This is a genomic window from uncultured Tateyamaria sp. (assembly GCF_947504105.1).
Lineage (GTDB): Bacteria > Pseudomonadota > Alphaproteobacteria > Rhodobacterales > Rhodobacteraceae > Tateyamaria.
On the sequence record NZ_CANNGP010000001.1, the window covers coordinates 168,304 to 225,000 of the forward strand.

Annotated in this window: 59 protein-coding genes (2 of these 59 cut by a window edge); 35 read left to right on the forward strand and 24 right to left on the reverse strand. The window is 59.7% G+C overall.

Annotated features, from left to right (window positions below; translation table 11 throughout):
• From Q1A75_RS00825 to Q1A75_RS00870, 10 genes are all read right to left on the reverse strand, one after another.
• Positions 1-761: the 5' portion of an enoyl-CoA hydratase-related protein gene (locus Q1A75_RS00825; RefSeq protein WP_299552652.1), read on the reverse strand. The gene continues 16 nt to the left of window position 1, outside the view; only the first 761 of its 777 coding nucleotides appear in the window; the start codon lies at positions 759-761; the stop codon falls past the left edge of the window.
• Between the two features lie 69 nt (positions 762-830).
• Positions 831-1,286, reverse strand: a complete 456-nt coding sequence (locus Q1A75_RS00830) for a cytochrome c-type biogenesis protein (RefSeq protein WP_299552649.1) — start codon at positions 1,284-1,286, stop codon at positions 831-833.
• The gene (locus tag Q1A75_RS00835; protein ID WP_299552647.1) at positions 1,283-3,241 is read right to left on the reverse strand and encodes a heme lyase CcmF/NrfE family subunit; all 1,959 of its coding nucleotides are present in this window, start codon (positions 3,239-3,241) and stop codon (positions 1,283-1,285) included. The genes Q1A75_RS00830 and Q1A75_RS00835 overlap by 4 nt, the downstream gene beginning before the upstream one ends.
• An 82-nt stretch (positions 3,242-3,323) precedes the next feature.
• Entirely contained in the window at positions 3,324-3,896 is a 573-nt protein-coding gene (locus Q1A75_RS00840) for a holin family protein (RefSeq protein ID WP_299552644.1), read from the reverse strand.
• Positions 3,887-4,498 (reverse strand): holin-associated N-acetylmuramidase, encoded by a 612-nt coding sequence (locus tag Q1A75_RS00845; protein WP_299552641.1) that lies wholly within the window; start codon positions 4,496-4,498, stop codon positions 3,887-3,889. Before Q1A75_RS00845 ends, Q1A75_RS00840 begins: the two co-directional genes overlap by 10 nt.
• A gap of 75 nt (positions 4,499-4,573) precedes the next feature.
• The gene (gene ccmE / locus Q1A75_RS00850) at positions 4,574-5,017 is read right to left on the reverse strand and encodes a cytochrome c maturation protein CcmE (RefSeq protein WP_299552638.1); all 444 of its coding nucleotides are present in this window, start codon (positions 5,015-5,017) and stop codon (positions 4,574-4,576) included.
• 9 nt (positions 5,018-5,026) lie between these two features.
• Positions 5,027-6,055, reverse strand: coding sequence for an N-acetyl-gamma-glutamyl-phosphate reductase (gene argC / locus Q1A75_RS00855; RefSeq protein ID WP_299552636.1), 1,029 nt, complete (start codon positions 6,053-6,055; stop codon positions 5,027-5,029).
• 27 nt (positions 6,056-6,082) lie between these two features.
• Entirely contained in the window at positions 6,083-6,892 is an 810-nt protein-coding gene (locus Q1A75_RS00860) for an aspartate/glutamate racemase family protein (protein ID WP_299552633.1), read from the reverse strand.
• A gap of 17 nt (positions 6,893-6,909) precedes the next feature.
• Complete coding sequence (locus tag Q1A75_RS00865; protein WP_299552630.1) at positions 6,910-7,794, reverse strand: lysophospholipid acyltransferase family protein; 885 nt, start codon at positions 7,792-7,794, stop codon at positions 6,910-6,912.
• 87 nt (positions 7,795-7,881) lie between these two features.
• Entirely contained in the window at positions 7,882-11,301 is a 3,420-nt protein-coding gene (locus Q1A75_RS00870) for an indolepyruvate ferredoxin oxidoreductase family protein (RefSeq protein WP_299552627.1), read from the reverse strand.
• Between the two features lie 169 nt (positions 11,302-11,470).
• Between Q1A75_RS00870 and Q1A75_RS00875 the strand changes: the two genes are divergently transcribed.
• The 5 genes from Q1A75_RS00875 to purL all read left to right on the forward strand — a co-directional run bounded on the left by Q1A75_RS00875 (position 11,471) and on the right by purL (position 18,374).
• Entirely contained in the window at positions 11,471-12,376 is a 906-nt protein-coding gene (locus Q1A75_RS00875) for a LysR family transcriptional regulator (RefSeq protein ID WP_299552623.1), read from the forward strand.
• A 243-nt stretch (positions 12,377-12,619) separates the two neighbouring features.
• Complete coding sequence (locus tag Q1A75_RS00880; RefSeq protein WP_299552620.1) at positions 12,620-14,899, forward strand: mechanosensitive ion channel family protein; 2,280 nt, start codon at positions 12,620-12,622, stop codon at positions 14,897-14,899.
• A 123-nt stretch (positions 14,900-15,022) separates the two neighbouring features.
• Positions 15,023-15,421 (forward strand): hypothetical protein, encoded by a 399-nt coding sequence (locus Q1A75_RS00885; protein WP_299552617.1) that lies wholly within the window; start codon positions 15,023-15,025, stop codon positions 15,419-15,421.
• Between the two features lie 65 nt (positions 15,422-15,486).
• Complete coding sequence (locus Q1A75_RS00890; protein ID WP_299552614.1) at positions 15,487-15,879, forward strand: hypothetical protein; 393 nt, start codon at positions 15,487-15,489, stop codon at positions 15,877-15,879.
• A gap of 335 nt (positions 15,880-16,214) precedes the next feature.
• Positions 16,215-18,374 carry a phosphoribosylformylglycinamidine synthase subunit PurL gene (gene purL / locus Q1A75_RS00895; RefSeq protein ID WP_299552611.1) on the forward strand — a complete coding sequence of 720 codons (2,160 nt, stop codon included), beginning with the start codon at positions 16,215-16,217 and terminating at the stop codon, positions 18,372-18,374.
• Between the two features lie 47 nt (positions 18,375-18,421).
• Here purL and Q1A75_RS00900 read toward each other — a convergent pair whose 3' ends face one another.
• On the reverse strand, positions 18,422-19,675 hold the full coding sequence (locus Q1A75_RS00900) for a VWA domain-containing protein (RefSeq protein ID WP_299552608.1): 1,254 nt from the start codon (positions 19,673-19,675) through the stop codon (positions 18,422-18,424).
• 60 nt (positions 19,676-19,735) lie between these two features.
• Positions 19,736-20,644, reverse strand: a complete 909-nt coding sequence (locus tag Q1A75_RS00905; protein ID WP_299552605.1) for a MoxR family ATPase — start codon at positions 20,642-20,644, stop codon at positions 19,736-19,738.
• Between the two features lie 193 nt (positions 20,645-20,837).
• On the opposite strand from Q1A75_RS00905, the gene Q1A75_RS00910 reads away from it, so the two are divergent.
• The 27 genes from Q1A75_RS00910 (at position 20,838) to Q1A75_RS01040 (ending at position 46,826) form a co-directional block, all read left to right on the forward strand.
• Positions 20,838-21,866 (forward strand): glycosyltransferase family 2 protein, encoded by a 1,029-nt coding sequence (locus Q1A75_RS00910; protein ID WP_299591770.1) that lies wholly within the window; start codon positions 20,838-20,840, stop codon positions 21,864-21,866.
• Positions 21,863-22,489 carry a hypothetical protein gene (locus Q1A75_RS00915; RefSeq protein WP_299591768.1) on the forward strand — a complete coding sequence of 209 codons (627 nt, stop codon included), beginning with the start codon at positions 21,863-21,865 and terminating at the stop codon, positions 22,487-22,489. The genes Q1A75_RS00910 and Q1A75_RS00915 overlap by 4 nt, the downstream gene beginning before the upstream one ends.
• The gene (locus Q1A75_RS00920) at positions 22,489-24,858 is read left to right on the forward strand and encodes a glycosyltransferase family 2 protein (RefSeq protein ID WP_299591766.1); all 2,370 of its coding nucleotides are present in this window, start codon (positions 22,489-22,491) and stop codon (positions 24,856-24,858) included. Before Q1A75_RS00915 ends, Q1A75_RS00920 begins: the two co-directional genes overlap by 1 nt.
• Position 24,859: 1 nt before the next feature.
• Positions 24,860-25,561, forward strand: coding sequence for an FkbM family methyltransferase (locus Q1A75_RS00925; protein WP_299591764.1), 702 nt, complete (start codon positions 24,860-24,862; stop codon positions 25,559-25,561).
• Positions 25,558-26,604, forward strand: coding sequence for a glycosyltransferase family 2 protein (locus Q1A75_RS00930; RefSeq protein ID WP_299591762.1), 1,047 nt, complete (start codon positions 25,558-25,560; stop codon positions 26,602-26,604). The genes Q1A75_RS00925 and Q1A75_RS00930 overlap by 4 nt, the downstream gene beginning before the upstream one ends.
• An 88-nt stretch (positions 26,605-26,692) precedes the next feature.
• The gene (locus Q1A75_RS00935; RefSeq protein WP_299591760.1) at positions 26,693-27,655 is read left to right on the forward strand and encodes a phosphoadenosine phosphosulfate reductase; all 963 of its coding nucleotides are present in this window, start codon (positions 26,693-26,695) and stop codon (positions 27,653-27,655) included.
• Positions 27,656-27,688: 33 nt separating this feature from the next.
• Positions 27,689-28,720, forward strand: coding sequence for a dihydroorotase (pyrC, locus tag Q1A75_RS00940; protein WP_299591758.1), 1,032 nt, complete (start codon positions 27,689-27,691; stop codon positions 28,718-28,720).
• Positions 28,721-28,801: 81 nt separating this feature from the next.
• Positions 28,802-29,476 carry an orotate phosphoribosyltransferase gene (locus Q1A75_RS00945; protein ID WP_299591756.1) on the forward strand — a complete coding sequence of 225 codons (675 nt, stop codon included), beginning with the start codon at positions 28,802-28,804 and terminating at the stop codon, positions 29,474-29,476.
• A 311-nt stretch (positions 29,477-29,787) separates the two neighbouring features.
• On the forward strand, positions 29,788-31,281 hold the full coding sequence (locus Q1A75_RS00950; protein WP_299591754.1) for a replicative DNA helicase: 1,494 nt from the start codon (positions 29,788-29,790) through the stop codon (positions 31,279-31,281).
• A gap of 144 nt (positions 31,282-31,425) precedes the next feature.
• Positions 31,426-32,214, forward strand: a complete 789-nt coding sequence (locus Q1A75_RS00955; RefSeq protein WP_299591752.1) for a DUF1194 domain-containing protein — start codon at positions 31,426-31,428, stop codon at positions 32,212-32,214.
• A 56-nt stretch (positions 32,215-32,270) separates the two neighbouring features.
• Positions 32,271-33,305 (forward strand): alanine racemase, encoded by a 1,035-nt coding sequence (gene alr, locus Q1A75_RS00960; protein ID WP_299591750.1) that lies wholly within the window; start codon positions 32,271-32,273, stop codon positions 33,303-33,305.
• Complete coding sequence (locus Q1A75_RS00965; RefSeq protein WP_299591749.1) at positions 33,302-34,075, forward strand: ABC transporter permease; 774 nt, start codon at positions 33,302-33,304, stop codon at positions 34,073-34,075. Before alr ends, Q1A75_RS00965 begins: the two co-directional genes overlap by 4 nt.
• A gap of 43 nt (positions 34,076-34,118) precedes the next feature.
• Entirely contained in the window at positions 34,119-34,868 is a 750-nt protein-coding gene (locus Q1A75_RS00970; protein WP_299591747.1) for an ATP-binding cassette domain-containing protein, read from the forward strand.
• 48 nt (positions 34,869-34,916) lie between these two features.
• Positions 34,917-35,360 (forward strand): paraquat-inducible protein A, encoded by a 444-nt coding sequence (locus tag Q1A75_RS00975; RefSeq protein ID WP_299638570.1) that lies wholly within the window; start codon positions 34,917-34,919, stop codon positions 35,358-35,360.
• A 117-nt stretch (positions 35,361-35,477) separates the two neighbouring features.
• Positions 35,478-36,227 carry a DNA repair protein gene (locus Q1A75_RS00980; RefSeq protein ID WP_299591743.1) on the forward strand — a complete coding sequence of 250 codons (750 nt, stop codon included), beginning with the start codon at positions 35,478-35,480 and terminating at the stop codon, positions 36,225-36,227.
• 39 nt (positions 36,228-36,266) lie between these two features.
• The gene (gene radA, locus Q1A75_RS00985) at positions 36,267-37,634 is read left to right on the forward strand and encodes a DNA repair protein RadA (protein WP_299591741.1); all 1,368 of its coding nucleotides are present in this window, start codon (positions 36,267-36,269) and stop codon (positions 37,632-37,634) included.
• Positions 37,635-37,666: 32 nt separating this feature from the next.
• Positions 37,667-38,221: a CvpA family protein gene (locus Q1A75_RS00990; RefSeq protein WP_299591740.1), complete on the forward strand. Its 555-nt coding sequence runs from the start codon at positions 37,667-37,669 to the stop codon at positions 38,219-38,221.
• A gap of 245 nt (positions 38,222-38,466) precedes the next feature.
• The gene (locus tag Q1A75_RS00995; protein ID WP_299591738.1) at positions 38,467-39,036 is read left to right on the forward strand and encodes a hypothetical protein; all 570 of its coding nucleotides are present in this window, start codon (positions 38,467-38,469) and stop codon (positions 39,034-39,036) included.
• Positions 39,037-39,153: 117 nt separating this feature from the next.
• Positions 39,154-40,608, forward strand: a complete 1,455-nt coding sequence (gene purF / locus Q1A75_RS01000; RefSeq protein WP_299591791.1) for an amidophosphoribosyltransferase — start codon at positions 39,154-39,156, stop codon at positions 40,606-40,608.
• Between the two features lie 43 nt (positions 40,609-40,651).
• A complete protein-coding gene (locus Q1A75_RS01005; protein WP_299591736.1) occupies positions 40,652-41,062 on the forward strand; it encodes a hypothetical protein in 411 nt (136 codons plus the stop codon).
• Between the two features lie 129 nt (positions 41,063-41,191).
• A complete protein-coding gene (locus Q1A75_RS01010; protein WP_299591734.1) occupies positions 41,192-41,464 on the forward strand; it encodes a hypothetical protein in 273 nt (90 codons plus the stop codon).
• Positions 41,465-41,495: 31 nt separating this feature from the next.
• Positions 41,496-42,137 (forward strand): SDR family NAD(P)-dependent oxidoreductase, encoded by a 642-nt coding sequence (locus Q1A75_RS01015; RefSeq protein WP_299591732.1) that lies wholly within the window; start codon positions 41,496-41,498, stop codon positions 42,135-42,137.
• Positions 42,138-42,168: 31 nt separating this feature from the next.
• Positions 42,169-42,807, forward strand: coding sequence for a class I SAM-dependent methyltransferase (locus Q1A75_RS01020; protein ID WP_299591730.1), 639 nt, complete (start codon positions 42,169-42,171; stop codon positions 42,805-42,807).
• Between the two features lie 107 nt (positions 42,808-42,914).
• Positions 42,915-43,697 (forward strand): 5'/3'-nucleotidase SurE, encoded by a 783-nt coding sequence (gene surE / locus Q1A75_RS01025; protein ID WP_299591728.1) that lies wholly within the window; start codon positions 42,915-42,917, stop codon positions 43,695-43,697.
• On the forward strand, positions 43,694-44,344 hold the full coding sequence (locus Q1A75_RS01030; RefSeq protein ID WP_299591726.1) for a protein-L-isoaspartate(D-aspartate) O-methyltransferase: 651 nt from the start codon (positions 43,694-43,696) through the stop codon (positions 44,342-44,344). Before surE ends, Q1A75_RS01030 begins: the two co-directional genes overlap by 4 nt.
• A 68-nt stretch (positions 44,345-44,412) precedes the next feature.
• Positions 44,413-45,615: a peptidoglycan DD-metalloendopeptidase family protein gene (locus Q1A75_RS01035; protein ID WP_299591724.1), complete on the forward strand. Its 1,203-nt coding sequence runs from the start codon at positions 44,413-44,415 to the stop codon at positions 45,613-45,615.
• 167 nt (positions 45,616-45,782) lie between these two features.
• Positions 45,783-46,826 carry a Hint domain-containing protein gene (locus Q1A75_RS01040; RefSeq protein ID WP_299591722.1) on the forward strand — a complete coding sequence of 348 codons (1,044 nt, stop codon included), beginning with the start codon at positions 45,783-45,785 and terminating at the stop codon, positions 46,824-46,826.
• Here the strand turns inward: Q1A75_RS01040 and Q1A75_RS01045 are convergent.
• Genes Q1A75_RS01045 through Q1A75_RS01060 form a run of 4 tightly spaced genes read right to left on the reverse strand, consistent with a single transcriptional unit; the run spans position 46,823 to position 49,269 of the window.
• Entirely contained in the window at positions 46,823-47,665 is an 843-nt protein-coding gene (locus Q1A75_RS01045) for an ATP-binding protein (protein ID WP_299591720.1), read from the reverse strand. The two genes, Q1A75_RS01040 and Q1A75_RS01045, sit on opposite strands and share 4 nt — an antisense overlap.
• Positions 47,662-48,591: a twin-arginine translocase subunit TatC gene (locus Q1A75_RS01050; protein ID WP_299591718.1), complete on the reverse strand. Its 930-nt coding sequence runs from the start codon at positions 48,589-48,591 to the stop codon at positions 47,662-47,664. The genes Q1A75_RS01045 and Q1A75_RS01050 overlap by 4 nt, the downstream gene beginning before the upstream one ends.
• On the reverse strand, positions 48,592-49,047 hold the full coding sequence (gene tatB, locus Q1A75_RS01055) for a Sec-independent protein translocase protein TatB (RefSeq protein ID WP_299591716.1): 456 nt from the start codon (positions 49,045-49,047) through the stop codon (positions 48,592-48,594).
• Between the two features lie 3 nt (positions 49,048-49,050).
• Positions 49,051-49,269 carry a twin-arginine translocase TatA/TatE family subunit gene (locus Q1A75_RS01060; protein WP_299200556.1) on the reverse strand — a complete coding sequence of 73 codons (219 nt, stop codon included), beginning with the start codon at positions 49,267-49,269 and terminating at the stop codon, positions 49,051-49,053.
• 212 nt (positions 49,270-49,481) lie between these two features.
• Here Q1A75_RS01060 and Q1A75_RS01065 point away from each other — a divergent pair, with 212 nt between their 5' ends.
• Together Q1A75_RS01065 and Q1A75_RS01070 are read left to right on the forward strand one after the other, a co-directional pair.
• The gene (locus Q1A75_RS01065; RefSeq protein WP_299591714.1) at positions 49,482-49,856 is read left to right on the forward strand and encodes a hypothetical protein; all 375 of its coding nucleotides are present in this window, start codon (positions 49,482-49,484) and stop codon (positions 49,854-49,856) included.
• 1 nt (position 49,857) lies between these two features.
• On the forward strand, positions 49,858-50,529 hold the full coding sequence (locus Q1A75_RS01070; RefSeq protein WP_299591712.1) for a YafY family protein: 672 nt from the start codon (positions 49,858-49,860) through the stop codon (positions 50,527-50,529).
• Between the two features lie 31 nt (positions 50,530-50,560).
• Here Q1A75_RS01070 and Q1A75_RS01075 read toward each other — a convergent pair whose 3' ends face one another.
• From Q1A75_RS01075 to Q1A75_RS01090, 4 genes are read right to left on the reverse strand one after another with little or no spacing between them, the layout of a single operon-like run.
• Positions 50,561-50,899, reverse strand: coding sequence for a Lin0512 family protein (locus Q1A75_RS01075; protein WP_299591710.1), 339 nt, complete (start codon positions 50,897-50,899; stop codon positions 50,561-50,563).
• On the reverse strand, positions 50,892-51,239 hold the full coding sequence (locus tag Q1A75_RS01080) for a Lin0512 family protein (protein WP_299591708.1): 348 nt from the start codon (positions 51,237-51,239) through the stop codon (positions 50,892-50,894). The genes Q1A75_RS01075 and Q1A75_RS01080 overlap by 8 nt, the downstream gene beginning before the upstream one ends.
• Positions 51,236-52,324: an ABC transporter ATP-binding protein gene (locus Q1A75_RS01085; RefSeq protein ID WP_299591706.1), complete on the reverse strand. Its 1,089-nt coding sequence runs from the start codon at positions 52,322-52,324 to the stop codon at positions 51,236-51,238. The genes Q1A75_RS01080 and Q1A75_RS01085 overlap by 4 nt, the downstream gene beginning before the upstream one ends.
• Before the next feature lie 36 nt (positions 52,325-52,360).
• Entirely contained in the window at positions 52,361-53,707 is a 1,347-nt protein-coding gene (locus Q1A75_RS01090; protein ID WP_299591704.1) for a sodium:proline symporter, read from the reverse strand.
• A gap of 371 nt (positions 53,708-54,078) precedes the next feature.
• On the opposite strand from Q1A75_RS01090, the gene Q1A75_RS01095 reads away from it, so the two are divergent.
• The gene (locus Q1A75_RS01095; RefSeq protein WP_299638582.1) at positions 54,079-54,429 is read left to right on the forward strand and encodes a DUF6404 family protein; all 351 of its coding nucleotides are present in this window, start codon (positions 54,079-54,081) and stop codon (positions 54,427-54,429) included.
• A 196-nt stretch (positions 54,430-54,625) separates the two neighbouring features.
• Here the strand turns inward: Q1A75_RS01095 and Q1A75_RS01100 are convergent, their stop codons facing one another.
• The 4 genes from Q1A75_RS01100 to Q1A75_RS01115 all read right to left on the reverse strand — a co-directional run.
• The gene (locus Q1A75_RS01100) at positions 54,626-54,916 is read right to left on the reverse strand and encodes an HAD hydrolase-like protein (protein ID WP_299591789.1); all 291 of its coding nucleotides are present in this window, start codon (positions 54,914-54,916) and stop codon (positions 54,626-54,628) included.
• Between the two features lie 4 nt (positions 54,917-54,920).
• Entirely contained in the window at positions 54,921-55,292 is a 372-nt protein-coding gene (locus Q1A75_RS01105) for an HAD hydrolase-like protein (RefSeq protein WP_299591700.1), read from the reverse strand.
• Positions 55,293-55,518: 226 nt separating this feature from the next.
• Positions 55,519-56,646 carry a DNA alkylation repair protein gene (locus Q1A75_RS01110; protein WP_299591698.1) on the reverse strand — a complete coding sequence of 376 codons (1,128 nt, stop codon included), beginning with the start codon at positions 56,644-56,646 and terminating at the stop codon, positions 55,519-55,521.
• A protein-coding gene (locus tag Q1A75_RS01115) for an SDR family oxidoreductase (protein ID WP_299591696.1) crosses the window boundary here: on the reverse strand, positions 56,646-56,697 show its end. The gene runs 728 nt beyond the window's last position; only the last 52 of its 780 coding nucleotides appear in the window; the start codon falls outside the window, past its right edge; its stop codon occupies positions 56,646-56,648. Before Q1A75_RS01115 ends, Q1A75_RS01110 begins: the two co-directional genes overlap by 1 nt.

Consider the following 56,697-nt stretch of genomic DNA (forward strand, 5'->3'; position numbering starts at 1 on the left):
CTCGGCTTGCGTTTTTCAACAAACGCCAGAACACCCTCGCGGAAGTCACGGCTTTGCCCGCAGGCCCCCTGCTCGGACGCTTCAGACGCCATTTGTGCCTCAAGGTCGTTGCTCCAGCTTTCACGGATCACGCGCTTGGCGGCGGCAAATGCCTTGGTCGGGCCGTTCGACAGATGCGCGACACGCGCCTTCCAGTGTTCCTCGAACCCGTCATCGGCCACCGCTTCCCAGATCATACCCCAGGCATCCGCTTGGCTGGCCGTGATCTTTTCGGCGAACAGCGCAGCTCCGATGGCTTTGGCCATACCCATCGTGCGGGGCAGCACATAGGTACCCCCGGCATCCGGAATCAGGCCGATGCGCGTAAAGGCCTGTAGAAAATAAGCGCTCTCGGATGCAATCACCACGTCACAGGCCAGCGCAAGGTTTGCGCCTGCCCCGGCTGCCGCGCCGTTCACCACAGCCACCGTTGGCACGGGACAGTCAACAATCGCGTTCAGCATCGGGGTGTATTCGTCACGCAACGTCCGTTCCAGATCCAGGTTGGACGCATTGGCGCGATCCCCCAAATCCTGACCCGAGCAAAAGGCGCGCCCGGCACCGGTCAACACCACAACACGTGCCGATTTACCGGCATGTGTGACAGCCACTTCGATCTCTGCACGCATCTGGGTGGTGAGCGCGTTCATCACATCGGGTCTGTTCAGCGTGATGATCGCCGCGCCGTCTTCCATTTCATAGGTGAGCGTCTCGTATTTCATGGCCGGTGTCCCTTTAGGTTCCGGTCCTCAATATCAAACCGATCAGTTTGGAAAAGCCCCGACGCGCGGTCACTCGTCCATAATCTCGCGCAAACGGCGGGTTTCCTTGTCGCTCAGCCCGTCTTCAGAGGCGACCGATGCCGCGCTACGCCCGCGCAAATAACCAAAGCCGATGCCAGCGGCCAACAAGAACATCAGCGGCCCGGCCGCCCACAACATCCAGCTCGACCCGGATGCACGGGGCGTCATCAACACGAACTCTCCATACCGCTCGACAAAGAAATCAACGATCTGCGCATTGCTTTGCCCTGCCACCACCTGTTCGCGAATAACCTGCCGCGCATCGATGGCCCATTGCGCGTTCGACGACGCAACGGATTCGGACTGACACACCACGCACCGCAGCGCGTGGTCCAATGCGCGGGCTCGCGCCTCTTGCGCCGGGTCCTCCAGCATCTCGGACGGATCAAGCGCCAGCGCTGCAGTGCTCAGAAGCAGCCAGAAGATGATTGCAAGCCGCCTCATTCCGCGGGTACCGCCTGCATCTTGCGCGCGCCCACTGCCACACGGAAACGGCGGTCGCTCAAGGACAACAGGCCACCCAGGGCCATCAGCGCGCAGCCGATCCAAATCCAGTTAGTCAGTGGTTTGATATAGGTCCGCACAGCCCAACCACCGCCCTGTTGCGCATCGCCGATAACGACATAGACATCGCGCGCCAGATCATAGTCGATCCCGGCTTCCGTCGTGGGCATCTGTGCCACCGGATAAATCCGTTTCTCAGGACGCAGTTGCGCAATCTCATCCCCATCCCGCGACAGGGTAATGCTGGCCATCGTGGAGAGATAGTTCGGCCCTTCCAAATCCTCGACCGCATCAAGGGTCAGGTCATACCCCCCAACCGTAAACTGCTCTCCAATCTGGGCCACGCGGATATCCTCGGATTGCCATGCCGTCAGGCCCGCCACACCGATCATGGTGACACCCAACCCGGCATGCGCAACTGTCTTGCCCCAGTCAGCCCGCGGCAAGCGCCACAGCCGACCAAAATTGAAGGTCTTGCCGGTGCGAGACGCGAGATCGACCATCGCCCCCATGACCAGCCACGCCCCAAGGAAAGCGCCCAATGGTCCGGTCAGTGGTTTGCCTGTGTTCATTGCCCATGCCAGCCCGCCGACGGCCAATGCCAAAACGAACACATAGCGCAAGGGCCGAATCGCACGTGCTATTTGTCCCCGCTTCCAGGGGATCATCGCGCCGATGGGCAGGATCAGACCAAGGATCACCATGAAGGGCGTGAAGGCCATGTTGAAGAACGGCGGCCCGACGCTCAACTTGCGGTCAAAGAACATCTCGGCCACGAGCGGCCACGTCGTGCCCACGAAGACGACAAAACAACTCACCGCAAGCAGCAGGTTGTTGACCACCAACGCGCTTTCACGACTGACCATGCCAAAGACCCCACGCGCTTCCATCGTGCCTGCACGCAGCGCGAACAGGATCAACGCCCCGCCCATGAAGAAACCCATGATCATCAGGATGAACACACCACGCTCAGGATCGTTGGCAAAGGCATGGACCGAGGTCAGCAAGCCTGACCGCACGATAAATGTGCCAATCAACGAAAAGCCAAAGGCCAGGATGGCCAGCAGGATGGTCCACGATTTCAAGCTCTCACGCTTCTCAACCACGATGGCGGAATGCAGCAGCGCCGCTGCCAACAACCAGGGCATGAAAGACGCGTTTTCGACCGGGTCCCAGAACCAGAAGCCGCCCCAACCAAGCTCGTAATAGGCCCACCAGGACCCCAACGCGATCCCGATGGTCAGGAACACCCAGGCCGCCAGCGTCCACGGCCGCACCCAACGACCCCAGGCCGCATCCACGCGCCCCTCGATCAAGGCCGCCACCGCAAAGGAAAACGCCATGCTCAGGCCGACATAACCGAGATACAGAAACGGCGGATGAAATGCCAAACCGGGATCCTGCAGCAATGGGTTGAGATCCTGCCCGTCAAACGGCGGCACAGCCAAACGCAGAAACGGATTTGATGTGAACAGAATAAAGGCAAGGAAGGCGACACCAATCGCCCCCTGCACTGCCAGCACACGGGCCCGCAGGGTTGGCGGCAGATTGTCTCCAAACCAAGCGGCCATGGCGCCAAACAAGGCCACAATCAGAACCCACAGCAGCATGGACCCTTCGTGGTTCCCCCAAGTGCCTGAAATCTTGTAGAGCATCGGTTTTGCTGAATGGCTGTTCAGCACCACCAGCCGGAGAGAGAAATCCGAAACGATGAACGCCCACATCAACGCCGCAAACGAAAAGGCGATCAACAGGAACTGTGCGGAAGCCGCAGGCTCTGCCACCGCCATCCAGCGCGCATCGCGGCGCCATGCCCCGACCAGGGGCACCACGGCCTGAACAATAGCAATCAAAAAGGCGAGGACGAGGGCAAAGTGACCGAGCTCTGTAATCATGACCTCGTTATATGTCGCCCGCTCCCCGTCGCCAATGGGTCTGCCGTTTATGTCGCATCACGTCTGCGCCAGCGACCGTTGATTACGCCGCGGCGCGCCACTCTTCAAGAGCGGCATTGTCCCCCTGCGCCAGCGACGCAAAGGTCAGCGTAGCGTCCCCATCCGTCGCAGCAGCACCGATCCCGTCATGACGCATTTTCCGCAGGGCCGACACGTTCTCCATCACCTGCGGAACATGTGCCATGGTTTGCACGATCTCGCGCTGAAATTGCTGCGCCTTCACCTGGTGCCGTGCCCCGAAATAGAAGGATACAATGACACCCAACAGCCACCAAAGCGGCTCTGGCACCAGCGCAATGCCCTGCATCCGTTCTGCAAACCACAAGGGTTCGACCATGGCCGACACGAACAGGCCAAGCGTGCCCAAGGCCAGCGCGGGACGCGGCAAGCGGTTGATCGCGTCCATCACCCGATCAAACACGCCCTGGCGCGGCACCGCGAACTCGGCTCCGAACTCGCGCATCGCCTGAATTTGCACGTCATGTGCACGTGCCGACCCCGCTTCGGCGTTTTCACGAAACACTTCGACGGTGTCTTTTACCACGTTGCGGCCACCACCAAACAACAGCCCGAACAGCCGATCAATCATCCCCATAGCTCAACCCTTTCCCCAAACTGCGCATCTGTCAGATGAAAGCGCGGCGCGATGAACTCCTCGGCCCGTTTGATCCAGCCGCCCTTCCCGCCTGCCCGACTGCGCGCGTACTTGCGGCTGGCTGGCCGATTGTCGGCGATGCGGAAGTAATAATTGCGGCGCGCAATCCCATAAGCATCGACCAGATGATCTGGAGCGGCGTGATAGGCTGCGCGCGCAGCCCCGATGCTCTGCGGGCCCAGGGCTCCATCGACCGCAACATTGTGGCCCATGGAATTCAGCAAGCGCTGCAGGATCTTGATCGCGTTGGCACCCGCGTTGACATACATGTCAAAGACGGTTGCATGCAGCGACGCAGGCAATGCGGCAATTTGTGGGCGTTCAAAGTAGTGCATGACAAAGATATCGATGGCCTGCGCACGGCTGAGACGCCGCACATCGCGCACATCCACGTCGCCATCGCGATCCAGATCCAGCCGCAGCCGACGCATGGTGTGAATGGTCACCCCGAAATTCGTGGCTCCACCCGGATCATCCGGGTCGTTCACAAAACCACCCTCGCGGCCAACGATCTCTTCTGCAATGTCTCGGACACTCTGCATAAGCCAGTCCTTCCCCTAAGATGAGATGGGAAGACTGCTTTGATGTTGGTTAACGGGCCTTAACGCGACCGTACGCTAGGTCTCGGGCTCTTGGTAAACACCCTGTTCCTTAAGGGCGTCGACCACCTCCGCGGGCATATAGGTCTCGTCGTGTTTGGCAAGAATTTCAGAAGCTTCAAAGACGCCGTTAATGTAGGAACCGGTGCCAACCATGCCCTGGTTCTCTTCAAAAAGATCGGGCAACACGCCAGTAAAGACAACGGGCACCGTCCCGCCACCATCTGTGACCTCAAAGCGAATCGACTCTCCCTGCCCTCGCATCAGTGATCCTTCGGCCACCAGCCCACCAATACGGAACACTTCCGTTGGACCAGGCGGCTCCGCCAGGATCTGGCTGGGCGCCCGGAAAAAGTTGATGCCATCCCGCATCGCATAGCCAATCAGCGCCGTGGATACGATCAACGCCACCGCTGCAAGGGCGATGATCTGGATACGGCGCTGCTTTTTCAGGCTCTTCATGGGCTCACGTCACGGGAACAACGGGGCCATCATCAGCCCTTCGGTCTCGGAAATACCTAACATCAGATTGGCATTTTGCAACGCTTGCCCCGACGATCCCTTGGTCAAATTATCGAGGGCCGCGATCACAACGGTCCGCCCCGGCGTCCGGTCGGGTGCCACACCGATGTGGCAAAAGTTCGATCCGCGCACATGCCGGGTGCTGGGCACCTCGCCCATTGGCAGCACCTCGATGAACGGCTCGGTCGCATAAGCAGCCGCCAGCACATCATAAATTGCCTGCGCTTCGCCCTTCACATAGGCGGTGCCCAAAATCCCCCGGTTGGCCGGGATCAGATGCGGCAGGAACTGGATGTGCACATCCCGTCCCGCAACCTTTGAAAACTCCTGATCGAACTCGCCCAAATGCCGGTGACTGCCTCCGGTAGCATACGCATGGTAGCCCTCGCTCAGTTCCGCATGCAGCAAATTCTCTTTCAAGGCCCGGCCAGCCCCCGACACGGCAGCTTTCAGGTCCAGAATGATGTCATCCAGATCAATCACACCTGCCGCAATCAACGGCCGCAATGCAAACTGACCCGTCGCGGCGTTGCATCCGGTCCCGGCCACCAGCCGCGCGCCCGCAATCTCATCGCGATAGAATTCGGTCAAACCATAGACCGCTTCCCCCTGCATCTCGACGGCAGAATGCGGGTTGCCATACCACTTGGCATAGGCCTCCGGATCCCGCAGCCGGAAATCAGCGCTCAGGTCCACGATCCGTAAATCCCGCGGCAGGCCAGAGATCACCTCTTGGCTCGTTTTGTGCGGCAAGGCGCAGAAACACAGGTCAATGCCAGACCAGTCAATCTGGTCAAAGGACACCATGGTCGGCAGGTCCAGATGACGCAGATGCGGAAACACCTGCGAAACCGTTTGCCCAGCCTTGGAGAACGCGCCCAAAGCCTTGATATTGATGGATGAATGCCCGGAACTCAACCGGATCAGTTCAGCGCCCGTGTAGCCGGATGCGCCCAGGATAGCGATGTTGTATGTCATGTCGGTCTTCTTGGATAAAGTGTCAGATCAAGCGGCTTCAAACGTGATCTGTCGTCGCAAGAATTGCGTGGCGCGCTGACTGACCGTCTTGGGGTCGCCCGTGGTCAGATATGCTGCACTGCCTATTCCCATCTTGCCGGGATGCCGCTCCAGGTAGTCGGCAAGGCTTTCACCGACCAGGCCGGCCTGCGAATACACAGCAACATCCGCACCCAGCGCATCCTGAAATTCATCCTGCATCAACGGGTAGTGCGTGCAGCCCAGAATGGCCGCTTGCGGATGGGGCATCTTGCGCTTGAGCGCATCGACATGAGACCGCACAAGCGCATCGGCAAGGATCATGTCACCATCCTCAATGGCATCTACAACACCACCGCAAGCCTGCGCCTCGACGTCCACGCCGATGGCACGAAAGGCCAATTCGCGTTGAAAAGCGCGGCTTGCCACCGTGGCAGGTGTCGCAAACAGCGCCACATGCTGCACACCCACTTCGCGCGGGGGCGAATTGTCGCCCCACTGCCTCTCGGTCAGCGCTTCGATCATTGGCACAAACACCCCAAGAACCCGCTTGTCCTCGGGAACCCACCCCTCCTGCATCCGACGGAGGGCTGCGGCAGAGGCTGTGTTGCAGGCCAAAATGACCAGATCACAGCCAGCGTCGAACAGGCGCTGCACCGCCGAGCAGGTCAGGTCATAGATGTTGTCGGCGGTCCGCACACCGTAGGGCGCGTTGGCACTGTCGGCGAGATACACGAACTCCACATCCGGCAACCGCTTTTGCGCGGCGTCCAGAACCGTTAGCCCGCCCAGACCGGAATCGAAAATACCAACTGCCATGTCGCGCCTCTTGCGGCTCAGGTGCGGTGCCGCTCTTCGAACTCATATCCAAGGTCAAACATCTTGACCGGGTTCGGGTTCAGCTCATACGTGGCTTTGCGCAGGAATTCCATCATCTGTTTGGGGTGCTGCGCCAAGGGGTCCAGCAAATCCCTGCCGATCGGCTCTCCGATGGCCACATCGACGGGCGTATCGACACGTTTCTTGAACTCTTTGATCAGCAGACCAAGTCGCAACGTATTGTGTAGGTGGCTGGCAATCTGAAACATGCGGCTGGTGTGTCCATCGAAGTAGAGCGGCACAACCGTCGCCTCGGATTTGGCGACCATGCGCGCCGTAAAACCGCGCCAGCCGGGATCCATGGGCCGCGAAAACGGCTTTGCTGCCGTGCTGACAGTCCCACCGGGAAAGATGCCAATCGCTCCGCCGTCGCCAAGATAGCGCAACGCCTCCTTGCGGGTCGCCACGTTCAACGCCATTGCCTCCCGCGTGTCATCAAAGCTGATCGGCAGCAGGACCTTGTTCAACTCTTCGGCCTTCTTGAAGACCGAATTTGCCATGATCCGAAAATCACCCCGGATGGTTGACAGGATATGACCCATCATCAGCCCGTCCATAATGCCGTAAGGATGATTGGCAATCAGGATCAACGGCTTATCGCGGGGAATGTTGTCAAGGCTACCCGCTACGATGTTCAGCGTCAGCCCATAGCGTTCAACCATCACGGCCCAGAAGTCACGTCCTGCCGCCACTTCGGTTTCATATCCCTGCGCGCGCTTGATCAGGCGCAACCGTCCAGTCGTGTTCTCAAGGATCCGGATCAACGCCCGCCCGCCCTTGGTCTCGGCAGAATGGGAATAGCTGATCTCGCGTGTGATTTCGCGTTGCTGACGGTTGGGCATATTGCTCTGCCTGGTGAATGAACTAAGCTCCCGTTTTACGGGGTGCGCGCAATCCTGCCTAGCCCATATGACGCAGGTGTGACGCGATCACTCAGCCGCTTTGGACTGGCTCGGTCCCCCTGCCCGGATAACGGACAGCAACTCCTCACGCCGCTTGGCAGCCTTCACCTCGTTCGCCTGCTTGACCGGACCAAAGCCCCGAATATCCAGCGGAAGCGCTGCAAGTGCGACGATTGCATCGCGCGTGCCGTCATTCAGCTTGGGCAGAACCGCCTTCATATCCGCCTCGTACTGCTTGATTAGCGCCCGCTCCATCCGCCGCTCCTCGGTCCGCCCAAAGATGTCCAACGGCGTTCCGCGAAGCCCTTTCAATTTCGCCAATATGCGGAAGTTGCGCATCATACCGGGCCCGTATTCCTTCTTCACAGGCCGCCCATCCGGGCCGTCCTTTGACAGCATCGGCGGGGCCAGGTGGAACTTCATCCTGAAATCCCCCTCGAACTGCTCGCGCGCCTTGGCCTCTGTTTCCAGATGCAGGCGGGCTACCTCGTACTCGTCCTTGTAAGCGAGCAGCTTGTGATACCCCTTGACCGCTGCCTCCTTCACGGAGACGTCTTCAATCCCATCGATCAGCTTGCGATAGCGTTTCGCCAGCCGCTTGGATTGGTACTTCACCAGATGATCCGCCCGGAAGGCGATCTTCTCATCCAGCGACTTCGGCAGCTGGATCACCTTGGGCTCCGCAATCCGCGCGGCCTCTTCCGCATGCAGCACCGCCCAGCGCCCGATATCAAAGGCGCGTTTGTTGCGCTCAACCGCCGCACCGTTCAGATCAATCGCCGTCACGATGGCGTCATGGGTCAACGGCACTAAGCCCCGCTGCCACGCCGCGCCGAAGATCATCATGTTGGAAAAGATGCTGTCGCCCATCGTGGCCTTGGCCAGATCGGACGCATCGAACATATCTACCCGGTCGCGCAGCCGTGCCTCAAGCGCTAGGGACAGCCGATCCGACGGCAAGGCAAACTCGGTATCGCGAGTAAAATCGCCCGTGATGATTTCGTGACTGTTGACGACAGCCCCCGTGCGCCCAGCGCTCGTCAGACCCAAGGTCTTCGCTCCGGCAGAGACCACCAAATCACCACCAATCAACGCATCGCATTCACCGGTCGCCACACGAATGGCGCTGATATCGGCAGGATCATTCGCCAACCGACAATGGATGTGCACCGCACCGCCCTTCTGGGCCAGCCCTGCCATTTCCATCATCCCGGCACCTTTACCGTCGATATGCGCCGCCTGTGCCATGACCGCGCCAATGGTCACAACACCAGTGCCACCCACACCGGTAATGACCACGTTCCAAGTGCCCTTGATCTCAGGCAACTCAGGCATCGGCAGATCAGGCAAGTGCAACTCGGTTGTCGCCGCCTTCTTCACCTGCGCGCCTTCCAGCGTCACAAAGCTGGGGCAGAACCCTTTGAGGCACGAAAAATCCTTGTTGCAGGACGACTGGTCAATCGCCCGCTTCCGACCCAACTCGGTCTCTTTCGGCACGATGGAGACACAGTTCGACTGCACGCCGCAATCGCCGCAGCCCTCGCACACATCCGTGTTGATGAACACGCGCTTGTCGATGTCCGGAAAAGTTCCACGCTTGCGCCGCCGCCGCTTCTCAGCCGCGCATGTCTGCACATATACAATGACACTCACGCCCTCGGTCTTGGCAAAACGCTCCTGCACCACCGGCAGCTCCGCCCGCTCATGGGTCGGTACACCGGACGGAAAACGCGACACATCCACGTCTTCCTTTTCGTCATAAACCACGGCCACGTGCTCACAGCCCATCGCCCGGACTTCATCGACGATCCGGTAAGGATCAAGACCACCCTCATTCCCCTGTCCGCCCGTCATGGCTACAGCGTCGTTGTACAGGATCTTGTAGGTGATGTTCGTACCCGCAGCCAAAGCTGCGCGAATGGCCTGCACGCCCGAGTGGTTATAAGTCCCGTCGCCTATATTCTGAAACACATGATCGCGCGTCGAAAACGGCGCCTCGCCGATCCAGTTCGCGCCCTCGGCCCCCATATGGGTGTACCCGATGGTCTCGCGGTCCATCCACTGCACCATGTAGTGACAGCCGATGCCCGCATAGGCACGCGACCCTTCGGGCACTTTCGTCGATGAATTGTGCGGGCAGCCTGAACAGAAATAGGGCAAGCGCGCCGCGATATCCTCGGCATTGTCGGACCGGCGCGCCTCGTCCAGCTCGGCCAGCCCCGCCTTGATCCCATCGGTATTGCGGCCTTCCTCCAGAAGAATACCACCCAGCTTCTCGGCAATCAGGATCGGGTCCAGCGCACCACGGGTCGGGAACAACTCTTCACGGTGCAGTCCACCGGCCCCGCCCTTGTACCAGCCATAAACACGCCGCCCGCGCCGGTCGTCGAAAATGGCCTCCTTGATCTGCACCTCGATCAGCTTGCGCTTTTCCTCGACCACAACGATCAGGTCCAAGCCTTCGGCCCAGTCGTGGAAGCCCTGCATGTCCAGAGGGAACGTCTGCCCCACCTTGTAGGTGGTAATACCCAGCCGCTCAGCCTCGTTCTCATCGATTTTCAGCAGGTTCAGCGCATGGGCCAGGTCCAGCCAGTTCTTGCCCGCCGCGACAAAACCTATCTTGGCTCCGGGCTTGCCCCACATCCGCTTGTCCATGCGGTTGGCGCGGCTGAATGCCTCTGCCGCAAAGCGTTTGTGGTCAATCATCCGCGTCTCTTGTTCTGTCGGCGTATCGACCAAGCGAATGTTCAGACCACCATCAGGCAGTTGGTAGTCGGGCACCTTGATGCTCATGCGATGCGGATCGCCATCCACGACGCTGGTGGCCTCTACTGTGTCCTTCATGGTCTTCAGACCAACCCACAGCCCGGAAAACCGGCTCAGCGCCCAACCATAGACACCGTAATCCATGATCTCCTGCACACCCGCCGGAGAGACAACAGGCATATAGGCATCAATCAACGCCCATTCGGACTGATGCAACACGGTCGAGCTTTCACCCGTGTGGTCGTCTCCCATGGCAACCAGCACGCCACCATGTTTCGACGATCCTGCCATGTTGGCATGTTTGAACGCATCACCAGAGCGGTCCACGCCCGGCCCCTTGCCGTACCACAGGCCAAAGACGCCATCGAACTTGCCCTCGCCACGCAACTCGGCCTGCTGCGCGCCCCATAGGGCAGTCGCTGCCAAATCTTCGTTCAACCCCGGCTGGAATGTAACATCATGGGCGGCCAGCTGTTTAAGTGCACGTGTCATCTGCATATCCACAGCACCCAAGGGCGAGCCGCGATACCCCGTCACCAGACCGGCGGTGTTCAGACCTGCGGCCGTATCCCGCGCCTTCTGCATCAACACCAAGCGTACAAGCGCCTGCGTGCCGTTCAACAAAACGGGACTCTTTTCAAGGTCGTACCGGTCGTTCAAGGAAATCTTCTGCGTGCTCATCGCTGGCCTCCCCTGCCGTGATCAGTCTTGCATATTCTCAGTTGAATAATAGGTCACATACTCTGACCTTACCAGAAATTTTTTACGCGCGTCCGGTTCCGGTCATGCAAGCGATGTGAAAAGAGACTATTTCGGATAGGGTAGCGCAAACGTTACGAAAGTGGTGCAGATGGACTGGGATAAGTTACGGATATTTCACGCGGTGGCGGACGCGGGAAGCCTGACGCATGCAGGTGACAAGCTGAATCTCAGCCAATCCGCCGTGTCGCGTCAAATTCGCGGTCTCGAAGAATCGCTGAACGCTACCCTGTTCCACCGCCATGCCCGCGGCCTGATCCTGACCGAACAGGGCGAATTGCTGTTCGACGCCACTACAGCGATGAACAAGCGGCTCGACACAGCCAGCGCCCGCATCCGCGACAGCGAAGAAGAGGTGTTTGGCGATCTGCGCGTGACGACCACCATCGGCTTTGGCACGCTGTGGCTGGCCCCACGATTGGTCAAGCTTTACGAACAGTACCCCGACCTGCGCGTCGACCTGATGCTGGAAGAACGGGTGCTTGACCTGCCCATGCGCGAGGCCGACGTGGCCATCCGCATGAAGGAACCCAGCCAGGCGGACCTGATCCGCAAGCGCCTGATGACGGTCAAGATGCAGGTGTTTGCCACACAGGCATACCTTGATGCCAATGGAACACCCGACACGCCCGAAGACCTGATCCATCATCGCCTGATCTGCCAGAACGTAAACTCGGCCCAGGTGGGCGCAGGCAGCAGCCTCGTGCAGCACCTGCTGACCTACGAAATGCGATCCCTTCTGACAGTGAACAACTACTTCGGCGTGCTACAGGGCGTGCTTCAGGACCTCGGCCTTGGCATCCTGCCGGACTACGTCTCGTTGGATGATCCGCGACTCGTCCGCGTGCTACCCGAGATTGAATCTGCCGATGTGCCTGTTTTTTTGGCATACCCGGAAGAATTGCGCCAATCCAAGCGAATTGCCGCCTTCCGGGACTTCGTGCAGGAAGAGATCATCGCCTACCGTAAGATGCTGAGGCAAAAAGAAAATCCCTGAGATATGCGCAAAATGCATATCTGCCATGCCTTTGCGCATGCTGAAAGTGCCTTGATCGAAGGCATGCGCATCCCTACCTCGCCTATTGAAGAAACACGGCGCACATCGCGCCTTCTTCATACCTCCCTGTTGGACTTGGCCGAGCTTCGTGCTCGGCCTTTTTTTGGCTTGTTCGTTGCATCGAATCCTTTTCCGCTGCATGCCAGCAGAAAAACCTATAAAAACAAGCGTCGCGGGGAACAGATGCGCCAGTTCATTTCCTACATTCAGGCGATCCTGATCGCCCTGTCATTTCTTACACCGGCCACGCTCTCCGCTCAGACCCTTTTGGGCACAGACACCTCGGACGCGTCGACGGTGCCGTCCTTGCCAAGCCCGCTGACAGAAGACGCCGCAAACGCTCTGATTTCCCGGCTATCCGATACACAGGTCCGCGAGTTGTTGCTTGATCGGCTCAATGCACAGGCCGTCCCGAACGAAGAAGACGCAGGTGTCGGTGAGTTCCTGTATCACCTAACAAGCGGTGCGTTTGGCTCGATCGTGCAAGCCGTGGAACGCGTGCCGATCCTCTTCAGCAGCCAAGCCAAGGCATTTTCGAACTTCGGCAACTTCGTCGGCACCAATGGCCTGGTGGCAACTGCTGGGTTCTTTGCACTGGTCACGATCGGGGCCTTGCTTGTCGAATTGGTATTCCGGCGGTTGATCCGCAAATGGTTGATCCTGCCCCACCATGCGGATCAGAATGCCAGCCTGCGGTCGACGTTGATGCTTCTGTTTGTCCGGTTGCTCAGCGAATTGGCGGCCGTGGGTGTCTTTATCGCTTCAGCCATCCTGCTGACACGCTTCATTGTGCCGCCATACTATCACCCGTTCCTCACGCTGTTTGGCTTCAATCTTGTCGGCCTGCCCCGATTGGCCATCGCGGTGGGACGGTTCTTCATGGCCCCCACAGCGCCTGCCTACCGGATCGTACACGCCACGGACGAGGTCGCGCGCGCCATCGTCTTCCACATGTTCTGGCTTGCCCTCCTGATCGGGCTTGGCGCGTCCATCATCCCCTTCAATGCGGCCAACGGGGTGCCAGTGGGCGAATCCCGCATCGGCTTCTGGATCAACCTGTCGGTGCACGTCTACGTCGCCGTCATCGTTTGGCGCTACCGTGACGCTATGGTGCGCATGATGCGCGGCGCCGACCCGGACGTCAGTCCGATAGAAGAGCGGATCGCGCGCGCCTTTCCCTACTTCGCCATCGCCGCGGCCATGGGAACGTGGTGGGTGGTCAACATCGTGGTGAGCTACGGTGACTTCGCAGTGCTGCGCAGTGCCCCACACTACAAGACCATGACCCTCCTGCTCTTCGCACCGGCCATGGACACGGCGATCCGCGGTCTGGTGCGCCGGTTGGCCCCGCCAATGACCGGCGAAGGGGCCGTGGCTCAGCGCGCCTACGTGGCGACGAAACGGTCCTATATCCGCATTGGGCGGGTGATCGTTTTCGGTATCGTTTTGATCTCGATCGCGGGCTTCTGGGGCATGACACCGACAACGCTCGCCTCGGCCGGGGTCGGAGAACGGTTTGCCGCCAGTCTCATCGAATTCCTGATGATCGTCGCCATCGGATATCTGGTGTACGAAGTCGTTTCGCTGATCATCAACCGCAAGCTGGCTGCGGAACAGACGGCATCGGGTTATGACCCCGACACCGAAGACACCGGCGATGGCGGCGGCGCGGGCGGCTCGCGCCTGTCCACCGTTTTGCCCTTGATCCTCGGCGTCAGCCAGGCGGCCATCGTGGTGCTGTTCCTGCTCTTGGGGCTCAGCAATATCGGCGTGGACACAACCCCGCTGCTTGCAGGTGCCGGTATCGTCGGCCTCGCCATTGGCTTCGGCGCCCAGAAACTGGTGACAGACGTTGTGTCGGGTATCTTCTTCCTCGTCGATGACGCCTTCCGAACCGGGGAATATGTCGAGGTCGAAGGCACTATGGGTACGGTCGAAAAGATCTCGATCCGGTCAATGCAATTGCGCCACCACAAGGGGCCCGTTCACACCCTGCCCTATGGCGAAATCCCAAAGATCACCAATTTCAGCCGCGATTGGGTGATCATGAAACTGCGCTTTACGGTGCCCTTCGGCACCGACCCTGAGAAAGTTCGCAAACTGTTCAAGAAAATCGGGCAGGACATGATGGCCCTGGACCAGTTCAAGGACGATTTCCTCCAGCCGTTCAAGTCGCAAGGTGTCTTTGAATTCGACGACGTGGGCATCGTGATCCGCGGCAAATTCATGGCCAAGCCCGGCACGCAATTCGTGCTGCGCAAGGAAATCTACAACCGCGTCAACAAGGCATTCGAAGAGAACGGCCTTGAGTTTGCGCGGCGCGAAGTGCGGGTCGCAATCCCGAACCTCACGGACCAGGACAAGCTGACAAAAGAGGACAAGGCCACAATTGCCGCCGCGGCGACACAGGCCGCGCAAGAGATGGAGGAACAAGCCCCCGCTGTCGAAAAACCCGGGGACTGAACCGGCCAGCCTCAAAAACCGTTCCGGTTGCTGCTTTCTGGACACGATGATGTGACCCAGATTTGTCTTTGCCCAAGGTTGTCCCAGTTGTTGTACGGACAAATCACGGGACGGGGGATGATCATGCAAACGCTCAAAGGCATCGGGCTGCCACTGTTCGCAGCAGCCGTTGCGACGTTAACGGCAAGTGGTGCACAGGCCGATCTGACGCCGACAGATATCGACGCGCTGTCCGGCAACGCCAAGGTGAGGGTCTTGTCGTCAGATGGCGCCATTCTGGGCGTCACTGACGGCATCAGCTTTCAGGGCGATCGCGCCCGACTGTTCGTGCTGACACGCGGGGGAAACATCTTTCGACGTACCGGCGGCAAGGACATCGTCGTCACGACCATGACCAATAAGCTGACCCTGAAAGGTCAGGACCTGATTATGGATGCAGACGCGCAGCGCGTACGGATCAAGGCGAACAAATCGTTTACCGATGACAGCTCCCCAATCACGATCTTGTTGCTCGGTCGCTAAATCAGCTGCGAATAAATCATCTTGCTCAGGCGTTCTTCGTACATACGCTTTTGAAAGGATACTCAATGCCCATATTTTTGAACACACTCAAGACCACCCTTGCCGCCGGTGTACTGGCGATTACCGCCTCGACCGGGCAAGCGGACCTGACGGCGACCGAAGCGGCGCAGGTCGAAAAGCTGCGCGGCACACCTGTACTGTCGTCCGACGGCGGGTTGGTGGGCCTGATCCAAGGGGCTTCGATCAGCGGCGACAAGGCGTCGCTCTTCCTAAAACCCGGCAGCGGCGACATCCTGCGCCGCAACGGCCACGACATCATCATTCGAACCAATACGACAGAACTCACGCTCCAAGGCACTCAGATCATCCTGAACGCCAATGCGCAGCGCGTACGCACAAAAGCGAACGTGCAGAAGGAGGAGGATGATCAGGTGGTGGTCCAACTGCCCCGCATCTGACACTACAGCCGCGCGGGAACAATATGTGCGGGCTTCACTCACATGCTGATCCCACGCGGCTGGCTTCCCAGCCAACAGACCGTTAAGGCCGATGCCGAAGCAGCAATGATTTGACCAGATATTTGCGACCGCATCCGATTGGGGCCCAGCCTGCAGAAAAAGGGTTAAGTTTTGCCAAAACAACCGCACGGTGACCTAAGCGATTGATCCCATGGGACGACCAAAAAGCGATGAATATGCTCTAAACGCAGCGAACCAGCTGTCCCCGCGGGGACAAACCCTTTCCCCTCCGCCGTCCCTGCTCTAAAGAGCGGTCCAAAGCCGGGGGACACCACATGCCAGAACCGAAAATCACGCAGGATTTGATCGCCAGTCACGGGCTCAAACCCGACGAATACGACCGCATCCTCGGGATCATCGGACGCGAGCCGACCTTCACCGAGCTCGGCATCTTTTCGGCCATGTGGAACGAACACTGTTCCTACAAATCCTCCAAGATCCACCTCAAGAAACTGCCCACCACCGGCCCGCAAGTCATCTGCGGGCCCGGTGAGAATGCGGGCGTCGTGGACATCGGCGACGGACAAGCCGTCGTCTTCAAGATGGAAAGCCACAATCACCCCAGCTACATCGAACCCTACCAGGGCGCGGCCACCGGCGTGGGTGGCATCCTGCGCGATGTCTTCACCATGGGTGCGCGCCCTATTGCATCTATGAACGCCCTGTCCTTCGGCGAACCCGACCATCCCAAGACCCGCCAACTGGTGCACGGCGTGGTCGAAGGCATCGGCGGATATGGCAACGCCTTCGGCGTCCCCTGCGCAGGCGGAGAAGTGCGGTTTGACCCGGCCTATAACGGCAACTGCCTCGTGAACGCCTTTGCTGCAGGCCTCGCCGACGCGGACAAGATTTTCTATTCCGCCGCCTCGGGCATCGGCATGCCCGTCGTTTACCTTGGCGCCAAGACGGGCCGCGACGGCGTCGGTGGGGCCACTATGGCCAGCGCCGAATTCGACGACACGATCGAGGAAAAACGCCCCACTGTGCAAGTCGGTGACCCCTTCACCGAAAAACGTCTGATGGAAGCCACGTTGGAGCTGATGCAAACCGGAGCCGTGATCTCGATCCAGGACATGGGGGCCGCTGGCCTGACCTGTTCTGCGGTGGAAATGGGCGACAAGGGTGGTCTTGGCGTCAAGCTGAACCTCAACGACGTGCCCGTGCGCGAAGAGAACATGACCGCCTACGAGATGATGCTCTCCGAGTCCCAGGAACGCATGCTCATGGTCCTCAACCCCGAGCTTGAGGCCGAAGCCAAGGCCGTCTTCGACAAATGGGACCTCGACTTCGCCATCGTGGGAGAGACCATTGCCGAAGACCGCTTTCTCATCGAGCACGATGGCGAAGTCAAAGCCGACCTGCCGCTGTCGAAGCTCGCATCCGAAGCGCCCGAATACGACCGCCCGTGGGAGCCGACACCTGAGGCCGGTCCCCTCGGGGACGTCCCTGCCATCGATCCAATCGACGGGCTGAAAGCGCTGCTCGCCAGTCCCAACTACACAGCGAAACAATGGGTGTTTGAGCAATATGACACGATGGTCATGGCCGACAGCGCCCGCACGCCCGGTCTGGGGGCCGGGATCATGCGGGTGCATGGCACGGACAAATCCCTTGCCTTCACGTCGGACGTCACCCCGCGCTACGTTAAAGCAAACCCCGTAGAGGGTGGCAAACAAGCGGTGGCAGAAGCCTATCGAAACCTGACGGCGGTGGGCGCCAAGCCACTGGCAACAACAGACAATCTGAACTTCGGCAACCCCGAAAAGCCCGAGATCATGGGACAGTTCGTGGGCGCGCTCGATGGGATTGGTCAGGCGTGCGAAGCGCTCGACATGCCCATCGTGTCGGGCAACGTGTCGCTCTACAACGAGACGGACGGCACCGGTATCCTGCCCACCCCTACCATCGGGGCTGTGGGACTGATCGACCACCCGGACAACATCATCGGTGGCGACGTGCGCGATGGCCACGTGGCCTTGCTGGTGGGCGAGTGCGGCGGACATCTGGGTCAGTCCGCGATTCTTGCCGAAGTGTTTGGACGCACCGACGGGGACGCGCCGAGTGTGGACCTTGACGCAGAAAAACGAAACGGAAATTTCATCCGTGAAAACAGACACTTGATCAACGCTTGTACGGATCTGAGTGACGGCGGCCTCGCCCTTGCCGCCTTTGAACTGGCAGAGGCGGCAGGCGTCGGCGTATGGATCGACTCCAGCGAGATGGGCAGCTTCTTTGGCGAAGATCAGGCGCGTTACCTGGTGGCGTGTTCGTTCGACAAGGCCGAGGCGCTGATGATCGCGGCCGGCAAGGCGGGTGTCCCTATCGTTTCCGTCGGTAAATTCTCGGGCGACACGGTGTGGATGGGCAACAGCTCGGCACCGCTGTCGGAATTGTCGGACATCTATCGCAACAGCTTTGCCGATACATTCGCGTGACCCTGTTGGGGCGGCGAGATTTTTCGTAGGAAAAATCTTGGCCCCGATCAGGCGGTGATCATTCGGAGCAAGCGGTCGCGGTCGCCGACATCGTCGCGCAGGGAAATCACCTGCGCCAGTTCTTCGATGGACGCTATGGAGTGACCAGCGCGGAAGCTGTCGACATGAGGTAGCATCGCCGCGATTCCACGGGCCCGCGGTGCAAAGTCCTCCCATCTTAACAACGGGTTGATCCAGATCAGGCGCTGTGCGGAGAGGTGCAGACGCTCCATCTGTTTTGCCAATGCATCCGGGTCGTCGCGGTCGAGGCCATCCGTGATCAACAAGACCACGGCCCCTTGCCCCAGCACCCGGCGGGACCAGTCGCGATTGAACGTTTCAAGGCAAGACCCAATCCGCGTGCCGCCTTCCCAATCCTGCGCTTCCGCCCCTGCGGCTTGCAGCGCCGCATCCACGTCACGCTGTGCCAGATGTCGCGTGATATTCGTGAGCCGTGTGCCGAAGGTGAAGGCGTGCACCTTGGCCCACCCTGCCCCTTTAGCATTCGCCACTGCATGGAGGAAATGTAGCACCACGCGGGAATACTGGCTCATAGAGCCCGAGATATCGCACAGCGCAACTAGGTTCGGGTAGCAAACTCTGGGGGTTTTCCACTTCAGATCGCGCATCTCTCCGCCCTGTCGCATGGCGGCGCGCAATGTGCGGGCGGGATCGATGCGCCCCAGCCCTGCGACCCGCGTCCGGCGCGTGGGCATGGGATCGACTGGCAGCGCCATGCGGGCAAGCATGGCTTTGGCTTGCGCCATTTCCTCGGTGCTCATCTGTTCGAAATCGAGCGTTTTAAGCTGTTCTTCGGCGCTCATTGTAAGGGAGGCGTCAATCTCGATCTCGGTGCCGCCCTCTTCGATGTCGGGCAGGTCGATGTCGTCGCCCGCGCCGTCAAGCAGCGCTTCGGCCGCGCGTTTCTCGGCCGCTTGTGCGCCGCGATCTTCCTGCACGCCGCGTACCGCCGGCAGCATCGCCGCCATCATGTGTTCGAGATAGCGCGGGTCACGCCAGTAGAGCCGGAAGATTTGTGCGAAGACTGCCCTGTGTTCAGGTTTCGATACGAAACAGGCATGCAGGGTCCAGTAGAAGTCGCGCTTTTCTGTAAAGCCCGCCTTGGTCACCGCCGTGATCGCATCCATAACCCGGCCCGTGCCGATGGGCAGACCGGCGCGGCGCAGGGCGCGGGCGAAATGGGTGATATTCCCAGCAAGACGCGGGTTCTCCGGCAATTCGAGCGGGGCGTATTCAGGCATCTGTCAGGCCGGGGGCCAGCCCCGGAACCCCCGGAGTTTTCCTGGCAAGATGAAGGTGGATCATGCCGGTTCCAAAGACGCTTTGGCCTCGTCCAGCAGGCGCTTGGCCTCCGATCCCTGCAGTTTCTGGATGTCGTCCTGGTACTTCAGGATTGCGCCCAGCGTGTCAGCGATCACTTCGGGGCTGAGTGCCAGCACGTCGAGCGCGAGCAGGCATTTGGCCCAGTCGATGGTTTCGGCCACGCCCGGCTTCTTGAAGAGGTCCTCGGTTCGGAGGCGCTGCACGAAGGCCACCACCTCGCGGCTGAGTTCTGCGGCGGCTTCGGGCGCGCGGGCCTGCAGGATTTCCATCTCGCGGTCGAAATTCGGGTAGTCGACCCAGTGATATAGGCAACGGCGTTTGAGCGCGTCGTGCACTTCGCGCGTGCGGTTGGAGGTGACGATGACGATGGGTGGTTCGGGGGCTTTTATCGTGCCCAGTTCTGGAATGGTGACCTGAAAGTCAGAGAGAGCTTCGAGCAGGAAAGCCTCGAACGGTTCGTCCGTGCGGTCCAGCTCGTCGATCAGCAGGACCGGCGCACCGTTTTCATCGGGTCGCATCGCGTCGAGCAGCGGGCGTTCGATCAGGTAATCATCCGAGAAGAGTTCGGTTTGTAGTGCCTTGCGGTCGGCCCCGCCCGATGCTTCCGCTGTGCGGATCGCGACCATCTGTGCCGGAAAGTTCCATTCGTAGACGGCCGAGGACGCATCGAGCCCTTCGTAGCATTGCAGCCGGATTAAACGGCGGCCAAGTGCTGCTGCAAGTGCCTTGGCGATTTCGGTCTTGCCGACGCCTGCTTCGCCTTCAAGGAAGAGCGGGCGGCCCAGTGACAGGCTGAGGAACACGACGGTCCCAAGGGCGCGGTCGCAGACATACCCCTGGTCGGCGAGCATGGTCTGGACGGCATCGATAGAAGTTGGGGTGTGCATCAGGTTTCCTTCCTTGCGTCCAACCTGCATCGCTAGGCCCTGTCGTCAAGGCCTCCTAAAGTCCTGTCCGTTGACGGGATTCGCGGGAAATGGCATGGTGTTAACGAGTTAAGAATGAGGTTCGCGGCATAAGTCACCGGGACCCGATGCAGAGGCGGTGGGCAATGACCCGATCACGAAAGGCTGGCGTTTGATGCGCATTACGGCAGTGACCTGCGTGAAAAACGAAGGCCCGTTTCTGTTGGAGTGGATCGCCTTCAATCGCCTGATCGGCGTGACAGATCATCTGTTCTATTCCAACGACTGCACCGACGGCACCGACCGGCTGTTGGATGCGCTGGCTGCACGCGGTTTGTGCATGCATCTGCCCAACCCAGCCGAAGGGCGCAATTACCAGATGGAAGCGCTGAAGGCTGCGCGCCGTCAGGATGTCGTGACCGAGGCTGACTGGGTGTGGGTCGCAGATGTGGACGAGTTTCTGAACATCCATGTGGGCGATCATACGATCCCTGCCCTGATCGATGCCTGTGGTGATCCGCGGGCCATTTCCGTGACCTTCCAGTTCTTTGCCAATGATGGCGTGAGCAGCTTTGTCGACAAGCCGGTGATCGAACAGTTCCACCGCTCGCACAATCCCGACCTGTGGTGTGGGGAGACTGCCATTGAGGTCAAGTCGCTGGTGCGCCACGACTTTCCGCTGCAGTATTACGGCGCGCACCGCCCCTTTCAGAAGGGCAAGGCGAAGCCCGTCTGGACGGATGGATCAGGACGCAAGGTGCAGCACAAGTTCCTGGTGGCAGCCAATCCGCGCCGCATCCGACGTTTTCCGGCCCATGGCGCGCGCGACTTTGCGACGCTCAATCACTACGCCTTGCGCAGCCTGGACAGTTACCTGGTCAAGAATGACCGCGGCGATGTGAACCGTGAAAACCGGGCATTTGACGACACCTATTGGCGCGAGCGGAATGACCCGGCCTGGGAAGACAAGAGCATTCAGCGTTACGTTCCGGATCTCAGAAAAGCACTGGCGGAGTTAAAGAAAGACAAAGAGATCAAAGCCTTGCATGAGGAATGCGTGGCGCTGCACATGGCCAAGCGGGACACGTTGCTGGCCAGGCCCGACTACCAGGCGATGCAGGCACAGCTGCGCGCCGCACGGGCCCTGCCCCCGCAGGAAGAAACGATGCTGATCGAGCTGGGGCTGATGGAGCCTGCCGAATGACACTGCGCGTTGTAAACCTTGGCCTGCCCAAGACCGGCACCACGACGCTGGCCCGCGCCTTGCGCAGGGCTGGGCTGCATGTCGCGGATCATCGGGTCCGTCCGCGCCAGACCCAGAACACACAATTGCACAACGCATTTATCGCCGACCTGCTCTATCGCGGCTATTTCGAGACGGGCGATCCCGGCTTCTATTTCGATGACTTCAATGCGATCTCTGAAATGAGCGTGCTGCGCGAAGGCCGGTCACTTTGGCCGCAAATGGACTTTGGCCTGATCACCGCCATCCGCAAACACAATCCTGGCGTCAAGTTCCTTGCCTCCAACCGCGACCCGTTCCACATGTCCCAATCCATGCTGGCCTGGTCCGATCTGGGCACCTCGCGCTTGCCCTCCAACAACATCCCCGGCCTGCCCGAGGGGTTTGGCGAAACCAGCATCGAACGGATGCAATGGATCGAAGCACATTACGCGCACCTGCGCGCGATCTTCCGCGACGATGACGATTTTCTGGAATATGACGTGGCCGACCCCGACGCCAAGGATCTGATCAGCGGGTTTCTTGAGATACCGGTGAACTGGTGGGGCAAGACCAATGTGAACAAGTTGAACGAGGTTGCGTAATGCAAATCCACCTGCATATCGGTCTGGAACAGGTGGGCGCAGACCGTCTGCAAAATGTGTTGGCGGCCAAGCGTGATCAGTTGATCACAAAAGGCGTGCTGTATTCACGTGCTTTGGGCAACAAGAACCACACGCGGCTTTTCATGGCCGTAACGGAAGCCGCGCATATTGACCCTCTGCGGTACAACCGCGGCTATATCACCGACGACAAGCAGAAGGTCCTGCATGATACTGTGGCGTCCGATCTGGCCAAAGAAGTCGCACAGTTTTCGCCCGACCACCTGATTCTGTCCGCTTCGCAACTTGGCGTTAGCCTTGTGTCGAAATCGGAACTCGAGCGGTTGAAAGCGTTACTGACGCCCCTGTCCAACGATATCCGCATCGTCGCGCATATTGATGAGCCTGCCCAACTGCTTGCCCGCCGCTACGGCGAGCAAATCATGGAGGGGCGCGGTACATCACTGACACAGGAGCTGGACCTCTCGAGCAGCAAAATGTGGTGGGCGGATGCGTTGGCGGCCGCCCACCGGATCAATCCGCAGGCCGGTGTGTTCATCGAAAACCAAGCGCCACCGTGCTGGCTGGACTATGCCGCGCTCGAACGGCACTGGAATGCGGTGTTCGGCGACGGGGCACTCACATTTCGCGCCTATGACGCCGAAGCCTTTGCCGCCGAGACTGTCACGGACGAAATCCGCGCAGCCTTTCAGATCAAATCGAAGATCGGCAAGGCGACCAAGGCGGACGTGCCGATCGAGCCGTCGGCGGCATGGTTGGCGCGCGGGCGTCAGCTGAATGACTTGATCCTCCAGGTTCTGGCCAGCGAAAAGCGCATTCTGCCCCGGCAGCTCTGGCGATCCTTCGTGACCGAGATCAAGGTGGGTGGCGATCCGATTGATCCCGCGTCCCTGTCAAAGATTTCCAAGACATTTGCCGAGCAGAACAAGGGCATTGCCAAGTCGCACGACCTGCCGAGCATGCTGTTCAAGGCCCCAAAGGCCAAGAAGACATGGGCGGAGGCGGACCCGACACGCGGGTTCCGCGCATCACAATATCTGCTGGGGTTCATGTGGCGCATCGACAAGGCCACCCAGGAAGAGCGCAAAACCAAGGCGGCTGACCTGGCACGCCTGAATAGCAGTGCAGCGCACGCGCCTGCTGCCTCTGCGGAACCATCTGATGGCTTGACCGATACCGCCCGCAAGTTGATGCCGCCGTTGGCTGTTCAGAACTTTGAAAAACTGCGCACCTCTTCCTTTGCCCCGCATAACAAGTTGGGCGCGGTGAACGAGGAAGAGGTGGCCGCCGCGTATGCGCCTATTGAAACGCGCAAGCTGCCCAAGGGGTCGAGTGGCAATGTCATTGTCGGCTGCATGAAGAACGAGGCGCCCTATATCGTTGAATGGGTCGCGTATCACCGTGCCATGGGGGTCGATAACTTCCTGATCTACACCAATGGCTGCGAGGACGGGACAAGCGAAATCCTTGACCGTCTGCAAGAGATGGGCGTGCTTCAGCACCGCAATAATGACAACTGGAAGGGCAACTCACCCCAGCAATACGCCCTGAACCAGTCGCTCAAGGAACCGTTGATCAAGAACGCCGACTGGATCATCCATATCGACGTGGATGAGTTCATGAACGTGCGGACAGGTAACGGCACTTTGCAGGATTTCTTTGACGCCGTGCCCGATGCCACCAATGTCGCAATGACCTGGCGACTGTTTGGCCACAACGGCGTGACCCATCTGAAAGATGACTTCGTCATAGACCAATTTGATCGCTGCGCCCCGAAATACTGCCCGAAACCGCACACGGTCTGGGGCTTCAAGACGATGTTCAAGAACATTGGCGCCTATGAAAAGATCAGCTGTCACCGGCCCAACAAGCTGGACCCCAAATTTGCCAAGAAAGTGCATTGGGTGAATGGATCCGGCAAGGATATGACCAAAGAGGCCGCCGAGAACGGCTGGAGAAGTTCGAAAAAGTCAATTGGCTACGACCTGCTTCAGCTCAATCATTATGCCTTGCGCAGCGCTGAAAGCTTCCTGATCAAGCGCCAACGGGGCCGCGCACTGCACGTGGATCGATCCATTGGCATCAACTATTGGATCCGCATGGACTGGTCCGATTTCCGCGACATCACCATCAAGCGCAACCTGCCCCGCATGCGTACCGAATACCAAGCACTGATGGCGGATGCCGAATTGCGCAAGTGGCACGAAAAAGGTCTGACATGGCATCGGACCAAGGCGGATGAACTTCACGCCAATCCGGAGTTCCAAGACCTGTATGATCAGGCACTCAAGGTCAAACTGACCGAGACCGAGCGGGTGGCCTATGCCCTCGCCCTCGACATGGAGAGTTGAGATGGACGGAGTACGGATCGAACAAGATATGATCACGACCCCAAGGGGACTGCTGTTTCCGCGCGATATGGAAGTGCTGAAACCACGCATTGCGAGCAGCCTGCGACGTGGGCTGTACGAGAAACAGGAAGGCGACGCGGTTCTGCGGGTCATCCAGCCCGATGACGTTGTGCTGGAACTGGGCGGCGGCCTTGGCTTCATCTCGGCCCTGATCGCCAAGAAGAGCCCAGCGGCGCATGTGCATGTGTACGAGGCAAACCGGGACCTGGCCGACTATATCGGCCGTGTTCACACCGCCAACGAGATCGAGAATGCGACGGTTCACCACGCCATGCTCGGTAAACGCAAGGGCACCAAGGACTTCTATGTGCGGGGCAATGTCCTGGCCTCGTCTGCGGATGAGGCAAATGGTGACGTCATTGTGCGTACTGACACTGTGGATGTCGTAAACGCAGGTCAGCAGGCCAAGGCGATCAAGCCGACCGTACTGGTGTGCGACGTCGAGGGCGGCGAAGCAGAGCTTTTGCCCGAGATGGACCTGAGCACACTGCGCGCCGCCGTGATCGAATTGCATCCGCAGTGGATCGGACCCGAGGGTGTGAATGCCGTCTTTGGCGCGATGATGGCGGCGGGTTTGGCCTATTTTCCCAAGCTGTCGACCCAGAAAGTCGTCACGTTCCGCAGGGCCTGGCCGCTCCGGTGACACATCTTGCGCTTTTGACGGTCCGGAACGAGGCGGCGTTCCTGCTGGAGTGGCTTGCCCATCACCGGGCTGTCGGCTTTGATGATATCCTTGTTTTTTCAAACGATTGCGACGATGGCACTGATGTGATGCTGGATCGGCTGGCCGAAATGGGCTGGCTGACCCATGTCCGCAATGAGGGTCCCTACGACAAGGGTGGTATTCAGTTCACCGCACTCAAGGCGGCGGCAAAGATGGATCAGGTCAAGAAGGCGGACTGGATTCTGCCGCTCGACATCGACGAGTTCGTCAACATCCATGTCGGTGACGGCACATTGGCCGACCTTCATGCCGCCCTGCCCGACGCCACGGCCATCGCGCTAACGTGGCGCCTTTTCGGCAATAACGGCCAGGTTCGGCACACGGACCACCCGGTCACTGATACCTTTCCAATGGCAGCGCCCGAAATCCTGCACTGGCCCTGGCGCGCGTCGATGTTCAAGACGCTTTACGCAAACAACGGCACATATCGCAAACCCGGGGTGCATCGCCCCAGGGATGCAGATCAAACCAAGCTCGCAGACGCGCGGTGGTTCGACAGTCATGGGCGTGAATTGACTGAACAGTTCAAGACCCGGCGCCTGTTTTCAAACTACGGACAGCCAAATTACGGGCTGGCTCAGTTGAACCACTACCCCCTTGGTGCAATGGAGAGCTATGTTCTGAAAGCGGACCGTGGTCGTGCCGTTCATTCCGATGACATTCTGGGCATGGACTATTGGGTGGAACGGAATTTCTGCACGGATGAGGACAGAACAATCAGCCGCTATCGGGAACGGCGAGATGCGCATTTGGGCGATCTCAGGGCGGATGGCACGCTTGGGGCGTTGCACGCCGACGCGGTGGCGTGGCGCAAATCCCGATTTGATACGCTGATGAAGCAGGAGCCGTTCCGCGCCCTTTTCGGCCGCCTTCTGATGACGCCCCCGACACGTCCCGTGCCTCCGAAAGCTGCGCAATTCATGATCCGATACGCAAATCTGGCGCGCAGCTCGGCGCAATAGTCGCTCAAATTTTCCCCATTTTTGCCCCATTGCGGCGGTACCCTGTCCTCAACCCGCGCGTTCAAAGGCGGGATGTGAGGATAGAGCGATGCAGGACCAAGAGATTCCGTTCGAGCCGGATCTGGCTGATCTGCCCAAGGGTGAATGGCTGTCACGTTTGGCACAAACCGCTGAAGATCAAGGGTTTTTTCAGCCGCTTGGGCGCAAGCACTTTGCGGCACATATCCGGCGCGGCGACACGCTGGTTGTGACATTCGAATCGGTACAGGGCATGCGCGCCTTATCGGAACGGGCCGAACCGCTGGGATGGTCCATGGTGCGCGACAATGACTGGTCGCACCTGTGCATCGCGTCGGACGGCGACACGTGGTTTCGCGACCGGCACGTGATTGGCCTGTTCGATCGCCTGATTGATGACGGCTTTTTCGACGATTTCGAGACCGTCCTGTTTTATGGGGCCGGTCCATGCGGCTATGCGGCCGCTGCGTATTCCGTTGCAGCCCCCGGCGCGCAGGTTCTGGTGATCCAGCCGCAGGCGACACTCGACCCGCGCGTCACCGAGTGGGACGATCGCTTTATCGAGATGCGCCGCACCGACTTTACCTCCCGCTATGGCTACGCCCCGGACATGCTGGACGCATGTGCCCAAGCCTATGTGCTTTATGACCCGGTCGAGACGCTGGATGCCATGCACGCGGCCCTCTTCACCCGCGCGGGCGTCACGCAATACCGCCTGCGCAATATGGGCGACACGATCCAAAGCGATCTGATGGCAATGGATGTGCTGCCCGATCTGCTTGAAATGGCGGCCGAGGGCACACTGGACGACCTGCAATTCGCCAGGGTCTATCGCGCGCGGCGCGACTACCCCGGTTATTTGCGCCGCGTTCTGGCCGCGCTGGACCGCAATGAGCGGACGGAACTGACATACATGATGACGCGCAACGTGGTGACGCGTATGAAACGCGCGCCCCGGTTCCAGCGTCGTCTTGCCGAGATCGAGGTACTGCGCAACACTGCAAATGACATCGCTGTGGGGACCGAGGACTAGAAACCCCGGCCACCCCCGTGCTAACGGCGGCGCATGACCACACTCACTCTTGTCCGCCCCGACGATTGGCACCTGCACCTGCGTGACGGCGCAATGATGCAGGCCGTGCTGCCCTGGACCGCACAACACTTTGCCCGCGCCATCATCATGCCGAACCTTGTGCCGCCCGTAGTGACCGGCACGCAGGCCGCAGCCTACCGCGACCGGATCCTGTCAGCCTTGCCGGATGGCATGGATTTCGAGCCGCTGATGACGCTGTACCTAACCGAAGACACAGACGCAGATGACGTTGCAGCAGCTCATGCGAGCGGACTGGTGAAAGCGGTCAAATTGTACCCGGCCGGCGCGACAACCAACTCCGCCTCTGGGGTGACCAACTTTGACAACGTCCGCCCGGTGCTGGAACGGATGGCCGAGATTGGACTGCCGCTGTGCGTGCATGGCGAGGTCACGGATAGCGACATCGACATCTTCGACCGCGAAGCGGTGTTCATCGACCGTATCCTTGACCCGATCCGCCGTGCCACGCCCGGCCTGCGGGTGGTGATGGAGCATATCACGACATCCAATGCCGTGGATTATGCCCACGCGCAGGACGACAGCCTTGGGGCCACGATCACGACGCATCACTTGGTGATCAACCGCAACCACATCCTGGCCGGTGGGATCAAACCGCATTATTACTGCCTGCCCGTCGCCAAGCGCGAAGAGCATCGGCTTGCCCTCCGCGCGGCTGCGACAAGCGGTGAAGCGCGGTTTTTCCTTGGCACTGACAGCGCGCCGCATACGGATGCCAACAAGCTGCTGCCTTGCGGATGTGCCGGCTGTTTCACCGCTCCCAACACGCTGCCGATCCTCGCGCAGGTATTCGAGGAGGACGGCGCGCTCGACAAGCTCGAAGCCTTCACATCCAAGAATGGGCCCGCATTCTATGGCTTACCGATCAACAACAGCGCCATCACCCTCAGCAAATCCGCACCCGACCTGCCCACCCATGTGGATACCGATGACGGCCCCGTTACCGTCTTCGACCCGGGCTTTGATCTGCAGTGGCGCGTTGCCTGATCGATCTTCATCTTGCCAAGTAAACTCCCGCCGGAGGCTCCCGCACCTTCCAACGGCGGCACAGCCTGAAAGAAAAGCACCATGATCCCCACCAGCTATCCCACATCCGAAGAAATGGCCCGGCTGACGGCCCGCATGCTGCTGGAAATCAAGGCCGTGCATTTCAACGCCGCAGAGCCATTCACACTGTCCTCGGGCCTGCCCAGCCCCGCTTACATCGATTGCCGCAAGCTGATCTCCTACCCGCGTATCCGCACAACGCTGATGGATTTCTTGACCGTCACGGTGATGCGCAATGCAGGGTTCGAGGCGTTTGACAACATCGCTGGCGGTGAGACGGCGGGCATTCCATTTGCAGCCTTTGTGGCCGAACGCATGGCGCTGCCCATGACCTATGTGCGCAAGAAGCCCAAGGGCCACGGAAAAGGCGCCCGGATCGAGGGCGACATGACCGAAGGCCAGCGCGTCCTGCTGGTCGAGGATCTGACCACTGATGGCGGATCGAAGCTTAGCTTCGTCGATGCTATTCGCGACACGGGCGCGACCTGTGCCCATACTGCTGTCATCTTCTACTACGGTATCTTTCCCGAAACGGAAAAAACGCTGGGCGATCACGGCGTGAACTTGCATTCGCTGTGCACCTGGTGGGACGTGCTGGCCGAGGCGAAAGCCTCGGGCGCATTCGATGCAGCGACCCTGACCGGTGTCGAAGAGTTCCTTAACGATCCGCGCGGCTGGCAAGCGGCGCGCAGCTGAGGCATTCCGGCAACTCCGGCGCCGCGCGGTGTCCGGGCACACTGACACATCTGGATGAATTTGGGGGCAAATGCGAGTTTTCTGTGGATAGGTCCGTGTGGACCATGTGTGCATAAGATGATTCGAACCGCTACAGCCGTCATGATATCGTGACATGCCTGCCGCATTCCACTATATGTTGATGGGCCCGTTGCCAGGCGTCACGATATGCACAGGCTTATCCCCGCATATTTCCCGATGGCCCTTGTGACAGTGCTGTGACATCCCCCGGCGTTACGGGGACAGCAGAAAAACGAGCAGAGAGTGGGGCGATGAACGAGATTGCAGCAATCAATCCGACCGGGGTAGCGGTTCAGGATGCCGAGACCATGCCCCACTCGATCGAGGCCGAGCAGCAGTTGCTGGGCGCGATCCTGACCAACAACGACATTTATGACCGTGTCGCGGCGATCATCAACCCGTCCCATTTTTACGACCCTGTGCACGCACGCATCTTCGAGATTTCGGCGGCCCGGATCGCCAAGAACAATCTCGCAAGCCCCGTGACGCTCAAGGCGTTCATGGAGGAGGATGAGGGGCTGAAGGAACTGGGCGGTCCAGCCTACCTTGCCCGTCTTGCGGGGGCCGCCATCAGCGCCTTTGCCGTGCGCGACTATGCGCAGATGATCTATGACCTTGCCGTGCGTCGAGACCTAATCCAACTGGGGCGCGACATCAGCGCCAAGGCGGCCAAGGTCGATGTCGCCTCGGAGCCCAAGGAACAAATCGTTGAGGCCGAACAGGCGCTTTACAAGCTGGCTGAGCAGGGCACATCCGAGGGTGGGTTTCAAAGCTTTCTCAAGGCCGTAACTGACGCAGTTAATGTTGCCAACGCGGCCTATCAGTGTGAAGGCGGGCTTGCGGGCATCTCTACCGGCTTGATCGATATGGACAAGAAGTTGGGCGGGCTGCACCCGTCGGATTTGCTGATCCTTGCAGGTCGTCCGTCCATGGGGAAAACCTCGCTCGCCACCAATATCGCGTTCAACATCGCCAAGGCCTACAAGAAGGGTCTGAAACCGGACGGGTCCGAGGGATCCATCGAGGGTGGTGTCGTGGGCTTCTACTCGCTCGAAATGAGCGCCGAGCAGCTCGCCGCACGTATCCTGTCCGAGGCAGCCGAAGTGCCGTCCGAAAACATTCGTCGTGGTGACATGACCGAGGCCGAGTTCCGGCGCTTCGTGGACGCGGCCAAACAACTCGAAGCCTGCCCGCTCTATATTGACGACACTGCCGCCATCCCGATTGCACAGCTGTCCGCGCGCGCGCGCCGGTTGAAGCGGACGCACGGGCTGGATGTGCTGATTGTTGACTACCTGCAACTGGTGCGCGGTGTGTCCGAAAACCGTGTGCAGGAGATTGGCGAGATATCCATGGGCCTCAAGGCCATCGCCAAAGAGCTGAACATCCCCGTCATCGCGCTGTCGCAGCTTTCGCGTCAGGTCGAAAACCGGGAGGACAAGCGCCCGCAGCTGTCGGACCTTCGGGAATCGGGATCGATCGAGCAGGACGCCGACGTGGTCATGTTCGTGTTCCGCGAAGAGTACTACAAGGAACGTGAGAAACCGGGCGATCACGATCTGGAAGCCATGGCAAAATGGCAGGAAGAGATGGAACGCCTGCACGGTCGCGCGGAAGTCATCATTGGCAAGCAGCGTCACGGCCCGATTGGCACAGTAGACCTGAGTTTCGAAGGACGCTTCACGCGTTTTGGCAATCTGGTACAGCCGTGGCAGCAGGGTGGCGGTGGCGACGCCGGGTTCTGATCACAAGGGCGCGCTGCGCACGCCCCCAATGCTTTTAGGGGCTCTGCCCCCGCCTTCGGCGTCCCCGAGGTATTTTTAGCCAGAAGAAGCTGTATGGCCGCGTTGTGATTGGACAGAGTCACACTTGCCCGGCACAGTATCAACATGCGCTGGCTTCTTGTTTTCTTGGTTTGTTTTGGCTCGGTCGTGCATGCGCAGGAGCAGATCGAAGTAGATGTGGAGCTGTTCCTCGCCGTTGATGTCAGCCGCTCCATGCAGCCATATGAGCTTGAAATCCAGCGACGCGGCTATGCCGCTGCCCTTCAAGCGGCCGAGGTGCAGGCCGCCATCACGAGCGGGTTTCTGGGTCGGATCGCAATCACCTATGTTGAATGGGCCGGGACACATGATCAGCGCATCATTGTACCTTGGACCGTTTTGGCCACCCCGGAAGATGCAGTCGCAATTGCGGGTCAGATCACAGCCCATTTTGACGATGCGATGCGCCGCACTTCGATTTCCGGAGCGTTGATGCACGCCGCTGAGAGCATTGACCGGAACGCATTTGATGGTTTGCGCAGGGTTATTGATGTGTCAGGGGACGGCCCGAACAACATGGGGCGTCCGGTCACTCTGGCCCGAGATGCCGTTCTGGCGCGAGGCATCACGATCAACGGACTGCCATTGATGACGCAGGATGACGGATTTACGTCCCGGTGGAATATTCCCGATCTTGATGCGTACTACACCGCATGTGTCATTGGCGGCACCGGTGCCTTTGTCGTGCCCGTTGCGGATTGGGCGGAATTTGAGGATGCGGTGCGGCGTAAACTGGTGCTTGAAATAGCCGGGCAGCCCGCGCGGCTGTGGCGTGCCCAGGCCACAGCACCCTATAACTGCCTGATCGGAGAGGAAATCTGGGAACGCAATCGCGACATCTTTGCGCTGCCTTAAGCCCATATCGCATTTTCCTCTTCACCAATGCGCGTCGTCCTGCCAAACAGCCGGTCATGACATCTGCGACCCTATCCATCGACCTCGGCGCGCTTGTGCGCAATTGGCAATCCCTTGATGCACTCAGCGCGTGCGAAACCGGTGCGGTGGTCAAAGCCAATGGATATGGGCTGGGTGCGCCCGTCGTGGGCCGCGCCCTTGTACGCGCTGGCGTGCGCAGCTTTTTCGTGGCCACGGCTGAGGAAGGCAACACGCTGCGCGGGGCGATTGGTCAGGGTCCGGCGATCTACGTCTTTTCCGGCCACATGGCTAGCGATACCAACGCGATCCGCGAAGCCGCGTTGACCCCGTTGCTCAACTCCGTTGACCAGATGCTGCGCCATGTCGAGGCGTTGCCGGGTGCGCCCTTCGGCATTCAACTGGACAGCGGGATGAACCGCCTGGGTATGGAGCCCGCCGAATGGTCCGCCGTACGCGACATTGCAATTGCCCAAGGTCCTGCGCTGATCATGTCGCATCTGGCCTGCGCGGATGAGCCTGATCACCCGATGAATGCAAGGCAATTGTCCGAGTTCCGTGCGATGACTGACGGTCTGGACATTCCCCGCTCTCTTGCTGCCACTGGCGGCACGATAATGGGCCCGGATTATCACTTTGACATGACACGTCCCGGCATAGGGCTCTATGGCGGGCTACCGTTTGTGGATGCAGCCCCGGTGATCACGCTGGATCTGCCGGTCATTCAGGTGCGGGATGTAATGCAGGGAGAAAGCGTAGGATACGGCAACACCTGGATCGCCCCCCGCGACAGTTGCATCGCCACGGTCTCCGGCGGCTATGCAGATGGGTTGATCCGGGCGATGGGGTCCAAGGCGGTGCTCTTTGCCGGTGACACGCCCTGCCCCGTGGTCGGCCGCGTGTCCATGGACCTGATCACGGCGGATGTCACCGGATTGAACCACGATCCGGCCGAGCTGCAGTTTGTGGGCCGTCACCAATCCGTGGACACGGTGGCCGAGGCCGCCGGTACGATTGGTTACGAAATCCTGACCTCGCTTGGCCTGCGCTATCAACGGAGCCTTGTCGGATGAATTGGATCGCAGCACTTGGACGGGCCACGCTGGGCCTTTTGGCCGCGATTGGCCGGGTTGCCATGTTCTTTGGTACCGCCGTCACGCACTTGCTGTGGCCACCGTTTTATCCACGCGAGTTGGCACTGTCCCTGTTGAATATCGGGTGGTTGTCACTGCCTGTTGTGGGGCTGACAGCCATTTTCACAGGCGGCGCGCTGGCGCTGCAAATCTATGCCGGCGGCGCGCGCTTCAATGCCGAGGCGGTGGTGCCCCAGATCGTTGCCATAGGCATGGTGCGCGAATTGGGTCCGGTGCTTGTCGGGCTGATGATCGCCGCACGCGTCACCTCTTCCATCGCGGCCGAGATTGCGACGATGAAAGTGACCGAGCAGATTGATGCTTTGGTCACGCTGTCGACCCATCCAATGAAGTACCTGACGGTGCCGCGCGTGCTAGCCGCCACATTGGTCGTGCCATTGTTGGTGGCCGTTGGTGATGTGATTGGCATCTTTGGTGGTTATGCGGTTGCCACGGGCACCCTTGGGTTCAACGCAGCTGCGTACATCCAGAACACGGTCGATTTCCTGCAAATGCGGGATATTACATCCAGCCTTGTGAAAGGCGCGGTGTTCGGCTGCATCGCCGCCTTGATGGGATGCTACTTCGGCATGAACTCAGGCCGGGGTGCGCAGGGTGTGGGCCGGGCGACCAAGGGGTCGGTCGAGGCCGCTGCCGTGCTGATCCTGGCCGCCAACTTCGTGCTCACGGGGGTGTTCTTTTCCGTATGACCCAGAACACGCCCTCTTTTATGTTCGTCAAAGGCCCTGCCAGATGATCACACTCGACAACATCCACAAAAGCTTTGGCGACAATCACGTTCTACGCGGTGTTGATCTGCATGTCGCGCGCGGCACGTCGATGGTGATCATCGGCGGGTCCGGCACCGGCAAGTCCATCACGATCAAGACCATCCTTGGCCTTGTCGCACCCGAGACGGGCACGATCACGGTTGATGGGCAAGACGTCAGCAAGACGGGCGACCGGGATGCCTTTCTGGCCCGGTTCGGGATGCTGTTTCAGGGGGCCGCCCTGTTTGACTCCCTGCCCGTCTGGCAGAACGTCGCCTTTCGCCTGCTGCGCGGCAGCCTTGCGCGCCCCAAGGCCGAGGCACACGAGATTGCCATCGAGAAACTGCGCCGTGTGGGACTGACGCCGGATGTGGCGGATCGTCTGCCCGCCGAACTGTCGGGCGGGATGCAGAAACGTGTGGGGCTGGCGCGGGCCATTGCGGCAGAACCCGAGATCATCTTTTTTGACGAACCGACCACCGGACTTGATCCGATCATGGCGGGCGTCATCAACGACCTCATCCGCGAGATCGTGACCGAGATGGGCGCGACCACGATGACGATCACCCATGACATGACCTCCGTGCGGACCATTGCCGACAACGTGGCGATGCTGCACGGGGGCAAGATCCGCTGGACAGGTCCCGTGTCCGACATCGATGCGGCCACTGATCCATACGTCGATCAGTTCATTCATGGCCGGGCAGAAGGGCCGATCGAAACCGTCCGCTGATTCCCACCCGTGCTTGACATGCCACCCGTGGCCCGGCCACCTGCCGCCATGCATCGCTGGATCAATTTGTCCCTGCTCGTCCTGTTCCCGGTCTCGTGGTTTGCGCCACTGCTCAAGGCCGGGCTGCTGCCACTTTTCAAACTGAAAGAGATTTCGGTTCTGACCGGTCTTCAATCACTTTGGAGCACGGATATCTTCCTTGCGCTTGTCGTGGCGGTCTTTGCACTGCTGGCACCGATGGCCAAGACCATCGGGCTTGCACTGCTGCATTGGAACATGGCCAGCCCACGCCTTGCCCCCACGCTGCGGATCATGGGGAAACTGGCAATGGCAGACATCTTTCTGATCGCGATCTATATCACGGTGGCTAAGGGGGTCGGCGTTGGGCGGCTCGAAGTGGCGTGGGGTCTGTATCTGTTTACCGCGTGCATTCTGGTATCGCTTTGGGTCGGCGTTCGAACTGAAAGAATCGTATCCAGCCACGGTGATTGATGCGAAAGCGGAAACAGTCCGTGTTTTGCAGTCCGCACATTCACCACTTTTTGACTGTATTTTCCGACCCTTATGGATATGCTGCAAGGATTAGTGCGTCTTCTGGGGGGAAGGCTAATGAAACAAGTGATTTTCGCGGCGCAAGTTCTTGCCGCAACCATGCGACGGCTCGCGCTTTTTCTTTTTGCTGCGCTCGCACTTGGATTGATTGTCACAACTGGGATGGCTGCGGCAGGCTTTTGGCCGTGGATTGACCTTTCGGTTACTTGGAATGGCGCGCCAGTTGCCCAAGCTGGAATGATCGCTCAAATCGGGCTGACTGTCCTTGCAGTTGCCTTGTGTTTTTTCCTGCCAACAAACATGCGCATCATGCAGCTTGAAAACTCGCACCGGCAATTCAGTGTTGGCGTCGATGACATCACCCGTGCCTATCACGCTGCACATCACGCGGATCGCAGCGGCACCTTTGACCTGAGTGACGCGTTTGAAAGCACGCGGGATCGCCTTGCCTTTCTGCGGGATCATCCTGATCTGGGCATGCTCGAACCCGAGCTGCTGGAACTGGCCGCCAAGATGTCCCACATCAGCCGCGACTTGGCCGAAGCCTATTCCGACACCAAGGTCGCACGGGCGCGCTCCTTCCTTCAGGAGCGTCAGTTCGAGATTGAGCAGTTTAACGACCGACTGGAGCAAGCCAAGGCCATTCACGGTGAATTCTCGACCTGGATCAACCGGCTGGAGCTGGAGGAAAACGTGGCGCGCGCCCATCTTGAACGGCTGCTGGACGAGATGGAGCGTCTGCTGCCCGAACTGAACCAACCCGCCAAACCGGCCAAGGTCACCCAACTTCCCTTGCGCGTCGAATAGGGCTTGCCCGGCCCCGCTGCCGCTGGCAGACCAAGGCGCATGGCAAAATCCGGCACCACCTATACCTGTTCGGCCTGCGGCGCGTCCTTTTCCAAGTGGTCGGGCCGCTGTGATGGATGTGGCGAGTGGAACACGATCAGCGAAGACACGGGCCTGTCTGCAGGTCCAAGCAGCAAGGGCCTTGGCGCAAAACGCGGAAGTACAGTCACCCTGACCGACCTCGCGACACAGGAAACCCCACCGCCGCGCACCCAAAGCAAGGTTGCAGAACTGGACCGGGTTCTGGGCGGCGGTCTGGTGCCAGCCTCGGCCATACTGGTCGGGGGTGATCCCGGCATCGGCAAGTCCACCCTGTTGTTGCAAGCGGCCGCCCGTTTTGCACGCACCGGACTGAAAACGGTCTATGTCAGCGGCGAAGAGGCAAGTGCACAGGTTCGGATGCGCGCCCAGCGCCTTGGGTTGGCGGACGCGCCGGTGCAACTGGCGGCGGACACCAACCTGCGAAATATTCTGACCACGCTTGAGGCCGAGGCCCCGGGCCTTGCCATTATCGATTCCATTCAAACGATGTGGCTCGACACCGTGGACAGCGCGCCCGGCTCGGTCAGCCAGGTCCGTGCCGCTGCGCACGAGCTGACCACATTCGCAAAGCGCAAGGGCATCAGCGTCATCCTGGTTGGCCATGTCACGAAAGAGGGTCAAATCGCGGGCCCGCGCGTCGTCGAACATATGGTCGATACGGTGCTTTATTTCGAAGGCGAGCGCGGCCATCAATTCCGCATCCTGCGTGCGGTCAAGAACCGCTTCGGTCCAGCCGACGAGATCGGCGTGTTCGAAATGACCGGCAAGGGGCTGGCTGAGGTCACGAACCCGTCCGCCCTGTTCCTATCCGAACGGGGAGAGCCATCGCCCGGATCCGTCGTTTTTGCCGGGATTGAGGGGACCCGTCCCGTCCTGTGCGAGATGCAGGCGCTGGTCGCCCCCTCGCCCCATTCCCAGGCGCGCCGCACCGTTGTCGGCTGGGATGGCGGGCGGCTCGCCATGATCCTGGCCGTGCTCGAAGCGCGTTGCGGTGTTCCGTTTACCGGCCTTGATGTTTATCTGAATGTTGCCGGCGGTATGAAGATCAGTGAACCTGCCGCGGATCTGGCTGTAGCTGCGGCGTTATTATCCGCACGCGAAGATAGTGCTTTACCCGCAGATACGGTGGTTTTTGGCGAAATAAGCCTGTCCGGTGCGCTTCGTCCCGCCCCTCAGACGGAAAACAGGTTGAAAGAAGCCCAAAAACTTGGTTTTTCGTCATCCATCGCACCCAAAGGCGGAAAAGCCCAAAGTGCACCCGGCATGACGCTGAAACGCTTCAGCGATTTGACCGAGTTTGTTGGTGATGTGTTTGGTGCGGGTTAAGCGCTGCAAGAGCAGAATAAAGGGGCAGGACCATGGAAGGGTTCACCATAATTGACGGCGCAGTCGCCGTGGTCATCATCCTGTCAGCCCTGCTGGCATATGGACGCGGCTTCATGCGTGAAGCCATGGCAATCGCAGGCTGGATCGCTGCTGCCATTTTGGCATTCCTGTTTGCCCCGCGCGTGGAACCGCTGGTGCGTGAAATACCGGTGGTGGGCGACTTTATCGCAGACAGTTGCGAGCTGAGCATCATTGGTGCGTTTGCCCTTGTCTTTGCGGTTGCGTTGATCGTGGTGTCGTTGTTCACCCCGCTTTTTTCATCTTTGATACAGCGTTCGGCCCTCGGCGGTATTGATCAGGGTCTTGGTTTTCTCTTTGGTGTGGCGCGCGGCATCCTTCTGGTTGCCATTGCGTTCTTTGTTTACGACACGGTGATCACCGGTCAGGAATTCACCATCGTGGATGAAAGCCGTTCGGCCGCCGTGTTTGGACGTTTCACTGGCCAGATCGAAGAGCAGAATCCGGAACAGGCGCTTGGCTGGATCACCCGCCAATACGAAAGCCTTGTGGGAGCATGCGGCGAGTAAACTCGCCGCACAGCTCGGAGAATCAGGCATTTCCGAGGCCAGCGCAGCACCACACCAGCGTGATCATGGTTAAGCACAGATTAATCGCGTCGCCTCGTTGCGGAGAGTAAAGGCGCGCGCGGCCCCACTGGTGACTATGGCGAAACAGCGCCCGGCTTTGGCCGTGGTTGTGACCAAAAAGCGGCAGATTTGTGGAGCGTTCTGGTCCCCAGAACACAAACACGATCTGACCGGAGGACACACTGATGTTTCTGAACCACGACGCCGCCTTTGCCGATATCACCCCCATCAAAACACCCGCGATCCCGCATATCAGCGCCACCGTCACAGCGCACACATTGCTCGAGACTGAAAACGGCTGGGATACGGTCGACACATTGCAGGCAGGCGACGCAATTGCCACGCTGGATGGCGGTTTTGCCGAAATCACAGCGATTACCCATCCTGACCGCAGCGCTCAGCTTGTTCACATCCCTGGCGGCGTCCTGTCGACATGTTCAGAGATCGCACTGCCAGCGGATGCCCATATCGCGCTGCACACGCCTGCCCGCTGGATCGATGCGCCGGTTGTCTCTGTCCCGGTCAAGGCCCTGAGCGGCTGGCGCGGGATTCGCCCCACCCTGTTCAATGGCCCGGACCTGACTCAACTGCATTTCGCGGACGAAGAGATGATCTATGCCCAGTCCGGCCTTCTGATCCATGCCGCGCCAACGACCGGTGAAAGCTTCTTTCCCAAGCTCAGCTATGGTGACGCACGCGCGATGCTGGCCCTCTCTGCAGGCAAGATTGGTCAACCGGACACTGTCGCTGCGTAATCTGCTCCTGCTTTGTGATCCTTTCGTGACAGGGGCAGCCTGTCTTGTTACACCGCGCCCATATCCCATTCACGGATTCGGAGCTGCCCCTTGTCCGACCTTGCCGCGCCAGCGCAAATGCCTCTTGCCCATCCCTTTGATGACGACAAACTCAAGGAAGAATGCGGGATATTCGGGGTCCTCGGGACAATGGACGCCGCGAATTTCGTGGCCCTTGGCCTGCACGCCCTGCAACATCGGGGACAAGAAGCGGGCGGTATCGTTGCCTACCACCCTGAACACGGTTTCAACTCGGCCCGGCGCTTTGGCTATGTGCGCGACAACTTCACCTCTCAGGCGGTGATGGAAACGCTTCCTGGCTCCCTTTCGATTGGCCATGTGCGCTACTCAACAGCTGGGTCCAAAGGGCAAACCGCGATCCGTGACGTGCAGCCCTTCTTTGGCGAATTTGCCATGGGCGGCGCGGCCATTGCCCATAACGGCAATATCACCAATGCTGACGCGCTGCGCCGCGAATTGATCGAGCGCGGCTCGATCTTCCAGTCCTCATCGGACAGCGAATGCATCATCCACCTGATGGCCCGCAGCCTGCAGCGCAATATCCCCGAGCGGATGGAAGATGCGCTGCGCAGGGTCGAAGGCGCATTTTCGGTTGTCGCCATGACCCGCACCAAGCTGATCGGCGTGCGCGATGCGTTGGGTGTGCGCCCACTGGTGCTGGGCAAGCTCGACACCGGCTATGTCCTCAGCTCGGAAACCTGTGCGCTCGACATCATCGGGGCCGAGTTCGTGCGGGAAATCGAACCGGGTGAAATGGTGGTCATCACGGACAAGGGGGTAGACAGCCGGTTCCCCTTCCGTCCCCAGAAACCCCGCTTCTGCATCTTCGAGCATGTGTATTTCAGCCGTCCCGACAGCATCCTCGGCGGTCGGTCAGTCTATGAGACTCGCGAAAACATCGGGCGCGAATTGGCCAAGGAGGCCCCGGTCGAGGCAGACCTCGTCTGCCCCGTCCCCGACAGCGGCACACCTGCCGCCATTGGCTATTCGCTGGAATCCGGCATCCCCTACGCCATGGGCATCATCCGCAACCAGTACATGGGCCGGACATTCATCGAGCCGACAGAAAGCATCCGCAATATGGGGGTGCGCCTGAAACTGAACGTGAACCGCGCCCTGATCCGGGGCAAACGGGTCATTCTGGTCGACGACTCTGTTGTGCGCGGAACGACCTCGCGCAAGATCAAAGAGATGATCCTGGACGCTGGAGCGAAAGAGGTTCATTTCCGCATCGCTTCGCCGCCCACGGCTTGGCCCTGTTTCTACGGTGTCGATACGCCACAGCGCGAAAAGCTGCTCGCCGCGACCATGAGCGAGGAAGAGATGTGCCAGCATCTGGGCGTCGACAGCCTGAAGTTCATCTCTCTTGATGGCCTCTACCGCGCTGTCGGCGAGACCAAGGGGCGCGATGCATCCAGTCCGCAATATTGTGATGCCTGCTTCTCGGGTGAGTACCCGGTCGAACCCGCCGACATGATCGAGAAGGGTTTTGAGATGAAGGCGGCAGAGTAACCCTCCTGCCGCAAAATGGCATTAGGTCGGGCAATAGTGCGGTATGGATGTTACGCCTTCAGAGATATTGAACCGAACGGCTACCTGGCCAGAAACGGCACAGTCCCATTTCCTGCACCTGCGCGGCATTGTGCATGATGTTGCGACTAGCGCTGATATCGGCCCTCTTGATGAAAGCCTGAAATGGGGTCAACCCGCGTGGCGGCCCAAACGCCCACGCACCGGTTCGACCCTGCGTGTCGACTGGTCGCCAACGATCCCGGACCGCTTAATGACATTCGTTGATTGCAAAACCGATCTGGCCACTCAGATGGATAATCGCTATCCAAACCAGTTCCACAATGATGGGCGTCGAGCGCTTGGGTTCGACCTTGATACTGCACTGGATGCACACGCCGTTTGGCACCTTGCGCATATCACCTTGACCTATCACAGAGCCAAGCGTCAAAGCTGATCAGCGCGCCGCCGCCAACTGCCTCAACGTCAATGGGCAAAGCCTTGCGTATCAGCGCCAAGACCCGTTCCCCCTCGCCAAAAGCCATGTTAGCCGCGCCCCTTGATTCATGGGGATGAACACACGCAAATGGCCGAAGAGACAAACGCAACAACCGCAGATCTTGCGACACAAAACGGTGTGCTACCGCTGCGCAACCTGCAGCTTCTGGGTGTTGTCGGGACAGAAAACAGCCGCCGCGCACTCTTGCGAACGGCGGGAGGGCAAACACGCATGGTCAGCGTTGGCGACACGTTCCGCCATGGCACTGTCATTGCCATAGGCGAGGATCGGGTTGTCCTGGCAGGAGGCGTCGGCCAACGCACGCTTACATTGCCCGACCGGCCCAAGGCTGCCGCTTGACCCTTGGCCCGCCACAAGGCAAGAGCGGGCCATGACACAGACTGCCCTTATCACTGGTGCCTCCCGTGGCCTTGGCGCGGCCATGGCGCTGGCCCTTGCCCCGACGCATCACATCATTGCAGTGGCCAAAACGACGGGCGCACTGGAAGAGCTGGATGACCAGATCACCGCCAAAGGTGGTGCCGCAACGCTTGCACCCATGGACATCGGCAATGACGCGGCGATGCAGACCCTATGCCGTGGAATCTTTGACCGCTGGGGCAGCCTGGACATGTGGGTACATTGCGCAATCCATGCCGCCCCGCTGGCCCCAACCAGCATGATCGACGCCAAGGACATGTCAAAGTCCATCGCGGGCAACGTGGCAGCGACGGCGACACTGATCACGTATATCGCCCCCCTGCTGGGCACATCCGGCAAGGCTGTGTTCATGGATGACCCGGTTGCCGGCCAATCGTTCTACGGCGCATACGGCGCGACCAAGGCCGCGCAGATCGCGCTGGCCCGCAGTTGGCAGGCCGAGACGGCCAAGACAGGCCCACAAGTGCATGTCGCCACGCCGCAGCCCATGCCAACGGCAACACGCGCACGCTTCCATCCCGGCGAGGACCGGTCTCCCCTCGCCGATCCGGCTGTCGAAGCGGCTCGCATCCTGTCCGAAATCAACGGTTGAATCACATGGCCATGCATGGACCAATGGGACCATGCTGACCCGATTTGACCGGCCCAGATCACCTGCGCGACCCGGAGCACTTCAATCCATCTATGATGCCGCAGCGACCGGCTGGCAGGATGGTATCTCCAGGCTGGGCTTTCTGTCGGCTTATGCCGATCTGATGTCGGCAGCGCCGCAGATCGAGACCAGACCAAGAGTGCTGGACGTTGGCACAGGCACAGGTGCCTTCGCGCAAGCATGGCTCGACGCACATGATGCGCCCGCCACACTGACGCTGACGGACATTTCTCAAGCGATGCTCGACACGGCCTTGGCCCGCCTGCCCGGTGCCAACGCATTTGCAGCCCCTTTGGGTGCAGCCTTGGATCAGCTACCGCCGCAGGATGTCGTGCTGTGCGCCCATGTGGTCGAACATCTGGACGATCCGCAAGCGGCCCTGGCCTGGCTGCATGGACAACTGGCGCCCGGCGGAATGTTGGTACTTGCCCTGTCCCGCCCGCATTGGTGCACGGCACTGGTCCGATGGCGCTGGGGGAATGCCGCATACACCCCGGTCCAAGCCCGAAACATGTTGGAAGCCGCTGGATTTACCGACATCATCCCGCACCCCTTCAAAAGCGGCCCACCCAGCCGCGTGTCGCACGGATACATCGCCGTTCGCCCGTAGCGGGTGTGCAACGATCGCCTTCCTCGGTCCCAAAAAACTCTTTGCCGAAGACTGAGGCAGTTGCTCCACACGGCGCGGCCCCATAGTAAGGTCCAAAGGGGCATCACATGCGCATTCTCATCACAAATGACGACGGTATCTCGGCCCCCGGCCTTCAGGTACTTGAACAGATCGCGGTCGACCTTGCCGGGCCGGACGGGCATGTGACCACCGTTGCCCCCGCCTTTGAGCAGTCGGGCGTGGCCCACTGCATCAACTATGCGCGGCCCTTCATGTTCCAGCAGATCGCGCCCAACCGGTACACGGTTGAAGGCAGCCCAGCGGATTGCGTCCTGGCTGGATTGCATCAAGTGCTGGAGGGTCCGCCCGACTTGATCCTGTCCGGTGTGAACCGGGGCAACAACTCGGCCGAGAACGCGCTTTATTCCGGCACATTGGGCGCGGCCATCGAAGGGGCGTTGCAGGGTGTGCTATCGATTGGACTGTCTCAGTATTTTGGCCCCGCGAACCGAGAGCTGGATGACCCGTTCGAGGCGTCTGCTACCCACTGCAAGACACTCATTGAGCGGATTATTGCCGCCACACCCAAGGACCAACCCGGGTACCAACTGTTCTATAATGTCAACATCCCGCCCGTCGCGGCAGCGGATGTCAAAGGCACGCGCGTCGTGTCCCAGGGCCTGCGCCCCGGCGTGGGGTTCCATACCGAACAGACGCAGTCGCCCAGCGGACGCAACTTCCTCTGGATTCGGGGCGGCAACCAGCATGTCCCCACGGCCCCCGATACCGACGCCGCCGTGAACCTGGATGGCTACATCTCGGTCACGCCCATGCGCGCGGATTTCACCGCGCATGACATGCTGGACCAGCTTGGGTCCATCGCCACATGAGTGACGACACCGATCTCGCCACCCGCAAGATGCAGTTCCTTTATGCCCTGCGATCCAAGGGCGTGACCGACAAGCGGGTGCTTGGCGCGATGGAAGAGATAGACCGCGGCCCCTTTGTTCGCGGGCTGTTTTCCGAACGTGCATATGAAGATATGCCTTTGCCCATTGCCTGTGGCCAGACCATCAGCCAGCCATCGGTGGTGGGGCTGATGACCCAGGCGCTGAATGTCAGCCCCCGGGACAAGGTGCTCGAAATCGGGACCGGGTCCGGCTATCAGGCGGCCATCCTCGCCAAACTGGCGCGTCGGGTCTACACCATCGACCGGCATCGGCGGCTCGTGCGCGAGGCGCGCGCCATCTTCGAAGAACTGAACCTGCACACCATCACGGCAATCACAAGCGATGGGTCTTTTGGTCTGCCGGACCAAGCCCCATTTGACCGCATCATCGTCACAGCCGCCGCAGAGGACCCGCCGGGCCCCCTGCTGGGTCAGCTCAAGGAAGGTGGGATTATGGTGCTGCCCGTGGGTCAGTCAGATACCGTGCAAAGCCTGATCCGCGTGCACAAGACGGCCACCGGCCTCGAATATGATGAATTGCGCGACGTCCGCTTTGTTCCCCTGCTCGAGGGCTTGGGCAAAGACTGAAACTGGTGTAAAGAGCGCTCAACCGAAAAGGCCCCCAATTACGAGGGGTCCGGCAGAGGACGACGCAGATGATCCCGACCCTACAGCGCCCCCGTGGCCCCCTGATGATTGCAACCTGTGGCTTATTGGTGCTGGCCGCCTGTGAAGAACCGCTTGATTTTGACTTGCGGGGTCTGGGTGGTGGTTTCACCACGGCAGAGGCTGCGCAGAACGCAACGGTGGACAGGCCACAGCCAGACGACCGTGGTGTCATCTCGTACCCCAACTACCAGGTTGCAGTCGCCAAACGGGGCGATACGTTACAGGATGTGGCGACCCGCGTTGGGCTGCCTGTCGCCGAACTGGCCCGCTTCAACGGCGTGGAAACGGACGTGCCTCTGCGCAACGGCGAAATCATCGCCCTGCCCCGTCGTGTGTCGGAACCGTCGCCATCGACGGGAGCCGTGGGCACAGGCCCGATCCAGCCTTCGTCCGTGGATGTCACCACGCTGGCGGGCAACGCGATCGACAATGCACAACCCACGCCCGTTGCCACTACGCCCGCCACCGCCCCCTTGCCGCAAACCGGACAAGAACCAATACGACATCGTGTGGAACGAGGCGAAACCGCGTTCACAATCGCACGGCTCTACCAAGTGCCTGCCAAATCACTTGCCGAATGGAACGGCCTTGGCGCCGATTTCGCCGTACGCGAAGGACAGTTCCTGTTGATCCCAGTGGCCCGTGTGGCCGCGCCTGACCGCAATGCGGCACCCGCCGACAACAGCACCACCGCACCCGGTGCTGGCACACCCACCCCCCTGCCACCCAGTTCGGCCAAACCCTTGCCCGAAGATGATACCGCCAACCCACCAGCAGCCACCCCGGACCCTGACAAGCCAGTTGCCGATGTGGGTCAGGCCAGCGCCCCGGCACAGTCCGGCGACATGTCCCTGCCAGTTCAGGGCACGATCATCCGGGACTACGCAAAGGGTCGCAATGAAGGCATCGACATTCAGGCAGCCCCCGGCACTGCTGTCAGCGCTGCAGCCGGAGGCACTGTCGCGGCAATCACAAAAAGCGCCGAAGGTGTTCCGATCATCGTTGTCCGCCACCCCGACAACCTGCTGACCGTCTATGCCAACGTGACAGATGTGACCGTGGCGAAGGGCGATACGGTGTCGCGGGGGCAGGCCATGGCAAAGCTGCGTGATACTGACGATACCGCCTATGTGCACTTCGAAGTGCGTGACGGGTTCGACAGCGTGAACCCCAACCCATTCTTCGAATAGAGCGTGCCCAAGGCAATTGTGGCCAATTGCCACCCACACGGGTGAATGCGCCGCAATTGCCGCAAAGATTCCCAAAATTCTTCAAGAACCACGGAATAAGGCCCTAACTCCGCCCTGTTGAGCGATCAGAAACAATCCAACGAAACGATTTGGATTGGTTCAGGCCCATGCCTGTGTTCTACGGATACACCTTTGCCCTGCGCGGCATTCAAACCACCGTCAACGGGGCGGCGAACAACTACGCCTTCGCCCCCAGCGGCACCTGGAGCTACTCTGGCGACACGACCTATTTCGTGGTGAACGAAAACGATGGTGCGACCAACTTCAATGGGGACGGTGCCAACAACGAAACCGTCCAGACCCAGGAACAGTTCGGACAGATCGGGCAGCAAACGGTCTTTATCGACGGGACCGAACGGCAGATCATCTGGGATTACACCTTTACCGTTACGGACGGCACGACCACGTGGGAAATCGCCGTCATCGACGTCGATCTGAACAATGACAACGACCTGAATGACGGCGTAGATGCGTCCGCCACGGACGAGGACGGGTATTACCTTGTTTTCCCTGACGGCATCCCCCCTCCGAATACGGACCTGACCATCGGCGGGATTGTCGACAACGGTGAACTGGTTCCGCATACCAGCCTAGGCGGCACAGTCGTGTGCTTTACATCCGGAATGCAGATCAACACCCCCCACGGCGCATGCGCAATCGAGGACCTGAGTGAAGGTGATCTGGTAAATACCGCTGCATCAGGCCCACAGCCCATTCTCTGGACCGGTCAAACAACGGTCGCCGCAACAGGCGATCTGGCCCCCGTCGTGATCTCTGCCGGGACTTTGGGCAACGACCGCGATCTGATCGTGTCGCCGCAACATGCAATCTTGCTGAGTGACTGGCGGGCAGAGCTTCTGTTCGGTCAGGATGAGGTTCTGGTCCGGGCAAAGGACCTGCTGTGCATGGACGGAGTCTATTGCAAGACAGGAGGGTGCGTGACCTACCATCACATCCTCTTGGAAGAGCACAACGTCGTGCAATCATACGGAATCTGGAGCGAAACACTCTACCCCGGCTCGATCGCCATGGGCGCTGTCGGCGACCATGCCCGCTTGGAAATTGAAACCCTGTTCCCGGATCTTGCCAGTTACGGCCCGATGTGCGCGCCGTGCCTGAAAGGGTACGAAGCGCATCTGCTCGCGGCCTAGAGCCTGACGCCCCGTCGCCCTGCCAGATCACAGAAGTACTGCCACGCCACACGCCCCGATCTGGACCCGCGTGTGGCCTGCCACTCGATAGCCTCGGCCCACAGGGTATCCTGATCAACCGTGACGCCATAAGCGGCACAATACCCCCGGATCATCGCCAGATACTGATCCTGATCGCAGGCATGGAAGCCAAGCCACAAGCCGAACCTGTCGGACAGGCTCACCTTTTCCTCGACCGCTTCGGACGGATTGATGGCACTGCCGCGTTCGTTCTCGATCATGTCGCGGGGCATCAGATGGCGACGGTTCGACGTGGCATAGAGGATCACATTGTCCGGTCGCCCTTCGATTCCGCCATCCAGCACGGCCTTGAGCGATTTGTAGTGCTGGTCGTCGTGGCTAAAGCTCAGGTCATCGCAAAACAGGATAAAGCGCGCATCCGGCGCTTGGCGCAAGACATTCAGCAAACGGCCAACCGAAGGCAGGTCTTCTCGGTGCAATTCAACAATCTTCATTTTCTGATGCTCTACCTCAAGCGCACCATGTATTGCCTTGACAAGGCTTGATTTTCCCATTCCGCGCGCGCCCCATAACAGCGCATTGTTCGCGGGCAGGCCTTGGGCAAATTGCCGTGTGTTGGCAAGCAGTGTGTCGCGGGACCGATCCACGCCCAACAGCAAGTCCAGTGGCACGCGTGACACCTGCGTGACGGGCTCCAATCTGTCCGGCCCTGTCTGCCAGACAAAGGCAGATGCCGCATCAAAATCGGGGGTTTCCAACGGCGCAGGAGACATCCGCTCAAGCGCCGCTGCAATGCGGTCCATGGGGTCGTCGATCACTTCAGATCTTCCTCGGGCATGTCACCAAGGTCATCCTCGTCGTCAAAGTATCCTTCTTCACGCAGCTGCGCGTCGCGCTTCTTCTCGACACGCCGGACCAGCCAGATCGACACCTCGTACAGACCGTACACAACCGTAAACAGGATCAACTGCGTGATGACGTCGGGTGGTGTAACCACAGCGGCCAGCACAAGGATGCCAACCATCGCATATTTGCGCACGTTGCCCAGCCCCTCGGAACTGACAAGCCCCGCTTTACCCATGAGGGTCAACAGCACCGGAAGCTGAAAGCACAAGCCGAAGGCCATGATGAACTTCAACGTGATATCAAGGCTCTCGTTGACCTTCCCGAAAAAGGTGATTGTCGGACCTTCGGTCGCTGCATCGGGCGTAATCACGGCACCGTCGGGCAGGTTTTCCGGGTTGCCAAACACAATCGCCAGAACCGATGACACATCAGCAAAACCCAGGAAAAACGCCATCGCCAGCGGTGTCACCACAAACTGCGCAAAGCTTGCGCCCAGAAGGAACATGACCGGTGACGCGATCAGAAACGGCAGGAACGCGTTCTTTTCTTGCCGGTAAAGCCCCGGCGCCACGAACCGCCACATCTGAAAACCAATGACCGGAAAGGCCAGCGCAAACCCGAACACCATCGAGATGCGGAACAGCGTGAACAGATACTCTTGGGGCGACGTGTATTGCAGCGTGGGCGACGGGTCGCCCAGATCGCGCAATGTGTCGACGATCGGCTCCATCAGGAAGTTCAGTACGTGGACCGCGATGAACTCACCCTGGATGGGGATAAAGAACACCGTAATCGCAATGATGAACGCAATCACCGACCGGATCAGCCGCGTGCGCAGCTCGGCCAGGTGTTCGATCAGTGGCGCAGTGCTGTCGTCGATGTTTTCGGTCTGGCTCATCTAGCTCTCTTTCGGCGCCTGTGCTTCAAGTTCTTCCGCCTTTTTCAACGCGTCAGCAGCCTCCTGAGCCTTGCGCTCAGCCTGTGCACGGGCAGTGGCAGCCTGTATCTTGCGCGCGTTCTCGGCCCGCTCGGCCTTGTCCGCCGCCAGCTTTCCTGTCTCGCTTTCAGGATCAAGGTCCGTCAAGGATGATGTCACATCGCGCGCCGCATCCCTCACACCGTCCATCGCACTACCAACCGGATTGGTCGCAGTCTTGATCGTACGCTGGATGTCCTTGACGCCCGCCTCGTCCGCGGCCTGGTTCATAGCCGTCGAAAACTCGCGCGCCATGCCCCGCGCCTTGCCGACAAAGCGGCCGACATTGCGAAACACCATTGGCAGGTCCTTGGGGCCAATGACGATCAGCGCCACGATCCCGATGACCAGCAATTCCGCCAGCCCAAGGTCAAACATGGATCAGACCTTGTCTTTTTCGGACTCGGGCGTAATGTCCTTGGCCTCATCGGCTTGCGCCGCTTCCAGCTCTTCCTTGCCTTCGTTGATGCCCTTCTTGAAGCTGGTGATGCCCTTGCCGACCTCACCCATCAGGCTTGAAATCTTGCCCCGGCCAAACAGCACCAGCACCACAACGGCGATCAGCAGCAGGCCCGGAAGTCCAATGTTTCCAATTCCCATGGTGTCTCTCCCATCTCTGGCGACGGAATGCCGCCTGTCGGTTAGTGTTCTATGGTTTTGCCGCAGTTGCGAAAAGGCTGACAGCCGACTTGACGGTAACGAAGACGCAAAATCCGAAAGAAAATTCCTGTGGCTTGCAGCCAACTGACAAGTTAATGTCAGTTGGCCAACCTTAAACCCGGCGCATCACCGCTCGAACACAGGAGATATCGATGCGCACATCTATGACCACCCTCTTTGCACCTGCCATTGCCCACGCAACCGCAGGAGAAGGCACAGCCGGCGCTCAGCCTGTCGCCGAAATCGTAACATTCCGGCTGGTCGACGGCACCGATCCGGCGTCTTTCATCTCTGCCGCAGATGGCATGGGCCCCTTTCTGCGCAGCACCGGCGCAATGATCACACGCACACTGTCGTCTGACGAAAACGGTCTCTGGACGGACCATATCACCTGGACATCCCTCGAAGCAGCCAAAACGGCTGCAAACGAAATGTTCCAGCGGCCCGAAGCGCAGCCCGTCATGTCGATGATCGATCATGACAGCATCGACATGCGCCACGCCCCCATTTATTTGCAACAGGAGTAGCATGCGCCGCACCGACCGCCTTTTTGACATCATCCAGATCCTGCGCGACGGCAAGTTGCACAAGGCGCAGGAGATCGCGGATGTCTGCGAGGTGTCGGTGCGCACCATCTACCGCGACATGGACACGCTGGTGGCCTCCGGCGTGCCCGTGCAGGGTGAACGCGGCGTGGGCTACATGATCACCGAAGCGATCAGCCTGCCGCCGCTCACCCTCACGACCGAAGAGCTTGAGGCGCTGAACCTCGGCATGGCGATTGTGGCAGAAGCGGCGGATGACACGCTCAAATCCGCGGCGCGCACGCTGGCTGACAAGATCGACGCCGTTCTGCCCGAACGGACCGTGGCCGAAGCCGACAAGTGGAAGTTTGCAGTCTACCCCTTTGCCGACGCAGTGCGTGGCTTTGCCCAGATGCCCACGCTACGCGCCGCGATCCGTGCCAAGCAGAAGCTGAAGCTAACCTATAACTCCAAAGGCGACCGGATCAGCACCCGCACCATCCGCCCATTGCACATGGAATACTGGGGCCGCGTGTGGACACTGACCTCGTGGTGCGAGCTACGCGAAGACTTCCGCGTCTTCCGCGTTGACCTGATCCAGTCGGCCGAGGCACTGCCGGAAATGTTCGTGGATGAACCTGGCAAACGCCTGTCAGATTACGACCCGAACCTGTGACGCACGCCACCAGATTTTTCTCAGAAAAATCTCAACCGCGCACCGGCAGGAACACTTCGATGGCCGCGACAGCCATCACGGCGACGTCGTCAGCCACAGGCACATCCAGCCCACCCTGCTCTGCGACCACATCGACAGACCCATAGGGCAGCAAACCTGCGATCACATCCACATCCACGGCCTCGGGACGTGGCACAGCCACATGCACCACAATGCGCATCGTCTCGCGGTCCACACCCAATGTGCCAAAGATCGGCAAGGACGCGCCCTGCAGCGCCTGCTCCACCGCGCGCTTCGCCGCCTTCGTGTCATCACGGCCATGCAGGTCCACGCCCTGCGCCATCTCGATGATCAATCGTTGCTCAGGCATTTGGAACCTCCACCGACACGATCAACGCGGCCTGTGCCATCACCGTCGGATTTCCCGTGCCTTCGGGCCGCGCAACGTCAAGGCCCCCCTGTTCAACCACGAACGAGGTCTCGCCATAAGGAAACACGTCGGCCAGCACAGCCGTGTCCACCAGCTCCGGCTTGGCGCACCCGATATGCACCTTGATCCGCATATCCTCTTTGCCAACGCCCATGTATTCGGCCAAGTTGATCGAATTGCGCCACAACGCCGCGCGCACAGCCCGCGCCGCCGCCTCGGTATAGCTGCCCCGGCGCAGGGACGTGCCCAGGCCGAACTCCACAATCATCGGCCCGCTCATTCCGCCGCCTCCGCACTTGGAAATACATAGCATTTGTCGCGCCGGACGCGCAGCCACATCACGGTATCGGGTTGCGGCAGAAACACGCCCGGCACGGTGCTCTTGATCTGGGCAACCCCGTCATCCAGACGAAACTCCACAAGGCTCTCATTGCCCATGAACCGCGCCCGCACCACATGGGCCCGCGCCGCCGTCCCCTCCGTCGCTGTCGGACTGGGACCAATCCCCGCTCGGTCGAAGTCGATCTTCACATGCTGAGGGCGAAAAACGATATCCACCTGCGTGCCATCCGCCACACCCGGGGCCAAGAAGTGACCAAAGGGCGTTATCGCCAAGGCCCCTTCCACAACGGACCGCAACCTGTTGGCATCGCTGAAAAATGCAACAGACGCGCGGTCCACTGGACGGGTATAAACATTATACGGTGCACCCTGCTGCACGATATGACCATCCCGCATCAGGGCAATCTCATCGGCCATGCGCATGGCCTCTTCCGGCTCATGCGTGACCAACAAAACGCCGGTATCCTCTTCCTTGAGGATCGCCAAAGTCTCGTCCCGAATACCGTCGCGCAACCGATTGTCGAGGCCGGAAAACGGCTCGTCCATCAGCATGATGCGCGGACGCGGCGCCAAAGCACGGGCCAATGCGATGCGCTGCTGCTCGCCCCCCGACAACTGGTGCGGATACATGTCGATGAAGCGCGACATGCGCACCCGCTCCAACATCTCCACCACACGCGCGCGCTTTTCGTCACGACTGCCCGACAGGCCATAGGCGATATTGCCCTCAACGCTCAGATGCGGGAAAAGGGCAAAGTCCTGAAACATCAAGCCAATCTCGCGCCGTTCAGGCGGCACACGAAACCGCGTGTCACAGATCAGCTTGCCATCGACATAGATCTCACCCGAATCCTGCATCTCGACCCCGGCAATCATGCGCAGGGTCGTCGACTTGCCACACCCGGAGGGTCCCAACAGGCACGTCACCTGCCCAGGCTGGATCGACAGGCTCACCCCATCGACCACACGCCGCCCTCCAAAGCTGCGCACAAGATTGCGAATTTCCAGCCGAGGTGCAGTCACGGCGTCCCCATACCCGATCAAAACAGTCGGGACGTATCAGTCCCGGCGCGCGCCCGCAAGCACTGCCGCAAAGCCGGCGACCAGAACGAAAACACAAATCACCAGCAATTGCTCGTACTTATGGCCTTCCGGTAAGACGGAAGAAAAGACAGGCCACGCGCGCCCGAAATAGGCCAAGGCCCCAAGCATGGCAGCGGCAAAGGCGGCCAGGTAAGACCACGTCGGCACGCGCAGGCCCATGACCAGACCCACGATCAGCACCGGTGTCAGGAACATTGATGCCGTGCCACTGACGGCCACGGCATCAAACAGCGTTGCATTGCCCCAAAGGGTCAATACTGCGCCCAACACCATGAACACGACCATTACGACCCGCCCGGCCATCAGCGTACGCGGGACCAGCGCCAACTCCTCAACCACCAACCGGGTCGCAGAGGACAAGGCTGAATCCAGCGTCGACAGCGCCGACACAAGCAGCGACAGCATCAAAAGGGCAAAGACCCACACCGGGAACATCACACCCCACGTTCCAATCAGCTCGCTCTCATACTCTGCTCCAACAAGGCTTGCCTGAATGCCAAAGAACCCGAACCCGATGATGCAGAACGTGGATAGCCAAAACGCATGCAGGAACGACCGACGTGTCGTCTCCTCATCCGCGATGAACCCCCGGTCCATCATCACTGGATCATGGGCGGGATAGGAAAACACCTGCAGCGCCGCAACCACCAGCAACACCCAGCCGTTCCAGGCTCCCGCCGTCCCCGGAGCGGTCAGCACTGCACCCAACGAAAAGCCCGGGCTCAGCACGAGATACAGCAAGGCAACACCAAAAACGCCAAGGAAGACGGACATCTGAAGCACGTCGGTGCGCAGGGCCGCGCTCAATCCGCCCCACGCGGAATAGGCAAGCCCGACCACGGCCACGATCAGGATCGCCCAAGTGTCACTGCCCTCGATCACGGCACTGGCAATCAACCCGACAACCAGCAGATTGGCAAATACTTCGGACAGCAGACGCAGGGCGATAACCATGTTATAGGCTCCGGTCCCGCGCACTCCGAACCGTTCCTGCAACCAGTCCTGCACAGAAGCTGCGCCACGCGCGCGCAAGCGGGCCACGATGAAACCACCAGTCAGGAAGCTGCCATAGTAGGCCGCGTAAGCCAGCGTACCTGCAATGCCGTAGAAATAGCCAAGGATCGCGGCATTCATCAAACTGCGAGCAAAAATCCACGTGGTGACCTGGCTTAGCACCAGAACCCACAGCCCCGGGGCTTGCCCCGCCACCTGGCCCGCATAAAACCCCTCGATCGACACGCGGCGCGGCGCCGCCACCACGCTTGCCCCGATCAAAACAACGAACAGGGCAAGTGGGGTCATGTAAGGGCCTTTCGGTGTGTGTTTACCGGCACCTAACAGGCGCGATCGGGCCCATCCAGCCCGCCTGACATATTTGTGAACCGCTCGGTTCCCCATGTGATCCCGGCGGGTCCCGCTTCCGTCACGCCGCATCCCCTGGAACAGGTAGCTGTCGAGTCGAAGACGTCCTAGCGCGCTTGTAGTTAGAGACAGAAAAGAGCCCAAATTACGGTATTTGGGCCCATGCCAATGTCTGCTCTCGCTGTTTAACGGAAGCCGAGGTTTCGGCAACTTCCCGCAGGTGCAAGGGCGAACGTGCGCTACCCCGCCTGTCGGCCAATTGAAAGGTACCGACACGGGTGCGACACTTTTTGGCGTTGGGGGTGAATGCCATGTCTGACTATCAGCGCCGTTTTGAAGCGGCAAAGAGCGAACTCGACGAAGCGGGGGTTTGGCCGTCCAATGCGGTCCCACCCTACATTCGGTTTCTGCGTATGTTGGGTTTGAAACCTGTGCTGCCTCACTACAGCCCCCTCTGGCGTAGCTTCTTGGGCCAGAGTTCTTTCTTCATCATATCGATTGTGGTGATATCGACTTTGCCGGGCGGCATACCTGAGGGTAGATCCACAACCGAATTCTGGACGACAACGGTTTTGATAGGATCGGTGTTGGGTGCCATCATGTTGGCCTACTATGCCTTTACACGCCGGAAAAATACCTTGAGCCGCTGGGCAGACCTGTAAACGGATAGGGTGCGAGGAGAGCAGTTCCAAAGCTTGCTTATGTCGGAGCAGTTAAGGTCTGCTTAGCAATGCTCTGAAGACTCATGGCACGCTTTGCTTTCTCGCGTGCCCGTCAATACAATGCAGCGCGTGTCTGTTCGAGCCCCAGGGCCGTAGTGACGGTTGCAGCGAATGGCCACTCGTAAGGTATTGGGGCTTAACTGACCAACACAGCCGCTTCCGAATACAAGTCATCAAAGCTTGAAATCACGCGGTCTGGTTCAAATTTCTCAACGCGAATATCGGAATAGCCTAAATCCATCGCAACAACCGGGATGCCTGCGTTCTGAGCCGTGAGAACATCGGTGTGGGTGTCGCCGACCATGACTGCCTGTTTTGTTCGACCGCCCGCCATTTCAACTGTCCAGATTAAATGTCTTGGATCAGGTTTCTTGAATTCAAAGCTATCGACGCCGGTTACGGCAGCAAAGAGACCATTGAATTCAATGGGCTTAGCAGCTTGTTTGCTTGCCCAATTGGCTTATTCGTACAAACAGCCAACCTTTGCTGTGGATGGTCTCAAGAGAAGCTTGAACGCTCGGATATAGCCTCGTTTCAACTGCAATGTTTTGATCATAGTCTTTGACCGTGGCTGCAAAGAGGTCTTCCAAATGGCTTCGTTCGAGTTGTCTGTCACTCGTCGTAAATGCATGCGCGATCATGGCACGCAACCCACCTTTTCCAGTCAGATAAGCAATGTCTGAAGGTTTGAAAGGAGACAACTCACTTCGTTCAAGCGTCCGGTTCAAAGCTGAGACGAGATCATGAATGGTATCCGCCAGCGTGCCATCGAGGTCAAAAACAATGGTTGGTTGAACTGTCACGCAACGTATCCAGACTTGAAGCTTCGAGGTAATTGGGACGATAAAGACAGCTTGTTGCCGTTGCCATAGCAGACATCCAGATCGGCATAGAGGAAGCCAGCTTCGTCGGCACAGGGGCATAAGGGCTGACATGCATGGTATATGGACCAAATTATGGACGGCGCAGTTGAATCACCGGGGTCGGTGGGTGGGCGATTTTGCAAAGCAAAGAGTGCACCAACCGACCCTAAACAATGCCGAAAGATGCCTCCGCCCGATCGACCCCGTTCACCTGCACAACCAACCCATGCGCACCGGGGTGCAACTCGAAGGTCGTCGCATTGGCCTTCAGCTTGTGGACCTTCTTCAACAACAGCGGTTTGCCAGGCTTCACCTCCGCCACCTTCAGTTTGAATACCTTCTCGCCGGATCGCCCACCGGGCCGCGCAAAGCGAATGCGGTAGTCCACCAGCACGGGCGTCGCCTCCGCCCCTTCCATTGTGACGGTAAACTCAAGTGCATCGCCCAAGGATACCTGCGGCGTGGCGACATCAACAGACACTGACAGATCAGCATCCCCGCGATATCCCAGCATCTCCATCGCGCCGGGATGCCCGTCCTTGATCAGCGTCCGCAGCGCATGACGGCGCATCCAAGCATGCTCCTTGGTGTCCTGCGTCGCCTTTGCCTCCCACGCCATCAACCGCTCCAGCACCGCAGTCGGATCGGACTTGGCCACATCGTTCAGGTGGTTGGCCACGGAACGGGTGACAAACCGCGTCGGGTCCGCATGCAACCGGTCCAAAAGGGGCAAGGTCTGATCCAACGTCAATTCGACCTTCCGCGCCCAGGGCAGCTTGGGCCGCGTGCCTTCACTGACCAACCGACGCACGTGATAATTGTCGTCCCCTGCCCACGTCATCAGCCGCGCCAAGGTCTCGTCCGGCCACCGGTTCAGAAAGACACGGATATAGAACTCCATCGAAAACCGCTGGGTCGCTTCGTAGAGCAGGTCCAGTGCCTGCTCACGGTGGTTCTCCAACCCGTGCCGAACCGTCAGAACGCCCGGCACCGCATGAATAAAGCGACCGAAGTCGTCGTCGCGTAGTGTCGGGTCCAGCCGCGGCGGCATCGCCGCCTGCAACTGATCTGCCATGGCAGGAAAGTCAGCGGCCAGATGCGGCTCGAGACAATCGGCGAACCAGTCCAGACACTCCATCAGCGATCGCTCGGCGATCCCCGACAAGGCGTCGGCGTGAAAAGCATCGCGATCAAATCCGGGCACCGCACCCGCAAACTCATCCGCCAAATCTCCCAGACTGTCCGCATTGAACAGCTGATCTTTCAAAGAAAAGGTCGCAGGTGCCTTGGCCATCAGATCGTTGCCACCGTCGCCCCACCGTCGAGCAACAGGTTCTGCCCCACA

Excerpts from the sequence above, each read along its gene's own strand:
- tatB (WP_299591716.1), bottom strand. The coding sequence starts at position 49,047 with ATGTTTGACCTTGGGCTGGCGGAATTGCTGGTCATCGGGATCGTGGCG.
- alr (WP_299591750.1), top strand. The coding sequence starts at position 32,271 with ATGACATCTGCGACCCTATCCATCGACCTCGGCGCGCTTGTGCGCAAT.
- Q1A75_RS00860 (WP_299552633.1), bottom strand. The coding sequence starts at position 6,892 with ATGGCAGTTGGTATTTTCGATTCCGGTCTGGGCGGGCTAACGGTTCTG.
- Q1A75_RS00990 (WP_299591740.1), top strand. The coding sequence starts at position 37,667 with ATGGAAGGGTTCACCATAATTGACGGCGCAGTCGCCGTGGTCATCATC.
- Q1A75_RS00910 (WP_299591770.1), top strand. The coding sequence starts at position 20,838 with ATGCGCATTACGGCAGTGACCTGCGTGAAAAACGAAGGCCCGTTTCTG.
- Q1A75_RS01080 (WP_299591708.1), bottom strand. The coding sequence starts at position 51,239 with ATGAGCGGGCCGATGATTGTGGAGTTCGGCCTGGGCACGTCCCTGCGC.
- Q1A75_RS00845 (WP_299552641.1), bottom strand. The coding sequence starts at position 4,498 with ATGCAGAGTGTCCGAGACATTGCAGAAGAGATCGTTGGCCGCGAGGGT.
- Q1A75_RS00920 (WP_299591766.1), top strand. The coding sequence starts at position 22,489 with ATGCAAATCCACCTGCATATCGGTCTGGAACAGGTGGGCGCAGACCGT.
- Q1A75_RS01090 (WP_299591704.1), bottom strand. The coding sequence starts at position 53,707 with ATGACCCCACTTGCCCTGTTCGTTGTTTTGATCGGGGCAAGCGTGGTG.
- Q1A75_RS01065 (WP_299591714.1), top strand. The coding sequence starts at position 49,482 with ATGCGCACATCTATGACCACCCTCTTTGCACCTGCCATTGCCCACGCA.
- purF (WP_299591791.1), top strand. The coding sequence starts at position 39,154 with ATGCCTCTTGCCCATCCCTTTGATGACGACAAACTCAAGGAAGAATGC.
- Q1A75_RS01040 (WP_299591722.1), top strand. The coding sequence starts at position 45,783 with ATGCCTGTGTTCTACGGATACACCTTTGCCCTGCGCGGCATTCAAACC.
- Q1A75_RS00980 (WP_299591743.1), top strand. The coding sequence starts at position 35,478 with ATGAAACAAGTGATTTTCGCGGCGCAAGTTCTTGCCGCAACCATGCGA.
- Q1A75_RS01110 (WP_299591698.1), bottom strand. The coding sequence starts at position 56,646 with ATGGCCAAGGCACCTGCGACCTTTTCTTTGAAAGATCAGCTGTTCAAT.
- Q1A75_RS01095 (WP_299638582.1), top strand. The coding sequence starts at position 54,079 with ATGTCTGACTATCAGCGCCGTTTTGAAGCGGCAAAGAGCGAACTCGAC.
- Q1A75_RS01070 (WP_299591712.1), top strand. The coding sequence starts at position 49,858 with ATGCGCCGCACCGACCGCCTTTTTGACATCATCCAGATCCTGCGCGAC.
- Q1A75_RS00890 (WP_299552614.1), top strand. The coding sequence starts at position 15,487 with ATGCCCATATTTTTGAACACACTCAAGACCACCCTTGCCGCCGGTGTA.
- Q1A75_RS00865 (WP_299552630.1), bottom strand. The coding sequence starts at position 7,794 with ATGCCCAACCGTCAGCAACGCGAAATCACACGCGAGATCAGCTATTCC.
- Q1A75_RS00830 (WP_299552649.1), bottom strand. The coding sequence starts at position 1,286 with ATGAGGCGGCTTGCAATCATCTTCTGGCTGCTTCTGAGCACTGCAGCG.
- Q1A75_RS00955 (WP_299591752.1), top strand. The coding sequence starts at position 31,426 with ATGCGCTGGCTTCTTGTTTTCTTGGTTTGTTTTGGCTCGGTCGTGCAT.
- Q1A75_RS00995 (WP_299591738.1), top strand. The coding sequence starts at position 38,467 with ATGTTTCTGAACCACGACGCCGCCTTTGCCGATATCACCCCCATCAAA.
- Q1A75_RS01060 (WP_299200556.1), bottom strand. The coding sequence starts at position 49,269 with ATGGGAATTGGAAACATTGGACTTCCGGGCCTGCTGCTGATCGCCGTT.
- Q1A75_RS01035 (WP_299591724.1), top strand. The coding sequence starts at position 44,413 with ATGATCCCGACCCTACAGCGCCCCCGTGGCCCCCTGATGATTGCAACC.
- Q1A75_RS01020 (WP_299591730.1), top strand. The coding sequence starts at position 42,169 with ATGCTGACCCGATTTGACCGGCCCAGATCACCTGCGCGACCCGGAGCA.
- ccmE (WP_299552638.1), bottom strand. The coding sequence starts at position 5,017 with ATGAAGAGCCTGAAAAAGCAGCGCCGTATCCAGATCATCGCCCTTGCA.
- Q1A75_RS01050 (WP_299591718.1), bottom strand. The coding sequence starts at position 48,591 with ATGAGCCAGACCGAAAACATCGACGACAGCACTGCGCCACTGATCGAA.
- Q1A75_RS00965 (WP_299591749.1), top strand. The coding sequence starts at position 33,302 with ATGAATTGGATCGCAGCACTTGGACGGGCCACGCTGGGCCTTTTGGCC.
- Q1A75_RS00880 (WP_299552620.1), top strand. The coding sequence starts at position 12,620 with ATGCGCCAGTTCATTTCCTACATTCAGGCGATCCTGATCGCCCTGTCA.
- Q1A75_RS01075 (WP_299591710.1), bottom strand. The coding sequence starts at position 50,899 with ATGCCTGAGCAACGATTGATCATCGAGATGGCGCAGGGCGTGGACCTG.
- Q1A75_RS00935 (WP_299591760.1), top strand. The coding sequence starts at position 26,693 with ATGCAGGACCAAGAGATTCCGTTCGAGCCGGATCTGGCTGATCTGCCC.
- surE (WP_299591728.1), top strand. The coding sequence starts at position 42,915 with ATGCGCATTCTCATCACAAATGACGACGGTATCTCGGCCCCCGGCCTT.
- Q1A75_RS00925 (WP_299591764.1), top strand. The coding sequence starts at position 24,860 with ATGGACGGAGTACGGATCGAACAAGATATGATCACGACCCCAAGGGGA.
- Q1A75_RS00885 (WP_299552617.1), top strand. The coding sequence starts at position 15,023 with ATGCAAACGCTCAAAGGCATCGGGCTGCCACTGTTCGCAGCAGCCGTT.
- Q1A75_RS01010 (WP_299591734.1), top strand. The coding sequence starts at position 41,192 with ATGGCCGAAGAGACAAACGCAACAACCGCAGATCTTGCGACACAAAAC.
- Q1A75_RS01030 (WP_299591726.1), top strand. The coding sequence starts at position 43,694 with ATGAGTGACGACACCGATCTCGCCACCCGCAAGATGCAGTTCCTTTAT.
- radA (WP_299591741.1), top strand. The coding sequence starts at position 36,267 with ATGGCAAAATCCGGCACCACCTATACCTGTTCGGCCTGCGGCGCGTCC.
- Q1A75_RS00875 (WP_299552623.1), top strand. The coding sequence starts at position 11,471 with ATGGACTGGGATAAGTTACGGATATTTCACGCGGTGGCGGACGCGGGA.
- Q1A75_RS00970 (WP_299591747.1), top strand. The coding sequence starts at position 34,119 with ATGATCACACTCGACAACATCCACAAAAGCTTTGGCGACAATCACGTT.
- Q1A75_RS00870 (WP_299552627.1), bottom strand. The coding sequence starts at position 11,301 with ATGAGCACGCAGAAGATTTCCTTGAACGACCGGTACGACCTTGAAAAG.
- Q1A75_RS00835 (WP_299552647.1), bottom strand. The coding sequence starts at position 3,241 with ATGATTACAGAGCTCGGTCACTTTGCCCTCGTCCTCGCCTTTTTGATT.
- Q1A75_RS00900 (WP_299552608.1), bottom strand. The coding sequence starts at position 19,675 with ATGCCTGAATACGCCCCGCTCGAATTGCCGGAGAACCCGCGTCTTGCT.
- Q1A75_RS01015 (WP_299591732.1), top strand. The coding sequence starts at position 41,496 with ATGACACAGACTGCCCTTATCACTGGTGCCTCCCGTGGCCTTGGCGCG.
- Q1A75_RS00945 (WP_299591756.1), top strand. The coding sequence starts at position 28,802 with ATGATCCCCACCAGCTATCCCACATCCGAAGAAATGGCCCGGCTGACG.
- Q1A75_RS00840 (WP_299552644.1), bottom strand. The coding sequence starts at position 3,896 with ATGGGGATGATTGATCGGCTGTTCGGGCTGTTGTTTGGTGGTGGCCGC.
- Q1A75_RS00975 (WP_299638570.1), top strand. The coding sequence starts at position 34,917 with ATGCATCGCTGGATCAATTTGTCCCTGCTCGTCCTGTTCCCGGTCTCG.
- Q1A75_RS00905 (WP_299552605.1), bottom strand. The coding sequence starts at position 20,644 with ATGCACACCCCAACTTCTATCGATGCCGTCCAGACCATGCTCGCCGAC.
- pyrC (WP_299591758.1), top strand. The coding sequence starts at position 27,689 with ATGACCACACTCACTCTTGTCCGCCCCGACGATTGGCACCTGCACCTG.
- Q1A75_RS00915 (WP_299591768.1), top strand. The coding sequence starts at position 21,863 with ATGACACTGCGCGTTGTAAACCTTGGCCTGCCCAAGACCGGCACCACG.
- argC (WP_299552636.1), bottom strand. The coding sequence starts at position 6,055 with ATGACATACAACATCGCTATCCTGGGCGCATCCGGCTACACGGGCGCT.
- Q1A75_RS00950 (WP_299591754.1), top strand. The coding sequence starts at position 29,788 with ATGAACGAGATTGCAGCAATCAATCCGACCGGGGTAGCGGTTCAGGAT.
- purL (WP_299552611.1), top strand. The coding sequence starts at position 16,215 with ATGCCAGAACCGAAAATCACGCAGGATTTGATCGCCAGTCACGGGCTC.
- Q1A75_RS01005 (WP_299591736.1), top strand. The coding sequence starts at position 40,652 with ATGGATGTTACGCCTTCAGAGATATTGAACCGAACGGCTACCTGGCCA.